58 protein-coding genes (1 of these 58 cut by a window edge) are annotated in these 55,963 nt (G+C 68.9%); 25 read left to right on the top strand and 33 right to left on the bottom strand.

What is annotated here, in order from left to right:
* Positions 1-940, bottom strand: partial view of an adenosylhomocysteinase gene (gene ahcY / locus ACTIL2_RS05380; protein ID WP_442336431.1) — the 5' portion only. The gene continues 545 nt to the left of window position 1, outside the view; 940 of the gene's 1,485 nt are visible here — the first part of the coding sequence; its start codon is at positions 938-940; its stop codon lies off the left edge, out of view.
* A 130-nt stretch (positions 941-1,070) separates the two neighbouring features.
* Positions 1,071-1,454 (bottom strand): DUF4259 domain-containing protein, encoded by a 384-nt coding sequence (locus ACTIL2_RS05375; RefSeq protein ID WP_442336430.1) that lies wholly within the window; start codon positions 1,452-1,454, stop codon positions 1,071-1,073.
* A 447-nt stretch (positions 1,455-1,901) separates the two neighbouring features.
* Between ACTIL2_RS05375 and ACTIL2_RS05370 the strand changes: the two genes are divergently transcribed.
* Positions 1,902-2,864 (top strand): hypothetical protein, encoded by a 963-nt coding sequence (locus tag ACTIL2_RS05370; protein WP_442336429.1) that lies wholly within the window; start codon positions 1,902-1,904, stop codon positions 2,862-2,864.
* 383 nt (positions 2,865-3,247) lie between these two features.
* Here ACTIL2_RS05370 and manA read toward each other — a convergent pair whose 3' ends face one another.
* The 3 genes from manA to ACTIL2_RS05355 all read right to left on the bottom strand — a co-directional run bounded on the left by manA (position 3,248) and on the right by ACTIL2_RS05355 (position 6,514).
* Complete coding sequence (gene manA / locus ACTIL2_RS05365) at positions 3,248-4,501, bottom strand: mannose-6-phosphate isomerase, class I (protein WP_442336443.1); 1,254 nt, start codon at positions 4,499-4,501, stop codon at positions 3,248-3,250.
* A gap of 77 nt (positions 4,502-4,578) precedes the next feature.
* A complete protein-coding gene (locus tag ACTIL2_RS05360) occupies positions 4,579-5,955 on the bottom strand; it encodes a phosphomannomutase/phosphoglucomutase (RefSeq protein WP_442336428.1) in 1,377 nt (458 codons plus the stop codon).
* A gap of 40 nt (positions 5,956-5,995) precedes the next feature.
* Positions 5,996-6,514: a DUF3499 family protein gene (locus ACTIL2_RS05355; protein WP_442336427.1), complete on the bottom strand. Its 519-nt coding sequence runs from the start codon at positions 6,512-6,514 to the stop codon at positions 5,996-5,998.
* Between the two features lie 91 nt (positions 6,515-6,605).
* On the opposite strand from ACTIL2_RS05355, the gene ACTIL2_RS05350 reads away from it, so the two are divergent.
* Positions 6,606-7,082 (top strand): metallopeptidase family protein, encoded by a 477-nt coding sequence (locus tag ACTIL2_RS05350; RefSeq protein WP_442336426.1) that lies wholly within the window; start codon positions 6,606-6,608, stop codon positions 7,080-7,082.
* Positions 7,083-7,118: 36 nt separating this feature from the next.
* Here the strand turns inward: ACTIL2_RS05350 and ACTIL2_RS05345 are convergent, their stop codons facing one another.
* The 5 genes from ACTIL2_RS05345 to rfbD all read right to left on the bottom strand — a co-directional run bounded on the left by ACTIL2_RS05345 (position 7,119) and on the right by rfbD (position 11,555).
* A complete protein-coding gene (locus ACTIL2_RS05345; RefSeq protein WP_442336425.1) occupies positions 7,119-7,826 on the bottom strand; it encodes a TetR/AcrR family transcriptional regulator in 708 nt (235 codons plus the stop codon).
* Between the two features lie 34 nt (positions 7,827-7,860).
* The gene (locus ACTIL2_RS05340) at positions 7,861-8,115 is read right to left on the bottom strand and encodes a WhiB family transcriptional regulator (RefSeq protein WP_442336442.1); all 255 of its coding nucleotides are present in this window, start codon (positions 8,113-8,115) and stop codon (positions 7,861-7,863) included.
* Between the two features lie 479 nt (positions 8,116-8,594).
* Positions 8,595-9,716, bottom strand: a complete 1,122-nt coding sequence (locus ACTIL2_RS05335) for a sugar phosphate nucleotidyltransferase (protein ID WP_442336424.1) — start codon at positions 9,714-9,716, stop codon at positions 8,595-8,597.
* Positions 9,717-9,752: 36 nt separating this feature from the next.
* Entirely contained in the window at positions 9,753-10,676 is a 924-nt protein-coding gene (locus ACTIL2_RS05330) for a glycosyltransferase family 2 protein (RefSeq protein WP_442336423.1), read from the bottom strand.
* 6 nt (positions 10,677-10,682) lie between these two features.
* Complete coding sequence (rfbD, locus tag ACTIL2_RS05325) at positions 10,683-11,555, bottom strand: dTDP-4-dehydrorhamnose reductase (protein ID WP_442336422.1); 873 nt, start codon at positions 11,553-11,555, stop codon at positions 10,683-10,685.
* Positions 11,556-11,710: 155 nt separating this feature from the next.
* Here rfbD and ACTIL2_RS05320 point away from each other — a divergent pair, with 155 nt between their 5' ends.
* Positions 11,711-13,573, top strand: coding sequence for an LCP family protein (locus tag ACTIL2_RS05320; RefSeq protein ID WP_442336421.1), 1,863 nt, complete (start codon positions 11,711-11,713; stop codon positions 13,571-13,573).
* Here the strand turns inward: ACTIL2_RS05320 and ACTIL2_RS05315 are convergent.
* A complete protein-coding gene (locus tag ACTIL2_RS05315; protein WP_442336420.1) occupies positions 13,570-15,405 on the bottom strand; it encodes a bifunctional ADP-dependent NAD(P)H-hydrate dehydratase/NAD(P)H-hydrate epimerase in 1,836 nt (611 codons plus the stop codon). The genes ACTIL2_RS05320 and ACTIL2_RS05315 overlap by 4 nt on opposite strands.
* Positions 15,406-15,439: 34 nt before the next feature.
* Here ACTIL2_RS05315 and ACTIL2_RS05310 point away from each other — a divergent pair, with 34 nt between their 5' ends.
* Positions 15,440-16,018 carry a VanZ family protein gene (locus ACTIL2_RS05310; RefSeq protein WP_442336419.1) on the top strand — a complete coding sequence of 193 codons (579 nt, stop codon included), beginning with the start codon at positions 15,440-15,442 and terminating at the stop codon, positions 16,016-16,018.
* Positions 16,019-16,048: 30 nt separating this feature from the next.
* Positions 16,049-16,747: a TIGR03089 family protein gene (locus tag ACTIL2_RS05305; protein WP_442336418.1), complete on the top strand. Its 699-nt coding sequence runs from the start codon at positions 16,049-16,051 to the stop codon at positions 16,745-16,747.
* Positions 16,748-16,758: 11 nt separating this feature from the next.
* Here ACTIL2_RS05305 and ACTIL2_RS05300 read toward each other — a convergent pair whose 3' ends face one another.
* The 5 genes from ACTIL2_RS05300 to ACTIL2_RS05280 form a co-directional block, all read right to left on the bottom strand.
* Positions 16,759-17,262 (bottom strand): hypothetical protein, encoded by a 504-nt coding sequence (locus ACTIL2_RS05300; protein WP_442336417.1) that lies wholly within the window; start codon positions 17,260-17,262, stop codon positions 16,759-16,761.
* Between the two features lie 11 nt (positions 17,263-17,273).
* Positions 17,274-18,017 carry an ABC transporter permease gene (locus ACTIL2_RS05295; RefSeq protein ID WP_442336416.1) on the bottom strand — a complete coding sequence of 248 codons (744 nt, stop codon included), beginning with the start codon at positions 18,015-18,017 and terminating at the stop codon, positions 17,274-17,276.
* 4 nt (positions 18,018-18,021) lie between these two features.
* Positions 18,022-18,999, bottom strand: coding sequence for an ABC transporter ATP-binding protein (locus tag ACTIL2_RS05290; RefSeq protein ID WP_442336441.1), 978 nt, complete (start codon positions 18,997-18,999; stop codon positions 18,022-18,024).
* Between the two features lie 390 nt (positions 19,000-19,389).
* Positions 19,390-20,160 carry a response regulator gene (locus ACTIL2_RS05285; protein ID WP_442336440.1) on the bottom strand — a complete coding sequence of 257 codons (771 nt, stop codon included), beginning with the start codon at positions 20,158-20,160 and terminating at the stop codon, positions 19,390-19,392.
* Positions 20,161-20,189: 29 nt separating this feature from the next.
* A complete protein-coding gene (locus ACTIL2_RS05280) occupies positions 20,190-21,449 on the bottom strand; it encodes a sensor histidine kinase (RefSeq protein WP_442336415.1) in 1,260 nt (419 codons plus the stop codon).
* Between the two features lie 61 nt (positions 21,450-21,510).
* On the opposite strand from ACTIL2_RS05280, the gene ACTIL2_RS05275 reads away from it, so the two are divergent.
* The 6 genes from ACTIL2_RS05275 (at position 21,511) to ACTIL2_RS05250 (ending at position 27,090) form a co-directional block, all read left to right on the top strand.
* Positions 21,511-22,590 carry an ABC transporter ATP-binding protein gene (locus ACTIL2_RS05275; protein ID WP_442336414.1) on the top strand — a complete coding sequence of 360 codons (1,080 nt, stop codon included), beginning with the start codon at positions 21,511-21,513 and terminating at the stop codon, positions 22,588-22,590.
* Positions 22,591-22,673: 83 nt separating this feature from the next.
* Positions 22,674-23,936: an ABC transporter substrate-binding protein gene (locus ACTIL2_RS05270; protein WP_442336413.1), complete on the top strand. Its 1,263-nt coding sequence runs from the start codon at positions 22,674-22,676 to the stop codon at positions 23,934-23,936.
* Between the two features lie 172 nt (positions 23,937-24,108).
* Positions 24,109-25,158 (top strand): carbohydrate ABC transporter permease, encoded by a 1,050-nt coding sequence (locus ACTIL2_RS05265; RefSeq protein ID WP_442336439.1) that lies wholly within the window; start codon positions 24,109-24,111, stop codon positions 25,156-25,158.
* The gene (locus tag ACTIL2_RS05260) at positions 25,155-25,988 is read left to right on the top strand and encodes a carbohydrate ABC transporter permease (protein WP_442336412.1); all 834 of its coding nucleotides are present in this window, start codon (positions 25,155-25,157) and stop codon (positions 25,986-25,988) included. The genes ACTIL2_RS05265 and ACTIL2_RS05260 overlap by 4 nt, the downstream gene beginning before the upstream one ends.
* The gene (locus ACTIL2_RS05255) at positions 25,985-26,203 is read left to right on the top strand and encodes a hypothetical protein (RefSeq protein WP_442336411.1); all 219 of its coding nucleotides are present in this window, start codon (positions 25,985-25,987) and stop codon (positions 26,201-26,203) included. The genes ACTIL2_RS05260 and ACTIL2_RS05255 overlap by 4 nt, the downstream gene beginning before the upstream one ends.
* 23 nt (positions 26,204-26,226) lie before the next feature.
* A complete protein-coding gene (locus ACTIL2_RS05250; RefSeq protein WP_442336410.1) occupies positions 26,227-27,090 on the top strand; it encodes a hypothetical protein in 864 nt (287 codons plus the stop codon).
* Positions 27,091-27,124: 34 nt separating this feature from the next.
* On the opposite strand, the gene ACTIL2_RS05245 is transcribed toward ACTIL2_RS05250, so the two are convergent.
* The 5 genes from ACTIL2_RS05245 to ACTIL2_RS05225 form a co-directional block, all read right to left on the bottom strand.
* Positions 27,125-28,153 carry a YdcF family protein gene (locus ACTIL2_RS05245; protein WP_442336409.1) on the bottom strand — a complete coding sequence of 343 codons (1,029 nt, stop codon included), beginning with the start codon at positions 28,151-28,153 and terminating at the stop codon, positions 27,125-27,127.
* 8 nt (positions 28,154-28,161) lie between these two features.
* A complete protein-coding gene (purE, locus tag ACTIL2_RS05240; protein WP_442336438.1) occupies positions 28,162-28,638 on the bottom strand; it encodes a 5-(carboxyamino)imidazole ribonucleotide mutase in 477 nt (158 codons plus the stop codon).
* Between the two features lie 266 nt (positions 28,639-28,904).
* A complete protein-coding gene (locus ACTIL2_RS05235) occupies positions 28,905-30,191 on the bottom strand; it encodes a 5-(carboxyamino)imidazole ribonucleotide synthase (protein ID WP_442336408.1) in 1,287 nt (428 codons plus the stop codon).
* 19 nt (positions 30,192-30,210) lie between these two features.
* Complete coding sequence (locus ACTIL2_RS05230) at positions 30,211-30,774, bottom strand: hypothetical protein (protein WP_442336407.1); 564 nt, start codon at positions 30,772-30,774, stop codon at positions 30,211-30,213.
* Between the two features lie 5 nt (positions 30,775-30,779).
* A complete protein-coding gene (locus ACTIL2_RS05225) occupies positions 30,780-31,664 on the bottom strand; it encodes a biotin--[acetyl-CoA-carboxylase] ligase (RefSeq protein ID WP_442336406.1) in 885 nt (294 codons plus the stop codon).
* Positions 31,665-31,713: 49 nt separating this feature from the next.
* Here ACTIL2_RS05225 and ACTIL2_RS05220 point away from each other — a divergent pair, with 49 nt between their 5' ends.
* The 7 genes from ACTIL2_RS05220 (at position 31,714) to ACTIL2_RS05190 (ending at position 39,440) form a co-directional block, all read left to right on the top strand.
* Positions 31,714-33,309 carry an acyl-CoA carboxylase subunit beta gene (locus ACTIL2_RS05220; RefSeq protein WP_442336405.1) on the top strand — a complete coding sequence of 532 codons (1,596 nt, stop codon included), beginning with the start codon at positions 31,714-31,716 and terminating at the stop codon, positions 33,307-33,309.
* A gap of 29 nt (positions 33,310-33,338) precedes the next feature.
* Complete coding sequence (locus ACTIL2_RS05215; RefSeq protein WP_442336404.1) at positions 33,339-33,572, top strand: hypothetical protein; 234 nt, start codon at positions 33,339-33,341, stop codon at positions 33,570-33,572.
* Complete coding sequence (locus ACTIL2_RS05210; RefSeq protein ID WP_442336403.1) at positions 33,565-34,233, top strand: Maf family protein; 669 nt, start codon at positions 33,565-33,567, stop codon at positions 34,231-34,233. Before ACTIL2_RS05215 ends, ACTIL2_RS05210 begins: the two co-directional genes overlap by 8 nt.
* A 121-nt stretch (positions 34,234-34,354) precedes the next feature.
* Positions 34,355-35,209: a sulfurtransferase gene (locus ACTIL2_RS05205; protein ID WP_442336402.1), complete on the top strand. Its 855-nt coding sequence runs from the start codon at positions 34,355-34,357 to the stop codon at positions 35,207-35,209.
* A gap of 129 nt (positions 35,210-35,338) precedes the next feature.
* Positions 35,339-37,105, top strand: coding sequence for an acetyl/propionyl/methylcrotonyl-CoA carboxylase subunit alpha (locus tag ACTIL2_RS05200; RefSeq protein WP_442336401.1), 1,767 nt, complete (start codon positions 35,339-35,341; stop codon positions 37,103-37,105).
* Positions 37,106-37,125: 20 nt separating this feature from the next.
* Positions 37,126-38,706 carry a glycerol kinase GlpK gene (gene glpK, locus ACTIL2_RS05195; protein WP_442336400.1) on the top strand — a complete coding sequence of 527 codons (1,581 nt, stop codon included), beginning with the start codon at positions 37,126-37,128 and terminating at the stop codon, positions 38,704-38,706.
* 41 nt (positions 38,707-38,747) lie between these two features.
* A complete protein-coding gene (locus ACTIL2_RS05190; RefSeq protein ID WP_442336399.1) occupies positions 38,748-39,440 on the top strand; it encodes a DUF1707 SHOCT-like domain-containing protein in 693 nt (230 codons plus the stop codon).
* Positions 39,441-39,533: 93 nt separating this feature from the next.
* Here the strand turns inward: ACTIL2_RS05190 and ACTIL2_RS05185 are convergent, their stop codons facing one another.
* On the bottom strand, positions 39,534-40,766 hold the full coding sequence (locus ACTIL2_RS05185) for an amidohydrolase (protein WP_442336398.1): 1,233 nt from the start codon (positions 40,764-40,766) through the stop codon (positions 39,534-39,536).
* A gap of 121 nt (positions 40,767-40,887) precedes the next feature.
* Between ACTIL2_RS05185 and ACTIL2_RS05180 the strand changes: the two genes are divergently transcribed.
* The 3 genes from ACTIL2_RS05180 (at position 40,888) to ACTIL2_RS05170 (ending at position 44,342) form a co-directional block, all read left to right on the top strand.
* A complete protein-coding gene (locus ACTIL2_RS05180; RefSeq protein ID WP_442336397.1) occupies positions 40,888-41,715 on the top strand; it encodes a purine-nucleoside phosphorylase in 828 nt (275 codons plus the stop codon).
* Positions 41,712-43,325: a phospho-sugar mutase gene (locus tag ACTIL2_RS05175; RefSeq protein ID WP_442336396.1), complete on the top strand. Its 1,614-nt coding sequence runs from the start codon at positions 41,712-41,714 to the stop codon at positions 43,323-43,325. Before ACTIL2_RS05180 ends, ACTIL2_RS05175 begins: the two co-directional genes overlap by 4 nt.
* A 306-nt stretch (positions 43,326-43,631) precedes the next feature.
* Positions 43,632-44,342 (top strand): hypothetical protein, encoded by a 711-nt coding sequence (locus ACTIL2_RS05170; protein ID WP_442336395.1) that lies wholly within the window; start codon positions 43,632-43,634, stop codon positions 44,340-44,342.
* On the opposite strand, the gene upp is transcribed toward ACTIL2_RS05170, so the two are convergent.
* Positions 44,339-44,986 carry a uracil phosphoribosyltransferase gene (gene upp / locus ACTIL2_RS05165; protein ID WP_442336394.1) on the bottom strand — a complete coding sequence of 216 codons (648 nt, stop codon included), beginning with the start codon at positions 44,984-44,986 and terminating at the stop codon, positions 44,339-44,341. The genes ACTIL2_RS05170 and upp overlap by 4 nt on opposite strands.
* A 62-nt stretch (positions 44,987-45,048) precedes the next feature.
* On the opposite strand from upp, the gene ACTIL2_RS05160 reads away from it, so the two are divergent.
* From ACTIL2_RS05160 to ACTIL2_RS05145, 4 genes are read left to right on the top strand one after another with little or no spacing between them, the layout of a single operon-like run.
* Complete coding sequence (locus tag ACTIL2_RS05160) at positions 45,049-45,426, top strand: hypothetical protein (RefSeq protein WP_442336393.1); 378 nt, start codon at positions 45,049-45,051, stop codon at positions 45,424-45,426.
* The gene (locus tag ACTIL2_RS05155) at positions 45,423-46,424 is read left to right on the top strand and encodes a C40 family peptidase (RefSeq protein WP_442336392.1); all 1,002 of its coding nucleotides are present in this window, start codon (positions 45,423-45,425) and stop codon (positions 46,422-46,424) included. The genes ACTIL2_RS05160 and ACTIL2_RS05155 overlap by 4 nt, the downstream gene beginning before the upstream one ends.
* A gap of 3 nt (positions 46,425-46,427) precedes the next feature.
* On the top strand, positions 46,428-46,613 hold the full coding sequence (locus ACTIL2_RS05150) for a hypothetical protein (protein ID WP_442336391.1): 186 nt from the start codon (positions 46,428-46,430) through the stop codon (positions 46,611-46,613).
* 20 nt (positions 46,614-46,633) lie between these two features.
* Positions 46,634-47,950: a hypothetical protein gene (locus tag ACTIL2_RS05145; protein WP_442336390.1), complete on the top strand. Its 1,317-nt coding sequence runs from the start codon at positions 46,634-46,636 to the stop codon at positions 47,948-47,950.
* Positions 47,951-47,954: 4 nt separating this feature from the next.
* On the opposite strand, the gene ACTIL2_RS05140 is transcribed toward ACTIL2_RS05145, so the two are convergent.
* The 10 genes from ACTIL2_RS05140 to ACTIL2_RS05095 form a co-directional block, all read right to left on the bottom strand.
* Complete coding sequence (locus tag ACTIL2_RS05140; RefSeq protein WP_442336389.1) at positions 47,955-48,797, bottom strand: hypothetical protein; 843 nt, start codon at positions 48,795-48,797, stop codon at positions 47,955-47,957.
* A 103-nt stretch (positions 48,798-48,900) separates the two neighbouring features.
* Positions 48,901-49,461: a hypothetical protein gene (locus ACTIL2_RS05135; protein WP_442336388.1), complete on the bottom strand. Its 561-nt coding sequence runs from the start codon at positions 49,459-49,461 to the stop codon at positions 48,901-48,903.
* Positions 49,462-49,468: 7 nt separating this feature from the next.
* Positions 49,469-50,356: a hypothetical protein gene (locus tag ACTIL2_RS05130; RefSeq protein ID WP_442336387.1), complete on the bottom strand. Its 888-nt coding sequence runs from the start codon at positions 50,354-50,356 to the stop codon at positions 49,469-49,471.
* A gap of 2 nt (positions 50,357-50,358) precedes the next feature.
* Positions 50,359-51,486 carry a hypothetical protein gene (locus tag ACTIL2_RS05125; protein ID WP_442336386.1) on the bottom strand — a complete coding sequence of 376 codons (1,128 nt, stop codon included), beginning with the start codon at positions 51,484-51,486 and terminating at the stop codon, positions 50,359-50,361.
* Positions 51,487-51,606: 120 nt separating this feature from the next.
* Positions 51,607-51,915, bottom strand: a complete 309-nt coding sequence (locus ACTIL2_RS05120; protein WP_442336385.1) for a hypothetical protein — start codon at positions 51,913-51,915, stop codon at positions 51,607-51,609.
* A 35-nt stretch (positions 51,916-51,950) separates the two neighbouring features.
* Positions 51,951-53,456, bottom strand: coding sequence for a serine/threonine-protein kinase (locus tag ACTIL2_RS05115; RefSeq protein WP_442336384.1), 1,506 nt, complete (start codon positions 53,454-53,456; stop codon positions 51,951-51,953).
* Positions 53,453-54,163, bottom strand: coding sequence for a hypothetical protein (locus ACTIL2_RS05110; RefSeq protein ID WP_442336383.1), 711 nt, complete (start codon positions 54,161-54,163; stop codon positions 53,453-53,455). The genes ACTIL2_RS05115 and ACTIL2_RS05110 overlap by 4 nt, the downstream gene beginning before the upstream one ends.
* A gap of 23 nt (positions 54,164-54,186) precedes the next feature.
* Positions 54,187-54,861 carry a hypothetical protein gene (locus ACTIL2_RS05105; RefSeq protein ID WP_442336382.1) on the bottom strand — a complete coding sequence of 225 codons (675 nt, stop codon included), beginning with the start codon at positions 54,859-54,861 and terminating at the stop codon, positions 54,187-54,189.
* Between the two features lie 12 nt (positions 54,862-54,873).
* Positions 54,874-55,641 (bottom strand): ATP-binding cassette domain-containing protein, encoded by a 768-nt coding sequence (locus tag ACTIL2_RS05100; RefSeq protein ID WP_442336381.1) that lies wholly within the window; start codon positions 55,639-55,641, stop codon positions 54,874-54,876.
* Positions 55,638-55,963 (bottom strand): ABC transporter permease subunit (locus ACTIL2_RS05095; protein WP_442336380.1); only part of this gene is annotated, 326 nt, incomplete at its 5' end. The genes ACTIL2_RS05100 and ACTIL2_RS05095, both read right to left, overlap by 4 nt.

Here is a 55,963-nt window from a genome sequence, read left to right as displayed (position 1 = left end):
CGGAGAAGCCGTCCATCATCGCCTGCAGGGCGTTGATCGGGTCGGCCTCCGTGACCTTCACCCTGGCACCCTGGCCCTTGAAGGCCTCGGTGACGCCCTTGCCCACGTCGCCGTATCCGGCGACCAGGACGGACTTGCCGCCGACGAGCATGTCGGTGGCGCGGTTGATGCCGTCCAGCAGGCTGTGGCGGGTGCCGTAACGGTTGTCGAACTTGGACTTGGTGACGGCGTCGTTGACGTTCATGGCCGGGAACGGCAAGGTGCCCTGCTCGGCGAAGTGGTAGAGGCGGTGAACACCGGTGGTGGTCTCCTCGGTGACCCCCTTGATGGCCGCGGCGGCTTCGGTCCAGCGTGTGCTGTCCGTGCCGAACACACGCGCAAGCATGCCCAGGAAGGCCTGGTATTCGTCGGAGTCCTCGGCGGTGGGCTCCGGGACGATGCCGTTGCCCTCGAATTCGCTGCCGGTGATGACGGCCATGGTGGCGTCGCCACCGTCGTCGAGGATCATGTTCGGCTGCTCGTCACCCCAGTCGAAGATCTGCTCCAGGCACCACCAGTACTCGTCGAGGGACTCGCCCTTCCAGGCGAACACGGAGGCGCCGGCCGGGGCGCCGGGCGTCCCTGCCCCGACGACGACGGACGCCGCGGCCTCGTCCTGCGTGGAGAAGATGTTGCAGGACGCCCACCGCACCTCCGCACCGAGCGCGGTGAGGGTCTCGATCAGGACGGCGGTCTGGACGGTCATGTGGATCGACCCGGCGATCCGGGCGCCGGCGAGGGGCTGCTCGTCGGCGTACTCGCGGCGAAGTTCCATCAGACCCGGCATCTCGTACTCGGCGAGGCGGATCTGGTGCCGTCCCGCCTCGGCGAGCGTCAGGTCCCGGACTTTGTACTGGAGACTGTCCTGGGAGTCGACGGTCAGGTCTGCGATGTCTGCCATGGGGTTGTTGCTCCTTAAAGAAACAGAAAAGCTGTCAGGTGCGCTTGTGTCGGTTCATGCTGCTGCCTGACAGCCTATCGCCCCGTCCCTGTCCCGGCCGACATGCGGGTGTGTTCTCCGGCCGGGTCCCCTAGCTGAGTGCCTCGACGAACGTCTCGAGCCCGTCGGGCGCGTCCTCGCCGGCCTCCTCGAGTTCCCGGTCGAGCAGTTGCAGGGCTGCCTCCTGGAGGGTGTCGGGGCACTGGCCGATGCGTTCGCGGATGAACGGGTGCTCGTCGGCGGTCGTCGCCGCGGTGAAGGGCGCCCCGGACCAGATGGCCGCGACGGTGGCGGCGCACAGGCCGTTGTCGAGGTCCGGATTGCCCGAACCCGTGCCAGCCCCCTCGGTGTTCAGTGCGAGGGTGGATGCGTCCGTCAGCGCCTGGACGAGGTCCTCCCCCTCAAGGTCATCACAGTCGTCGAGGAATTCCGCGTTGCTTTCCTCGGCGAAGACGGTGTCATCCCAGGTGCTCATTCTCTGCCTCTCTCAGAAGTCCCTACATTCATCTTCCATGACACTAGTACGGTCCCCGGCACCGCAACAGGTCAGCAGAAGTTCTACCCACATACCAATGTCCCTGACCTGGTACTTTACCCGAGTCGACGGCGGCGTCCGCCGCGACCGGAACCCCGCCAGGTCACGGAATTGTTGCGGCCGACAGGGGCTCCGACAGGCCGTCACGGTCAGTCCCCGGGACGTCACAGAGACGGTGCGGGCGTGCCCCGGATCACTAAAAGTGCATGCAGAGTCCTACTTTCACAGCAAACACGTAACATCCGGGGCTTCCCCCACGATGGATTGCAATGATAAGGTTCTGTTGAATCGTGATCATATCGTGACTTTTCATCACCAAGACCACCAGCATCACCGATGCTGCAGCCACACCGCCACACCACGGCACCGAAGGAAAGGAGGGACGGAGTGGACTACGAAGTGAAGCCGGAGCATCCCGACGAGCAACCGTCCTCCGAAGAGGCCGCCACGACGGCGCACCACGAATCACTTCTGCGCGCCGAGGCCGCCCGCGCCGCCCGCAGCAACCGTGTCCTCGGTTCCTTCGTCATCGCCGGTCTCGCCGTCGCCACCATTGTCGGTGTCGTCACGTGGCAGACCGCGTCCACGGGCAGCGACTCCGGCCAGTCCAGCCAGGTCCGCGAGGCCACGGCGGACACCGAGCTCGCGGCCGACGAGGAGCCGACCCCGCAGCCCGGACGCCCCACCGGCACACCGGAACGGTCGGGTGACGTTGACAACGGCGCGGACAACTGGACCGACGATGGCCCGGCCGACGCCGGACGGCAGGAACCCGCTCCCCTGACGGAGGACCAGTACCTGCCGCCGAACGCCTGGAACGGCGACCAGTTCATCACCCCGGGCCCAGCCCCGGAGGATTCCGGTGAGGACACCTCCGGCGGATTCGCCGACCCCGGTGACACTGACGGAAACGCCGGCACCGGCGACACCGGCGATGCCGGCGGAGCCACGCCGCCGGCCGACGGTGACACCGACGGCTCCACCGATGAGTACCCGTCGTTGACCGACATTCTGCCGAGCCTGCCCGACCTGCCGACCCTCCCTGACGACGAGGACGGCGAGGATTCACAGGAGCCCTCCGAACCGGACCACTCCTTCGACCCGTCGGAGCCTGCGGAGCCGACCGACCCGTCGGAGCCCACGGAGCCCACGGACCCGAGTGATCCGTCGGAGCCCAGCGTCCCCTCGGACCCGGCTGACCCGTCAGAGCCCACTGAACCGGCCGACCCGTCCCAGCCGGACGAGCCCTCCGCTCCCGTCGATCCGGCGGACCCGGCGGACACGGACGCTCCGGAGCAGAACCCGCTCGACCCCATCATCACCGACACCACGGGTCCGACCCCCGAGTAGGACGCCATCCCCGGCGTGCCCGGGACGGACTTCAGCACCTCCGGCACTTTCCGCGTGGTGGGGCGCACAGGACAGAAGGCTGCGCCGCCATCCGAGGAATCGCCGGAGGTGCTTGTATCTCAAGCACCCACCGCACGGTCGGTGCGGTCCGACGTGAACCGGGCCGCCCCCGACCCAGGAGCGTGGGCCTTTGGTTCCTGTCCGGGAGTTGCAACCGGAAGACCAGCAACAACGCACCGGTTTCAGCACATCGGCCTAAGAAGAAATGGCCAAAGCGGTGCGAAGTTGCCGATGGGGACCTCTCCTCACGCCAGTGCCTCTCCGGTGGAGCAGCACCCTTGCAGTCCGGGCGGCCACGAGGAACAGGTTGAAGACCCACGCTCCTAGCGTCCGACAGCGGCGATGAACATGTCCCCACTGCCGGTGGCGACCGTGCGGCCCGCATCGGCGGGCACCCAGGCGGCCTGCCCCGACGCAAGAGCCACCACATGCTCGCCCGCAGGGTCACTGACTGCCCCGCCCCCACCCGTGACCAGGACGATCGCCGGGCCGTCGACCTCGACCGAACCTCCACCGGGAACCGCGCGCAGCCGGAACTCCGGGACAGGGACCGCGTAATTCCCGTCCGCGTCGGCGTGCAGGACCGGATTCTCCGACGGGGCGAAGTCCACGACCCGCATCAGTTCGGGGACGTCGATGTGCTTGGAGGTCAGGCCACCGCGCAGCACATTGTCGGAGTTCGCCATGATCTCCACCCCTGTGCCCCTCAGGTACGCGTGCAGCTTGCCGGCGGACAGGAAGATGGCCTCGCCCGGGGAGAGCACCACATGGTTGAGAAGCAGGGAGACCAGCACACCGGCATCACCCGGGTACTGGTCCGCAAGGTCCACCGCGGCCTGGGCCGCCTCGCCCATCCACGCATCCGGACCCGATGCCGCCGAGGTGGTCAGCGACCGGCAGGCCGGAACCACCACGGACAGCAGTTCCTCCCGGTCCGTCGACGGCAGGGATATCCAGGTGGTCACCAGTGCCCGCAGCCCCTCGGTCCCGTCATCGTCGTCGAGCAGTTCAGCGTGCCGGCCGAGACCCCCACCACCCTGCGGATGCTGTTCCGCGAGGCGCACGAGCTCCGCCAGCAGCGCCCGGGTCGCCCCGACCGGACGGAAACCAGCCAGGGCCTCGAACCTGGTCAAGGCCACGAGCAGCTCGGGCTTGTGGTTGTCATCCTTGTAGTTGCGCTGCGGCGACGTAACAGGAATGCCGTCCGCCTCCTCGCGGGCGTAGCCGGCCTTCGCCTGTTCCAGGGTGGGGTGCGCCTGCAGGCTCAGCGCCTGGTCCGCGGCGAGCAGTTTCAGCAGGAATGGGAGACGCCCTCCGTCCGCGGCGGTGCCGAGCTGGCCGGACGGGTCCTCCCCGATGCGTTGCAGAAGGGTCTCCCCCGTCCCTTCGAGCGGGCTGGGCGCCCCGGGATGGGCACCGAACCACAGCTCGGCCTCCGGGTGCTCCGACGGCACGGGGCGCCCGGTCAGGGCAGCAAGCGCCGTCCTGGAGCCCCATGCGTAGGTTCGGATCCTGCCTTCGATCCGGTTGACGCTCACGCCTGTCCTTTCGCCGCGGTCTGGTCCGCACCCCACCATACGTTGATCGCGCACGGTTGGCAGGGTGTGCCAGATTAGATTCGGTGAAGGAATAACTGCATGTCAGGCAAGGATTCTCAGGCCCGGATGACGGCCAGCGCCTTGTCCACGATCTGGGAGACCCGCTCGCTGGTCGTCCCCTCCACGTTGAGCCGCAGCAGGGGTTCGGTGTTGGACGCCCGGATGTTGAACCACGAGCCGTCCGACAGCTCGACAGTGACCCCGTCAAGCTCGTCGGTGGACGTCGACTCATCGGCGAAGGCGTCCACGACCGCGGCCGTGCGGCCGGTCTGGTCGGCGACCTCGGAATTGATCTCGCCCGAGGCCTCGTAGCGGGAGTAGGCCTGCTTGAGCTCGGACAGCGGCCTGTCCTGGCTTCCCAGCGTCGACAGCACGTGCAGGGCGGCGAGCATCCCGGAGTCTGCGTTGAAGAAGTCGGAGAAGTAGTAGTGGGCTGAGTGCTCGCCGCCGAACACCGCGTTCTCCTCCGCCATCCGGGACTTGATGAAGGAGTGGCCCACCCGGGTCCGGACCGGGGTTCCGCCCTTCTCGCGCACGATCTCGGGGACGGCCTTGGAGGTGATCAGGTTGTGGATGATCGTCGCACCCGGGTTCTCGGTGAGGTAGCGCTCGGCGATGATGCCGCAGATCGCCGACGGGGACACCGGGTCACCGAGTTCATCGACGATGAAGCAGCGGTCGGCGTCGCCGTCGAAGGCGACACCGATGTCCGCACCCTGCTCCACGGTGTACTTCTGCAGGTCCACGATGTTCTCGGGGGCCAGCGGGTTCGCCTCGTGGTTGGGGAAGCTGCCGTCCAGCTCGAAGTACAGCGGCTTCACCGTGACGGGCACACCGGACTCCTCCCCCAGCACGGCGGGGACGGTCAGCCCGCCCATGCCGTTGCCGGCGTCCACCGAGACGGTCAGCGGACGGATGTCCAGCGGCACGAGGTTGTGCAGGAAGGCGGCGTAGTCGCCGAGGACGTCCCGTTCGCCGCCGGTCCCCGGCGCCCCGTCGTAGGACGGCACCCCGTCGACGAGCATGTCGGAGATGTCGCCGAGCCCGGTCTTCTGGCCGACCGGACGGGCTCCGGCGCGGCACAGCTTGATGCCGTTGTACTTCGCGGGGTTGTGCGAGGCCGTGAACATCGCCCCCGGGCAGTCCAGCGACCCGGAGGCGAAGTAGAGCTCATCGGTGGAAGTCAGCCCCAGCGAGACGGTGTCCAGCCCCTGGCTGTTCACACCCTCGGCGAAGGCCGCGGACAGCCCCGGGGAGCTGTCGCGCATGTCGTGGCCGATCACCACGGTGCCGGCACCCTCGTCACGCATCAGCAGGCCGAAGGCCGCCCCGGTGTCCCGGACGAGATCGGCGTCGATTCCTTCGCCGACCACGCCACGGACGTCGTATGCCTTGATGACGGAGGCGATGGCCTCCCGGTCTCGCTGTGTCATGCGGGTACTCCTTTGAGTAGGTGGAGAGGAAATGGATCAGTCATGTTGTTCGGGAACGTTCCTCGACAGCGCGCAGGTGCCGCTGAGGTGCTCGTCCCGGCAGGTTCCGCCGTGAGGGGTGATGACCGGTGGGCTGCGGGATGTCCGTGCGCCGCACAACCCGCGACACGGGCTGCGCGTGCGCGGAGGTGGGCTCTGCACTGTCGGGGTCCCCGGTGGACGAATCCTCCGGGACCCCCTCCAGTGCTGCGGCGAGGGCCTGCATCTCCTCGTCGGTGAAGTCTGCGTCCGACGCATCCGACAGTGCGGACACGTCGAATCCCCCGACCGGAACCGGTGGGGAAGCCACCAGCCCCTCCTCGCGGTCCAGTCCCCAACCCTCGGGAACGGTCTGGCGGGCCAGGTGACGTTCGCACAGATCCCAGCTGTGCGGGTCGTCGCCGGGCTCCAGGTGGGTGATGGTGGCCGTGCGTGCCGCGTAGTTGTAGCGCAGGGTGGCGATCGCATGGTTCCCGCATCCGGGCCTGGAGCACTGTCGGTAGTCAGTCACGGCGACCATTCTAGTCCCGGTCGGCCCGCGACCGCCGGACGTGCCCCCGGGCGCCTGTCGTAGCGGGGGGAGCCGGTGAACCACGACTAGAGTCAGGTCAATGAACGACCGATCGCCGCGTCCGCACCACGCCCTGTCCCGGGACACCCGCGGACTGGGGCTGCGGGGGATCCTCATGCCGAGACTCCCCCGGTACGCCACCCGTGCCGAACGCTTCGACGCCGCCGTCCTCGACACCTACGCTCCGGTGCTGGAACGCTTCGCCGACCGGCTGGACGGACTGGACATCGCCGTGGACCTGGTCCCCCGGATGCGGCTGGACACGGCGACGGCCCACTGGTCGGACGAGGTCGCCGCCGACGGTCAGGTACCGCTGGGACGACTCGTCCCCGCCGGGGTGGATGAGACCGGGGAGCCCACCCGGCCCCGGCTGATCGTGTTCCGCCGCCCGGTCGAGCAACGGTCGAGGGACCGCCTGGAGATCGAGCAGTGGCTGAGGTTCGTCATCGCCAAGCTGGTGGCGACGTACCTGAACGTGGCACCGGAGACCGTGGACCCCGGCTTCAGCTGGGAGTAGCCGGAGACACGCCCCAGACGCCACCCGGGGATCACCTCAGGATTCCCGGAGGTGGTGGGCGTGCGGCTGCTCACCGGGCACGAGGTTCGCGTGCTCGACCTCCTCCGCGTGCGCCAGCAGGGCCGGGTAGTCCCTGGCGGCACCCTGGAGCAGCAGGTCGATCGCATCCTGGGACTCCTCGTCCCCAATGTGCCCCGACCCGGAGCCGTCCCCGAACATGGTGCGGTACATCACCAGCGAGCCCACCATGTCCAGCAGCAGGTCCCGGTCCAGCCCCTCCCGCAGGTCGCCCCGGGCTGCGGCCCGGTCGAGGGTCTCCCCGACGGCGTTCCTCGCCGGTCCGACGATCAGGTTGAGGTACTGCTGACGCAGTTCGGGGTCAACGGCGCAGTCGGCGTAGAGGGCACTGAGGTCCTCCGGCCGGATGGACCGGTAGGCGCGCATGAACACCGAGAAGCCCTCGTCCACGTCGCACAGCGTGCATCCGGTGTCGGGCGGGTCGGGGACGTCCAGACGTTCGGCGATCGCCGCCAGGGCCAGGGCGGCACGGCCGCGGTAACGGCGGTAGACGGCGGGCCTGGTCGTCCCGGCAGAACGTGCGATCCGCTCCACACTGACGGCACCGTAGCCCTCGTCCTCGAGGATCCGGGTGGTGGCGTCGATGATGGCGGCGTCGATGTGCTCGTCGCGCGGGCGTCCGCTGCGGGCGGCTGCCGGGGTACCGGTGTCCTGCTGCTGTGACATGGTTCCAGCGTAGCCGCCGCCGGGTGGCGGGAACTCAGCCGAGGCGCTTCTTCAGGCGGCGGCGCTCGCGCTCCGAGAGTCCACCCCAGATGCCGAAGCGCTCATCGTGCTCGAGGGCGTACTCGAGGCATTCGTCCCGGACGCCGCACGCACGGCAGATCCGCTTGGCCTCGCGGGTGGATCCACCCTTCTCGGGGAAGAAGGCCTCCGGGTCGGTCTGCGCGCACAGGGCCTGTTCCTGCCAGTCCTGCTCGATGGCGTCGAAGAGGAGGTCGAAGTCCCCGGTCAGATCGGAGAACTCGCTGGGAGTGTAATCCTCGATGTCTCCCCTGAGCAGGTCCGGCAGCTCCTGCGGTTCCGCCGCCCCGTCGTTCGTCGTACCGTCGATGGCTGCGGAGCCGTCGGAGAAGGGACCACGAAAGGCGTCCGTCGGATTGTCCACCGTTGTCTCCTCACTGGGTTCCGCTGTCTTGGCTCATCCTGCCGGGGTGGCGATCGCTACCCCTCACACAAGAGAGATTACACACGGGTAATTCCACAGCGTCAACCTTTCGCCGGATCCGTACAGTCACTTCCGTCACAACTGTCACACCCGTTACAAATATGAGGCACATCGGCAGACTCACAGGCGGCTGACAGGCACGACATGGCGGAGGTTAGCGTACACAGAGCACTATATATGGGCATCTACCGGCGCAGGAACCGGGGAGCGCCACAAGATAGGCAAACTCCGTGAAAAAATTCCAGGGCCCCCCATCAGTGGCCCCGTCAGATGTCGCTGGAGTACCGCAGCCCGCCGTCCGGCAGGGTGACGCCGGGCCATACCCGCGCCCCGCCCTGGAGCTCGCACCTGGCACCGACCACGGCGCCCTCGCCGACCACGGTGTCGATCAGGTGGGCCCGCGCGCCGATCCTCGCGCCCGCGGCGACCACGCAGCGCTCCACGGTCGCGCCGGCCTCGACCTGCACGCCGTCGAAGATGACGGAGGTGTCGACCCTGGCGCCCGCGCCGATCTCCGCACCACGTCCGATGACCGTGCCGCCCAGCAGCAGCGCGCCCCCGGCGACTGCGGCGGACTCATCCACCAGCGACTCGCCGTTGCGTCCGGCCAGCAGCGGGGACGGTGCGATACCACGCACCAGGTCGCTGGACCCGCGCACGAAATCGTCGGGCTTGCCCAGATCGCGCCAGTAGGCCTGGTCCACGTGCCCGTACATCCGGCGGCCGGTCTCCAGGACCTCCGGGAACACGTCCCGCTCCACAGAGACCACCCGGTTGGCGGGGATGGACTCGATGATCTCGCGCTGGAACACGTAGCAGCCGGCGTTGATCTGGTCGGTGGGCGGATCCTCGGCCTTCTCGAGGAACGCCTCGACGCGGCCCTCCGCATCGGTGGGCACGCAACCGAACGCCCGGGGGTCAGCGACGCGAAGCAGATGGAGGGTCACGTCCGCGTCGTTGTCGGCATGGGTCTGCAGAACCGCATTGAGGTCGGTGCCACCCAGGATGTCGCCGTTGAAGATCATGGCCCGGTCATGCCGCAGGCGGGAGAGCACGTTGCGGATGCCGCCACCGGTTCCCAGCGGGGAGTCCTCGACGACGTACTCGATCTCCAGACCGAGTTCGGAGCCGTCACCGAAGTGCTCCTCGAACACCTCGGCCTTGAAGGAGGTGCCGAGCACCACATGGGTCATCCCGGCGGCCCTGATGCGGGCCAGCAGATGCTGGAGGAAGGGGTAGCCGGCGACCGGGAGCATCGGCTTGGGGATCGTGTTGGTCAACGGCCGCAGACGCGTGCCTTTACCTCCGACGAGGATGACGGCATCGGTCTGTGCGGCGAGGTCGGCGGGATCGGTCGGTGAGGGGTTGTCTCGTTCGTCACTGTTCACACCTGGGAGGTTATCGGACCACGCGGACATCCGCTGTCATCTACCACCGACGGCGTGCCCGGCGTCCGCGTCGCCGGCGCGCCGTGCCCGCTGCGCCAGCACTACGGCGACCTTCCCCCTGATCTTCAGGCCGGCCCACAGGACCCCCCGGACGGGTGCCTGCCACCAGGCGCTGAGCCGGTCCGCCTGGAACCGGTACGCGCTGTCATGGTGGGCGGGCAGGGTGATCTCCGGGTGCCTGCCGGCCGAGTGCCCCTTGGCGTGGGTGATCTGCGCCGACGGGGTGAAGATGTTCTCCCACCCGGCACGTCCCAGGCGGTCGCCCAGGTCAACGTCCTCCATGTACATGAAGTAGCGCTCGTCGAACCCCCCGACCGCGTCGAAGGCCTCCCAGCGCAGCAGCTGACAGGACCCGGACAACCAGCCGGACGTCCGCTCGGTGTCCATCACCGCGTCAGCCAGGTAGCGGCGGGTGAAGGGGTTGTTCTTCCACACCGGGGCAAGCAGGGCGTGGCCGATGCCGGCGCCGAGGGTCGGGATGGACCGGGCCGAGGGGTACGCCGTGCCGTCGACCTCGCGGATCAGGGGGCCGACCGCCCCCGCCCGCGGATGGCGCCGGGCGGCCTCCACCATGCGGTCGATGGCGCCGTCGTCGAAGACCACGTCTGGGTTGGAGATCACCAGGAACTCACCGTCGACCTCCCCTGACTCACGGCGGGCCCGCAGGGACTCGATCCCGGCGTTCATCCCCGCCCCGTAGCCGATGTTGCCGCCGGTACGCAGCAGCTCCACGCCCGCACGGTCGGACGCCGCCGCCTCCGACGCGCCGTCCGTCGATCCGTTATCTGCCATCACTACGACCGCGCCCTGCCGGGTTGCGGCGGGCACGGAGTCGAGGAACCGGGTGAGGTACTCACCCGGGGAGAAGGTCACGGTGATGACGGCGATGGGGGCATTCACAGCGGTTCAGCCTATCCCAAGGCCCCGGCGGAGTCCGTCCTGCCACGCTGGGGGAACACCACCCGTGGCGTCCTCCCACGTGGAGAGGTCCAGGACCGACCAGGGGGGACGGGCCGCGGGCGTGGGCCAGTCCGCCGTGGTGCAGGGCGCCACGCGGGCCGGGTCGTGCCCGGTGAGACGGAAGATCTCCCGGGCAAGCCCGCACCAGCTCACCGGCTCTCCCCCGTTGGTGAAGTGCAGGATCCCCGGCGTGACCCGCTCCTGCTGCGCCAGGCCCCACAGGCCCGCCGCCAGGTCGGCGGCATAGGTGGGACGCCCGACCTGGTCGTCGACGACCTTCGGGTCCACACCGCGGTCGGCGAGACCGGACATCGTCGACACGAAATCCCGTCCCGGTGCCGACGGGCCGGACCACACCCAGGACGTCCTGACCACGGCGCCTCCCGTGTCGAGGACGGCCCGCTCCCCCAGCTGCTTGGTCCGGCCGTACTCGTTGGCCGGGCGCACGGCATCACGGGTCCGCCACGGGGAGCCCGGGGTGTCCGGTGTGCCGGAGAACACATAGTCGGTGGAGACGTGGATGAAGGACGCCCCGGCGCGGGACGCCTCCCGTGCCAGGACGCCCGGGGCAATCGCGTTGACCGCCTCGACCACCGGACGGCTCGCGGCATCCTCCGCGCCGTCGACGTCGGTCCACGCCGCGCAGTTGACCACCACGTCTGCACCGGAGAACAACCGCGCGGCGGCGGGGCCGAGGGTCTCCTCCGGAGCCGAGAGGTCGAGCTGACCCCTGGTCAGCGGCTCCGCCCCGAGGGCGACGAGTTCGCGTCCCACCTGTCCGTGAGCGCCGGTCACCATGATTCTTGCGGTGGCTTTCACGGTGAATCTCCTTGCCAATAGGTGCGTTGTGGGGGCTCGACGGGGTAATCTTGCCGCGTTCCGCCGTGATTGTACGCACCATGCCACCGACGATCCCGGCACACAGTGACAGAGATAGTAGGGTTTCTTCCCGAACGCGGCACGAAAGGTGAGGAATGAGCGATTCCGACAGGAATCCCCGGAGCTCCGGGGGCGGCTCACGGGGCGGCTCCCACAGCCGCCACGGCCGGCACGGCCATCAGGACCCGCAGGGCCAGGAGGCCCGCCGGTCCGGGCAGGCACGTCAGGGGAGCCAGGGCCGCCACAGCAGGCCAAGCGAGCGGTCCCGCGACCGCGAGGCTGCCCGCGCGTCACGCAAGGTGGCGGGCACTGGCGCCGCCTCCGGGGGCACAACCACCAGGAACCGGCAGCTCGGTCCGCTCCCCGTCAAGATCGTGCTGTCCCTCCTGGCGGTCGTCATGCTGGCTGGCGGCGGCTTCGCCTACGGCGCCTTCGGCAACCTCGACTCCAACATCGGCCAGGCCGGCGGCCTCGACCTCGGCGACCAGGCCGACGGTGCCACGGACATCCTGCTGGTCGGTATCGATTCGCGAACCGACGCCCAGGGCAAGTCGCTCTCGCAGGAGGAGATCGACACACTCCGCGCCGGTGAGGAAGAGACGACCAGTACCGACACGATCATCCTGATCCGTGTGCCCAACGACGGCTCATCGGCCACCGCGGTCTCCCTCCCCCGTGACACCTACGTCCACAACGACGACCTCGGCGACACGAAGATCAACCAGGTCTACGGTTCGACCAAGTACCTGCAGACCGAGGAACGCTTCGAGGAGGCGGCCTCCGCCGGGGAGGAACCCAATGAGCGTGAGATCGAGAAGGAGACCTCCCAGGCCGGCCGGGAGGCCCTGATCGGCACCGTCGCCGATGTCACCGGTATCTCCGTCGACCACTACGCCGAGGTGGGCCTCCAGGGGTTCGTGGACCTCACCGACGCCATCGGCGGTGTGGACGTGTGCCTGAACAACCCCGTCGACGAGCCGTTGTCCGGTGCGAAGTTCCCCGCCGGGCAACAGACACTCGACGGGCCGGACGCCCTGAGCTTCGTGCGTCAACGCCACGAACTCCCGCGCAACGACCTGGACCGCATCACCCGCCAGCAGGTCTTCATGGCGAGCCTCTCCAATAAAGTCCTGAGTTCGTCCACCCTGACCAACCCGGGTTCGCTGGGCCGCATCAGCGATGCGGTGGAGCGCTCTGTGGTGCTCGACGACGGCTGGGACGTGATGGGCCTGGCCACACAGATGCAGAACCTCACCGGGGGCAACGTGACCTTCCAGACCATCCCGGTCACCAGCATCGACGGCACGAGCGACAGCGGCGAGTCGGTGGTCACCATCGACAAGGGACAGGTCCACGACTTCTTCGACAACCTCCTCGGCTCGGAGGAGGACGAGCGGGACGATTCCGAGGAGGACTCCTCCGACGAGGACAACGGGGAGAGCTGGGAGGACATCGGCGAGTACGACCCGGCGTCCTCCGTGGTCTCGGTCTACAACGCCAGTGAAGTCGCCGGCCTGGCCGCACGCGTCGGTGACCTCGTCGCCGGCTCCGGCTACGGCATGGGAGAGGTCGGCAACGCCGCCGAGACAGGGATCTCCGAGAGCCAGGTCAACGTGGCGGACACCGATGACCCCGCCGCCCGAGGCATCGCCAAGCAGCTCGGTGGACTCGAGGTGGTCGAAGACCCGAACCTCGGGCCCGGCCAGATCAACGTCACCCTGTCCGACACCTTCAACGGCCCGGGAACCTCCGAGTCCGGCGTGGATGAGCCGTTGGAGTCCATCGGCGGCGGTGACGGCGGCGAAGGCTCCGGGGATGACGTGGGGACTCCCGGAGAGGATGCCACCGGCGGCGACGGTGACGTCGTGGGTAATCCCGGTACCATGGAGCCGGAGGATTCCTCCACCACCGAGGAGAGCATCGACGCCGGTGGCGACGGTCCCATGTGCGTGAACTAGCGCGGACGGGGCAGCCGGTAGCGCCGGTCGGTGATCGGCCGACTGCTCCGCGCCCAGGCCAGGGGAATCGCCTCGGCGATCCTGGAGGCGGACGTCGGCGCGTACCCCTCCCCGGTCTGTGCGGCGACCTCGGCCGCTCTACCGTGCAGTGCCACAACCTCAGGCAGCACATGGTCCGCACGGCCCAGCTGGGCCTGTGACTGCGCCATCATCGCGCCCGCCATGCCCGCCAGAACATCGCCGGAGCCCGGGGTTGCACCCCAGGATGTTCCGGCGTCAATGGTGTGGACGTCATGCTGCCGGCGCCCCCGGATCCGCACGGGTCGCTCGACAATGATCGAGTGGCGCCCCTTCAACAGCACCTCGCAGTGCAACGCCGTAGCCATCGCCACGGCCGCACCGATCCTGTCCGTATCCGGGTCAGGAACGGTGCCGGGGGAGTCGGTGTTGACCGCGTCCGCCAGCCTCCGGAACTCGCCGTCATGGGGTGTGATCAGGGTGGTGGGGCCATCGATCCCCTCATCCGACCGGGCGACCAGGGCATGGCGGAGGTCGGCGCGTTCGGCCAACAGCGTGATCGCATCCGCGTCAATCAGCAACGGTTCCGCCCGGGACAGCAGCTCCGCCAGCTCGTCCGCCGCCCCGTCGTCGGTGCCCCGTCCCGGGCCGATGACCCAGGCCTGCACCCGCCCCGTCTCCGCCACCGCCGGTGAACACACGACCTCCGGCGTGGCCCGCAGGACGTCCCCGCTGCCGGATCCGACGTAGCGGACCATCGCACTGGTGGTCCGCACTGCACCGGTCGTGGCCAGTACGGCTGCCCCGGGGTAGCGGGACGATCCGGCACATACCCCGACCACCCCACCGGTGTACTTGTCGTCGTAGGGGCCGGGCTGGTGGGGACCGCCGTAGCACGCGGCGCTCACAGGCTCCAGGTCCGTCCCGGAGAAGTCGAAGGGCCCATCCCTGTCGACACCGCCCGACCGGGGTTCCGGGTACTCGGGGACTGCGGCCACGGCCGTCTGCACGTCGGTGTGCTCCCCGGCCTGCCGGTCGGCCCACCAGACTCTCTCCAGCTGCACGCCGATCGACCCGTCGTCCCCGTGCGCACCGAGCCGTGGGTCCCCGACAACCACCTGACCGCAGTAGGCGGTTGTCGCGTGCGCCCTCCGCAGTCCGCCGAAGGTCACGGTCACATCGGCGATGGCGTGACCGGGAACCCGGTCGGCGTGGAGCACCCGCAGACCCTCCGGGTGCTTCGTCCCCGCCTCCGGGTCGACGGGGTCGTCGATGTCGACGAGCCCGGGGATCTCCCCGGTGTCCGCGTCAATTCCGGAGGGGACGTCAATGGCCAGTACCGGGATGAACCACGTGGCCGCGAAGGTGAACAGGACCGCAGCGTCCCCATCCACTCCCCCGGCACCGCCCGTACCGAGGACACCGTCGATCAGCAGGCGGTACTTCGGGGGCCGGGGCCACACATCCTGGAGCGACACCACTGTGCCGCCAGCCCCCGTGAAGGCCCCCAGCGCCCGGTCGTGGACGCGGGTGTCACCGGTCGTCCTGTCGCTGCCGAGGAGGACCGCGTCCACGTCCCACCCGTCGTCGAGGAGCCGGGCCCCGGCGTACAGGGCATCGCCACCGTTGCCGCCACCGCCGACGGCCAGGAGGATACGCCCGTCAGTGACCAGGGCCCGGCGCTGCAGCATGACCCGGGCAGCGTCCGCGACGAGTCCGGCGGCGGACTGCATGAGTTCATCCGGAAACTCCTGTGCCTCCAGGAGGGGTTGCTCCGCTCTGCGGATCTGGTCAACGGTGTACACGGAATCCATGTCCCCACGGTACGGCCCGCTATGATCAGTGCGCATGGAACAGACCCCGGCCACCACCCCGGTCGAGCGCACCAGCCCCGGGGCATGGCGCAGCTGGGTCATCGCCACCCTCGTCGGCTACGCCGGTGTGGTCGTCGCCCTGACCACGCTCAAGGCCTACTTCACGATCGGCCTGCTGTGGAAGCCGGAGAACCAGCGCATCCGCGAACTCCGGCTGATCCCCTTCGGCATCGTCACGGACTCCTCCACCACCTTCGGGTGGGTCTTCGACATCCTGGGAAACATCGCGATGTTCGTCCCGGTGGGCGTCCTGCTGATGATCCTGACCCGCCGTGTGCTCTGGACGGTCGGCGTGGCCGCGGCCCTCAGCCTGGCGATCGAGGCCACCCAGTACGTGTTCTCGTTGGGCCGCACCGATGTCACCGACCTGATCTGCAACACCGCCGGTGCGGTACTGGGTGCGTGGGCCGCCTGCTGGTTCGCCACGCGGCCCACGCTGTCGAGGCGGTGGCAGATGGCGTGGCTGGTCGCCATCGGGGTCGCGGTCCTGGTGTTCATCGTGCTCGTCGCCCTGGGCCCGGGCCTGGGCGACCCGGACAAGGTGGTCGGTTGACCTCCCGGACGACCGGATAGGGTGGTCGCCATGGATCTCATGGCCCCCTTTCTGGCGTCCGACGCCGCCTCCCCCCGCCTGACCACCTACACCGATGCCGGACGCATGGAACTGTCCGCCGCGACGGTGTCCAACTGGGCATCGAAGGGCGGCAACCTGGTCGCCGGGGAACTGGGGCTGGGACCCGGGGACGTCGTCGCTGTGGACGCCCCGGCGGACTGGATGCCTGCGGCGCTGGTACTGGGCTGCTGGCGTGCCGGGGTCGCGGTCTGCTCGCCGTCGTCCCCGTCGTTCGGGGATGCCGCCGCCCTACTCACCACGGATCCGGACGCGCACCCCGACTTCGACGGGGAGGTACTGCAGCTGTCCACGGACCCCTTCGGACGCGGTGTCGCAGAGGCCGGTGGTGAGGTGCCCTTCGGCGTGGTCGACCTGTCACCGGAACTGCGTGTCCAGGGTGACCGCTACGCCGGGCCGGAGACCGGTGGGGACGCCGTCCTGCTGCTGGACCGCTCGGGCGCCGGGGTCACCGGTGAGCAGTTGACGGAGCGTGCGGCGGAATCTGTGGGCAGTGGCGTCCGGGCGGTGACTGGGGCCTGGGCTGACACGGACGGCCTGGTCACCACACTGCTTCCCCTGTTCACCGGGGGTTCCGTGGTGGTGAGCACCGACGGTTCCTCCGAGCGGCTCGCCCACCTGGCCGACACTGAGCGCGGCACCGTGGTGTAGCGAGGTGAGCCCTACGCCGCGGTGATGACCCGCTCGGCCATGAGGCGCACCTCGTCGCGGTCGTGCTGGTCATCGCCGAAGCCGGCGAAGAACCCCTGGACCAGGAAGGGCTCGAGGTACTCACCGTTGTCGACGGCGAGGTTGAGCGTGAGGTTGTACTGCGGCCCGTCGCCGAGTTCCTCCGCATCCCCGTCGTCCCCCGGCACGGACTCCGGTGGCGGGGTCTTGACGATGGTGTAGACGAGGAGGTCCCCGCCGGGGGTTTCCCCCGCGTCGACCTCGATCAGCTCGGCCCCCGCCTCGGCGAGCGCCGGACGGATCCCCTCGATCACGGCGTCCCGGTCGACGGGCATCATCTGGCCGTCCAACGGCCCGAGGGTGACCGCGGCGTAGCTCTGCAGGTCACGGAAACCGAAGGCGACGGTGCCCGGGGCGTCGCCGGGGAGGGTGTCGAGCGTCTCCCAGTGGTCGGGCAGGGTTAGTGTGCGTCCGGTGTCCCCGATGGTGATGTCCATGGTCGCCCAGGCTACTTGACGTCAGCCCGCCGGTTGCGCCAGAGACCCGCTGCTGTCAGGGCAACGAACCAGCCGAGGATGATGACCACACACAGTGCGGAACTGATCCCCAGCCCCAGGTAGTCCTCCCCGAAGATCAGCTGCTGCTGACGTTGACCGGGGGCGATCGCCGCGAGCGGGCGGACGAAATCATAGGACTGCGCAGCCGCACCGATCATTCCGTCGATGACCATCAGCCAGGCGATCGGCAGGGCCACCGCACCGACCTGGCTGCGGACCACGCACGCCAGGCCCACGCTGAGGGCTGCGAAGATGACGGAGCAGAACAGGTTCACGGTGAACTGGGCGGCCTCGGCGCCCAGGTCCACCCCGCCGCCGAAGATCATGGCGGCGATCATCGCCAGTCCGGTACCCACCAGGTACAGCACCAGCGAGAACACCGAGGTGACGATGATCTTCGACACGACCCACAGCGAGCGGTTGTTCTGTGTCAGGAAGGCCTGGGCGTGCATGTGGTTGCGGATGTCGCCCGCGGTGGTCGCCGCGGCGAAGACGATGGCGATGAGCTGGAAGATCATCGCGCCGCTGGACAGGGTCGACCAGGAGGCGACCGGGTTCGATTCATTGGAGAACCACATCACCAGGGTGACCGGGCCGAACAGGGAGCCGGCCAACAGGACCGCGTAGACGATCGTGGAGCGCATGCTCAGCAGCTTCGTGGTCTCCGAGCGCAGGGAATTGATCAGGGGGTTCATGTGCCTAGTTCCTTCCGGCGGTGTTGACGGCGGGGGTGTCTCCGGTGGCATCACCGGTGCGGTACTCCTGGGCGCCGGACGTGGCAGCCAGGAAGCGGGACTCAAGGTTGTCGTGCTCGGCCTTCAGTCCGGTGACCGGGACACCCGCGGTCAGCGCGATCTCGGCGACGGCACGCCGGACGTCAGCTTCCACGGTGCCGTCCGGGATGGCGACGGTGAGTTCCGCGGAGGACGCGTCCGCCGTACTCGTCTCGAAGCCCGCACCGCGGAGGGACTGGGAGAGGGTGTCCAGCGTTGCGGCGTCGGGGGTTTCGACGAGCACACGCGACCCACCCGCGAGGAACTCATCCATCGAATACTCACCGATCATCCGACCCCGACCAATGACCACCAACCGATCCGCCGTCAACTGCATCTCCGACAACAAATGCGACGACACCAACACCGCCCGACCCTGCGACGCCAACGCCCGAATCGTCGTCCGCATCCAACTGACCCCCTCCGGATCCAGACCATTGACCGGCTCATCCAGAATCAAATGCTTCGGATCACCCAGAAGCGCCCCCGCCAAACCCAACCGCTGCTTCATCCCCAACGAATACCCACCAACCCGCTTCCTACCCGCCGCCGTCAACCCCACAATCTCCAGGCACTCATCGACCCGCGCATCAGAGATACCCGCCCCCTGCGCCAACACCCGCAGATGACTGCGCCCACTACGCCCCGGAGTGAACCACGTCGCCTCCAACAACGCACCCACCACCGCCGGCTTCTCCGCGACCGTCGCGAACGGCCGACCATCAAACACCGCCGACCCGGCCGACGGCTGATCCAACCCCAGCACACACCGCATCGTCGTCGACTTCCCCGACCCATTCGGACCCAGGAAACCAGTCACCGCAGCATCAGGGACAGTAAACGACAGATCATCAACGGCCAACTGCTTGCCGTACCTCTTCGACAGACTCTCAACAGTAATCATGGTTACCGATACTGCCCGGCAATGCAGGTCAGCACATCGTTCCACGGGCTGATTGTGCGCGTCCCCGGCGTGTCATCCCCCGGTATGACGGCGGTACCGCCGTATACCCTCGCGGGTACATACCCCCGGCGGTATACCCCCGTTGCATTTCTCCTTGCTCACCTGCAATGAAGCGCAGTACAGTTTTCCTTGTAAACATTTATTTCCACCGAAAGGATCCTTCATGATCGGAATCGTCGCCACCTTCCTGTCCGCCATCGTCACCCTCGTCGCAGGGGGCATCGCCGGACTCGTCGGAGCCATCGCCGGCATCTTCATCTAGCCCCGGCCCCCCGACGACAGGCCCCGCCCCGGTCACTGACCTTCCCCCGGGACGGGGCTCTTCCACGCCTACTCGTCGAGCATGCGGGACGGATCCACCAGCCCGTGACTGAACGCGAACAGCACGACGTGGACCCGGTCACGGGAATCCGTCTTCGCGAGGATCCTCCCGACGTGCGTCTTCACCGTCGGCAGGGACACGAACAACTGCCGGGCGATCTCCGGGTTCGAGTAGCCCCTGGCGACCAGCACCAGGATCTCCATCTCCCGCGGTGTCAGAGGGTCGACCAGGCCGAGGTCACCGCCGTCCGGGAGATCGTCCGGGAGACCACCCGGAGAACCGTCGGCGCTTGACGGGACCGCCTCCGCACCGTCCCCCGCAGATCCCGCGTCCCCTCCGATATCCCCGCGCACCTGGCGTAGCAACCGCGCCGTGGCCTTCGGGGAGATGACCGCCTCCGACTCCCCCACCGTCCGCACGGCGGCGATGAGTTCCTCCGGGTCGGCGTCCTTCAGCAGGAAACCACTGGCGCCGGCGGCAATGGAGTTCATCACGTACTCGTCGTTGTCGAACGTGGTCAGCACCACCACCCGGGTCGTCTCCCCGGCAGGCCCCACCAGACCCTCGCTGACGATCTCCCGGGTGGCGGCTATACCGTCCATCCCCGGCATCTGCACGTCCATCAGGATCATGTCCACCGGTTCATCAACGGCCAACCGGATCGCCTCCGTACCGTCCTCCGCCTGCCACACCACCGACAGGTCGGACTGCGAATCCAGCACCATCGCGAATCCGGCGCGGACGAGCTGCTGGTCATCGGCCAGGCCGATCGTCGTCACCCGCGCCCCGTCCGGTTCCGTTGTGCCCGTCATCCGACCTCCAGTGTCACATCAACCTGCCATCCGCCGACGAAGGTCGGCGATGGTCCCCATTCTGCCGTGCCACCGAGTATCCGGGCACGTTCCTGCAGCCCCACCAGGCCCTGACCGCGCCCGGCCTCGTCGCCCGAACTTTCCACCAGGCCGTGACCGGGGGCGTTGTCCACGCTGATCCGCAGCTTTCCGGGAACGTTCCAGTCCAGCAGCAGCCGCGCCTGGGTGGGCCCGGCGTGCTTCAGGATGTTCGTCAGGCACTCCTGGACGGTTCGGAACACCGTCAGCCCCGTCGCCACGTCCACGACCACCGGTTCGCCGAGCACCCGGTAGTCCACGACCAGGCCTGAGCGCCGGGCATCCTCCACCAGTTCCGGCACGCCGCCCACCCCGGGCGGTGCCCCGGTCCCCCGGGAGGGGTCAGTACCCCCCTCCCGCAGGACGCTGAGCAGCTGGCGCATCTGGGACAGGGCGTCACGGCCGGTCATGCTGATCGTGTCGAGCGCCTCGATGGCCTTGCCCGGGTCGTGGCGCCCCGCGTAGCGGCCGCCGTCCGCCTGCGCGATGACGGCGGTGAGCGAGTGCGCGACAATGTCGTGCATCTCGCGGGCGATGCGGGTGCGCTCGGCGGACGCGGCGAGTTCCACGCGGGTGGCCAGGGTCTCCATCCGCTCCTGCTGGCGGCGCGTGGTCAGGCCCAGTTGCCAGAACAGACCGATCGACAGCACAGCAACCAGGAGAAACACCGGGACCATGCTGAATACCTGGTTCCAGTCCACCGCGTACTGCGTGGGATCCACGCGCGGTGACCACCCGGTGTCCATGACAGGGAGGACGATGAGCGCCACCACCGACACCACGGAACCGACCAGCAGCGCGGCGAGCCACATTCCGCGACGCCGCCGGACGTAGGCGGAGATGTACCAGGCTTCGTAGCAGACCACCAGGTAGGCCAGGATATAGATGCCGGACATGCTGGCCGCGGCCGCCACCAGCCCAGCGGCGACCATCACCAAACCCCGTTCCGTCCACCACCGCTGCACGACCAGGCCGGCGAACACCAGGGCGTACCCGCCAACCAGGAGGAACCACAGCACCGCTGACGCCCCGTTCCGGCTGGCGTTGCCGGCGTCGCCGACACCGAACATGAAGAACACCGCGACCTGGATCACCAGCTGCAGCCAGAACCCGCGGTCGCGCCAGAACGGCCCCGGCTGGGCCTGGGGGGACACGTTCGCAGTGTTGACCGTCTTCACAGGCGCCAATCCTACGGAAGACCCACCTGTGCAGGATCGTCCTGCGGTATGATTCCCCACCATGGCTGACGTCGTCTTCTCACACGTGGACATCCGCTACCCCGGTGCCACGTCCCCCACCGTCCCGGACCTGAACCTCACCATCGGTGACGGTGAGTTCCTCGTGCTCGTCGGGCCGTCCGGCTGCGGCAAGTCCACCATCCTGCGCTCGCTGGCCGGCCTCGAACCGACCAGCGCCGGGAGCATCTCCATCTCCGGACGCGACGTCACCGGGGTCGAGCCCGGCGACCGCGACATTGCGATGGTGTTCCAGGACTACGCCCTCTACCCGCATATGTCCGTGCGGGAGAACATGGGCTTCGCCCTGTCGATCGCCAAACGTCCCAAGGCGGAGATCGAGGACCGGGTGCAGCGCGCCGCCGAGCTGCTCGACCTGGGGGACTACCTGGACCGCAAGCCGAAGGACCTCTCCGGTGGCCAGCGCCAGCGCGTGGCCATGGGACGTGCGATCGTGCGCGAGCCGCAGGTATTCCTGATGGACGAGCCGCTGTCGAACCTGGACGCGAAGCTGCGCGTGCAGACCCGCGCGCAGATCGTGAAGCTGCAGCACGACCTGGGGGTCACCACCGTGTACGTGACGCACGACCAGGTGGAGGCGATGACCATGGGCGACCGTGTCGCCGTCCTGGAGAGCGGGGAACTGCAGCAGGTCGACACCCCCCAGGAGCTGTACAACAACCCGGTCAACTCCTTCGTCGCCGGATTCATCGGCTCCCCGGCGATGAACCTGCTGGAGATGCCCGCAGACTCCGGCACCCTCCCCGGTCTGGGGGTGGACCGCCCGGCGGGTGCCACAGGCGCGCTGCTGGTGGGGGTACGCCCAGAGCACCTGCTGGCCACCGCCGCCGACCAGACCGGAAGCACATCGGGAGCGCCCGGACTGACCGGTACGGTCTCCCTCGTCGAGGAGCTGGGGTCGGACGCCAATGTCTACGCGGAGACCGCTGCGGGGCAGGTCACCGCCCGGACGCAGGACGACCCGGCGAACCTGCCGGGGGTCGGGGGGACCGTGTCCTTCACCCTGTCCCCCACGGCCCGGGTACACTTCTTCGACGCCGCTTCCGGAAACCGCCTCGACTGACACCCCCAAATGCCCCCGGAACGGGGGCCGGGTTACTACACTTGTGCGAAGGACATTCACAACCGAAGAAGAAAGGTACGGCCATGGCCTCCCTCCCAAAGAAGATCCTGGCGTCGCTCGCCGCCATCGGCCTCGGAGCGGGACTCGCATCCTGCGGCTCCGACGACGACGGCGGTGGCGGTGGCGGCGGGAACGCCGAAGGTCGTGGCCCCATCACTTTCGCGATGGGCAAGAACGACACCGACAAGCTGCGCCCCATCATCGACAGGTGGAACGAGGAGAACCCGGACGAGGAAGTCTCCCTCCAGGAGCTCGCCGGGGAGGCCGACGCCCAGCGTGACACCCTCGTCCAGTCCCTGCAGGCCGGTTCCGGCGACATCGACGTGATGGCCATGGACGTCGTGTGGACCGCCCAGTTCGCCGCCAACGAATGGATCGCCCCGCTGCAGGACGATCTGGAGGTCGACACCTCCGCACTCCTGGACGCCCCCGTGGAGTCCGCGACCTACAACGACACCCTCTACGCCCTGCCCCAGAACACCAACGGGCAGCTGCTCTACCGCAACACCGAGATGGCCCCGGACGAGGCGCAGACCTGGGACGACGTCGTCTCCACCTGCGAGGACGTCACCGCCGACGACAACGAGTGCCTGAACACCCAGCTCAAGCAGTACGAGGGCCTTACAGCCTCCACCGCCGCCTTCATGGACGGCTGGGGCGGCGGCATCCTCGACGAGAACGGGGAGGTCACCGTGACCTCCGACGAGTCCCGTGAGGGCCTGCAGGCGATGGTCGACGGCTACGAGGACGGCACCCTTGCCCCGTCCTCCACCGGCGCGACCGAGGAGGAGACCAACCTGGCGTTCACCCAGGGACAGTCCGCCATGGCCATCAACTGGCCGTACATGTACACCGAGGCCGAAGCCGAGGGCTCCGCCATCGCCGGTGACGTCGAGGTCCAGCCGCTGGTCGGCAAGGACGGGGTGGGCGTGTCCACCCTCGGCGGCTACAACAACGCCATCAACGCGAACTCGGAGAACCAGGCCACCGCGCTGGACTTCATCCAGTTCATCATCAACGAGGAGAACCAGACCTCCTTCGCCGAGGCGTCCTTCCCGCCGGTGCTCGCCTCGATCTACGACGACGAGTCCCTGATCGACGAGTTCCCCTACCTCCCGGCCCTGAAGGAGTCCCTGGAGAACGCCGAGCCGCGCCCGGCCTCCCCGTTCTACGACGAACTGTCGAAGGCCGTCCAGGACAACGCCTACGCCGCCATCACCGGTGGCAAGAGCGTCGAGGACGCCACCGACGACATGGCCGCCGCAATCGAGAACGTGAACAGCTAAGCAGCCGGTCCACGCCCGCAGCACCAGCGCACACGCCCGCCAGCCCCCGCATTCGGGCTGTCGGGCGTCCTGCATCACCGATAAGGTTCCCCTTGTGACTACAGCGACCCCTGCCCCGGCGCCCACACGGACCCCGCCCTCCCCGAAGAAGAAGAAACGCGACTTCCGCGCCATCTGGCTCGTGGGTCCGAGCCTGGCGCTGCTCGCGGTCGTCATCGGCTACCCGATCCTGCGGGCGGTCTACCTGTCCTTCCAGTCCGACCGCGGCCTGGACCCCGAGACAGGCACCTTCGTCGACGGCGGCTTCGCCGGGCTGGACCACTACCTGTACTGGTTGACCAACCGCTGCATGGGCGCCTCCGGGGAGGCCACGACCTGTGCGCCCGGCCAGCTGTCCACCGACTTCTGGCCCGCGGTGTGGGTCACCCTGTTCTTCGTGGTGGTCACCGTCTCCCTGGAGACCATCCTGGGCCTGTGGATGGCCGTGACGATGTCGAAGAGCTTCTGGGGACGCAGCCTGCTGCGCGCCGCCGTCCTGATCCCCTGGGCGATCCCCACCGCGGTGACGGCGAAGCTGTGGCAGTTCATCTTCGCCCCCGACGGCATCATCAACTCCCTGTTCGGCCTGGACGTCTCCTGGACCACGGATCCGTGGGCGGCACGGTTCGCGGTGATCATCGCCGACGTGTGGAAGACCGCACCGTTCATGGCGCTGCTGATCCTCGCCGGCCTGCAGATGGTGCCGGGCGGGGTGTACGAGGCCTCGAAGGTCGACGGTGCCTCGAAGTGGCAGCAGTTCACCCGAATCACCCTGCCGCTGATCAAGCCGGCGTTGATGGTCGCGATCCTGTTCCGCACGCTCGACGCGCTGCGCATGTACGACCTGCCGGTGATCATGATCAGCGAGTCGACGAACGCCCCGACCGCCGTGATCAGCCAGTTGGTGATCGCCGACACCCGCTCCGGCAACTACAACTCGGCCTCGGCGGTGTCCACCCTGATCTTCCTGCTGGTGTTCGCCATCGCGTTCATCATGATCAAGTACCTGGGTGCGGACGTGGCCGGGACGCAGAACATGCCGAAGGGGCGGAGGAAGGGCCTGTGGACGCGCTTGCGCGGGCTGAAACCCGGCGGCGGGGCACCGGACGCTGCTTCCCCACCCGCAGGCAACACCGGTGCGGGCACGACCGGTGGCGCCGATGACGGGGAGGCCACCCGATGAAAACCAGCATCCGCAGCTACATCAGCAACTACGCCGCCGTGATCATCATCCTGGTGTGGGCCCTCGCCCCGTTCTACTGGATGGTCGTCACCGCGTTCCGCGACAAGGCGCACACCTTCTCCACCAATCCCTTCCCCAGCCACCTGACCCTGGAGAACTTCCGGGAGGCCATGGCCACGGACGCGGGCAACAACTTCCTGAAGGCGATCGGCAACAGCCTGATCATCGGCACGGCAACCACGGCGATCGCGCTGGTCGTCGGCGTGTTCACCGCCTACGCCCTGGCCCGGGTGGATTTCCGCGGCAAGGGCTTCGTGACCGGCATCATCCTGGCGGCGTCGATGTTCCCCGGCATCGCCCTGGTCACCCCCCTGTTCCAGCTATTCAGCGACATCGGCTGGATCGGGACGTACCAGGCGATGATCATCCCGAACATCTCCTTCGTCCTCCCGCTGACCGTCTACACGCTGACCTCGTTCTTCCGGGAACTGCCGTGGAAGCTGGAGGAGGCCGCGCGGGTGGACGGCGCGTCCCGCGGTCTGGCGTTCCGCAAGGTGATCCTGCCACTGGCCGCACCGGCCTTGTTCACCACCGCGATCCTGGCGTTCATCGCCACCTGGAACGAGTTCATGCTGGCCAACCAGCTCTCCACCACTGACACGGAGCCGGTCACCGTGGCGATCGCACGGTTCTCCGGGGCGAGTGCCTACCAGTACCCCTACGCGGCGACGATGGCCGCCGGAGCACTGGTCACCATTCCGCTGGTGATCATGGTGCTGCTCTTCCAGCGCCGGATCGTCTCCGGACTCACCGCAGGTGGAGTGAAGTGACCCGGAGGCAGACCCCCGACCACTCCGAGACCCGGCGCCGCAGGACGGTGCTGGAGTCCATCCTGGGGTTCCTGGGTTTCTTCGTGGTCCTGGCCCTGATCCAGGCTGTGTGGAATGTCTTCCGCGATGACCCGGAGGTCTGGCCGTCCCTGCTGCTGGCCGGCCTGCTTCTGGTCACGTGGCTGGTCTGGCGCCAGTGGCGCAGGTACGACTGACCAGTGCAGGTATGATCACCCCAATGCAGAACTCGCCTGTCCCGGTCGCCCTGGTCATCGCCGCCGCCGTGGCGCTCGTCCTGCTGCTCGGGGTCGCTTTCCTGCGGGGACGGAGGAAGGTGGCGAATGCGGCCCGCGAACAGTTCGAGCTGGCGTCCGAGGAGCACCGCAGGCTGTCCGGACGCGTCGATGACGTGGATGCCACCGCACGGTCACTGACCTCACACCTCGCCGATGCCGGTCTGCTCGACCGCTGGGAGGAGTGCAGGGAATCCTTCCGGCAGGTCGGCGGCAGGTTGACCGCCACCGGCCTGACCTCCGGCTCACCGGACAGGGAGTTCCGGCGCAACGCCGGGACCGTCACTGTCCTTCTGCTGGACGTCGCCCGGATGGATGCCGCACAGAACAGCATCGGGCTCCTGGCCGCCATGGAGCAGGGGGACCACGACGTCCGGCGCAGTGAACTCGCCCACCTGGCTGGCGACCTCGCCGCGTCCCGTCGCTTCACCACGGACGAGGGGCTGCAGGACCGGTTGCGCGCGGTGGAGGAGCAGACGGAAGCACTCGCCACCGCCCTCGGAGCGCCCGACTTCATGGACCGCTTCGCCGACACCGTCGCCGACTACCAGAGGGTCCTGGAGGACCTGCGCACGGACCGGATGCCGACACTCACGATGGACGGGTACGACGCGGACAAGGGCCGCCGCGCACCGCGCATCGACGAGCGCAGTTACCGGGCAGGTTGCGGGTACGACGACTGGGTGCCCTTCACCCTGCTCGCGCGGTGGCATGCCGAGGACACCAGGGGTGCGGGGAGCTCCGCCTCACCGACAACGCTCTCCTTCAACGGTCGCCCCGCCGAGGGGGACGGTCCCGCCGACCGCTAGCGGCCGTGCGCCACCGGCCCCACCCGCGGGCACCTCATGCACGGCCCAGCACCCGGTGCAGCGTCAGAGCCACGTACTCACGCAGGTAGGACGCAGGGATCACCGGCTTCGGCGTCGGCGCCCCCAGCACCACCGCGGTGAACGGGCGGCCGTTCCCGCCGCGCTCCACCTGCAGCATCCCCGCGATCCGTTCGGTGCGCAGTACGTGGAAGTCCGAGGTGCACACCACGATCACCGGGTCACGGACCCCACGTTCCTCCAGAAGCTCCAGGCTGAAATGCAGGTTCTCGGTGGTGTCCGTGGCGTCCGGCTCCTCGAGCACCACGTCCCGCGGGAACCCCCGGCGCGCGTAGTAGCGGCGCATCGCCTCGGCCTCCGGGCAGGGCTCGTCCGCGCCCCGCCCACCCGTGACGATCAGCGGGACGCGGCGCCCCTGCCCCTCCAGCCTCCGCCAGGCCGCCGCACCGCGGTCACACCGGCACGCCAGCAGGTCGCTGACCCCGTCACCGACGAGTCCCGCGCCGAGGACCACCACGGCATCGACCCGTTCCGGCGGTTCCGGGGGCTGCCGGAGACGGCCGCGGCGCACGTCCCGCAGGAACATCAGCATCGACACCACCGCCCCGCACCAGGCCACCACGCCCACGAGACCGGCGAACGTCAGGATGATCAGGGTGTCATTGACCCCCGTACCCCACCGGCGCCAGGACTCGACCATCAGCAGGGCCGCGCCGGCCCCCAGTGTGAGCATCATCGCTGCGGCGACAACGGTGCTCAGGTGGAACCAGCCACGGCCGTCGGCCCCCGGCAGTGCGTCCCCCATCCAGCGGGCCACCAGGTAGCCGACCCCGGCGACCAGGACCTGCGCGACCGCCCAGGCCACCCACATCGACACGGCGAACCCCCCGCCGTGGGCGGCGACCAGCAACCAGGCCCACAGCAATTCGGCGACCAGGAGCACCAGCAGACCGTTCCCCGCCCAGCGGGAACGGGTCTTCACACTCCATGCGGTGACCCCCGCCGCGGCGATCACCAGCAGTGTGGCGAACAACAGACCCGTCATCGGTGCAGCTACTCCCCCATGAGCTGCTGCTTGAGCCTGCGGTCCTTCTCCAGGACCTCGTCACGCATGTTCTCCTGGTAGGCGACCATCGCCTCCATCAGCCGGGGGTCCGCCACGGCCAGAGTGCGGACCGCCAGCAGCCCGGCGTTCTTCGCGCCGTCGATGGACACGGTGGCGGTCGGCACCCCGGCGGGCATCTGCACGATCGACAGCAGCGAGTCCAGGCCATCCAGGTTCTTCAGCGCCCGGGGGATGCCGATGACCGGCAGCGGGGTGGCCGCGGCAACCATGCCCGGGAGGTGCGCAGCCCCGCCCGCGCAGGCGATGATGACCTTCACCCCGGTGGTGTGGGCGGCGCGGGCGTAGTCCAGCATCCGCTCCGGGGTGCGGTGGGCGGAGACCACGCCGATCTCCATTGGGACGCCGAACTCGGCGAGGACGGTCGCCGCGGGCTCCACGGTCGCCCAGTCGGAATCCGACCCCATCACGATGCCCACCAGCGGGGTCGGTGGCTGCCCGGGAGAAGTCGGGGAGGTCTCGGGGGTCGGAGATGTCGATCCAGTCACTACTGTCATCCTCGCTCTTGGTCTTTCACGTCGCTCACGTCGTCCCTGACATTACCCGCCCCACCCATGCTCTCAGCGGGAGCCGCGAACACAGTGGCTGAGGAGATTGGCATCCAGGGATGGTTTCAGCACGGTGAAACCGTCACTGGATGCCGCAATCCCGATCAGTTCCACGAGGACGACGCCTACCGGTCCGTCCAGGTGGCGGTCACGAGGAAGTCGGACGCCAGGCCCGCGTCCCGCCGCAAGGCCTCGACGTTCCCCGGCGTCGGCTCCACCCCCAACGGAAGGGACATGTTCACGTGCCCGATCTTGCGCCGCGGGCGCCAGTCCTTGCCGTACAGGTGGATCTTCGCCGTGGGGAACCGGCGCCACACCTCGTCCATCCGGTCACACATCGGCACCGACGGGTCAGCGTGATCATCGCCCAGCACATTCGCCATCACCGTCGTCGCCGACAGCGGCGCCGTCGAGCCGAGCGGACGGTCCAGGACAGCCCGCAGGTGCTGCTCGAACTGGCTGGTCACGCAACCGTCCTGTGTCCAGTGGCCGGTGTTGTGCGGGCGCATCGCCAGTTCGTTGACGATGATCTCCGGCTGCCCCGCCTCATCCACGGTCTCGAAGAGCTCCACCGCCAGCACGCCGGTCACTCCCAGGTCGGAGGCGACCTGGCGGGCCAGCCCGTGGGCCTGCTCCACGACTCGGGCCTGCCCCGCGGAGGCCACCGGTGCCGGTGCGACCGCCAGGTAGCAGATGCCGCGTTCCTGCACTGACTCCACGACGGGCCAGGACGCGATATCCCCGGACGGGGTCCGGGCGACCATGGCCGAGAGCTCACGAACCAGCTGCACCTTCTTCTCCGCCATCAGCGGCACGCCCTGCCCCAGCAGTTCGGCGACCAGGGATTCGGTCCCGTCCCGCGACCCAGGGAACCAGACGCCCTTCCCGTCGTAGCCACCGCGGCGGGCCTTCAGGCACACCGCCCCGGAGGTGGCGTCCCAGAACCCCACTGCGTCCTCCACCGATTCGATGGCCAGGAACGGCGGGACCGGCGCACCGATCTCCCGCATCCGCTTGCGCATGACCAGTTTGTCCTGCGCATTGATCAGTGCGGAGGGCTGCGGATGCACATTCACCCCGGAGCCGATGAGGTCCTCGAGGTAGGCGTTCGGGACGTGCTCGTGGTCGAAGGTGACCGCGTCGGCGTCCCGGGAGATCTCCCGGACCACGTCCTCGTCGGTGTACTCACCCAGCCACACGTCAGCGGTGGCCTGCGCGGCGGACGCGGCCCCCGAGCCGGCGAGCAGCCGGACTGTCAGGCCGAGCTCGATGCCGGCCTGCTGCATCATCCGGGCCAGTTGACCGTCGCCGATCACGGTGACCAGCGGCATGTCCGGGGAATGCGCCTCCGGCCGGGCCAGTGAACGGTCGGGGCGTGGGCTGTTCTCGGGGCTGTTCTGGGCGTCAGTCACGGTGGTCCAGTATAGCGGTTCAGTACAGCGGTCCGGGCAGGTGGACCGGGATCCGGGACCGCACCAGCCTGGTGAACCTCTTGGCGTAGGGGACGTCCCGCAGCACCAGCGGGCGGCCACCGCCGCGCAGGTAGACCGCCACGTCCGAGCCCTTGTGCCGGACGTCGACGACCTGAGCCATGGGCACCTCGCCGACCTGGCTGCGCATGTGCCCGGTGGCGGTAACCAGACGGCGGTCGGTGAGGATCATCCGGCTGCGGCTGCGGAACAGCAGGTGCCGCACACACCGGCGCCAGCTCAGCCACACCCAGACCACCAGCAGCAGGCGGCGTCCCCACACCGCGGCGGTGGCGGTCCCCGAGTCCTCGGAGCCGACCAGGTCCGGGACCTCGGCGATGTTCGGGGGGACGAAGCCCTGCCACCGGGTGGCGAGGTCCGCCAAGTAGGCGTCGACCAGGCCGATCCCCAGCCACACGATGCCGGTGATCACCACGAACTCCAGGACGGGGTACAGGGTGGAACGGCGGGACGGGCTGAGTTCGGCGAGGACCTCCTCGTCACGGGCGAAACGGATCTTCGGCATGGTCCCTACGCCCCGGCCGGCCGGAGGTGGACGACGTCGCCGGCGGTCACGGTGCGGCGCTCCCCGGTACCGGCGACCTCGATGACCAGTTCGCCGTGGTCACCCAGGTCCACGGCGGTGCCGGTGACGGTGGACCCGCCCGGGAGTTCGGCGCGGACCCGGGTCCCCAGGGTGCAGGAAAGTCCACGGTATCGCCGGTGCAGGTCCGCGAGCGCGTCGCCGCCGGAGCGCCATGCCGCGTCGACGGCGAGCAGCTGCCTGATCTCGGCGGCGGCCAGGGCCTCCCGGCCGTGGGTGTCGGAAATGGGAGCGCCCTGCAGGATCATCGAGGTCGCGGCGTCCAGCCCGGCGTCGGCGAACTCCTCCGTGGTGAGCGAGGTGTTCAGTCCCACCCCCGCGATGATCGCGGGCGGGTCGACGCTGGCCGCCTCCACCAGGATCCCGGCGAGTTTGCGGTATCCGTGCGGCGCGTCCGTGTCCAGCACCACAACGTCGTTCGGCCATTTCAGCACGGCATCGACGCCGAACCCGCGGGCGGCCTCGGCGATCGCCACGCCGACGAACAACGGCAGTTCCCCGAAGCGTTCCGGGGTCACCTGCGACGCGTCCGGACGCAGCAGCGCACTGAAGATCACCTGCGCCCCCGACGGCGCCGACCACGGCCGCCCCAGACGTCCGCGGGCGGTCACCTGCTCCTCGGCGAACCGGACCGTCCTGTCGGCCGGGGCAGCACCTCCGCTGTCCCGGTAGGTCCCGGCAAGGTCGGTGTTCGTCGATCCGGTCGTCCCGGTGCAGACCAGATCACCCACGGGAACACCCTCCAGACGTGCGCGGATGCGGTCCGCGTCCATCGGGGACCGTGACGGGTGCGGGGCGGAAGTGTCGTCCATGGCCACCAGAATAGCCACAGGACCGGTATGTGCTTCTACACTGTAGGCCATGACTTCACCCACCTCTGCGCCGCAGCAGGCCGACATGTCCACCACAGCGGGCAAGCTCGAGGACCTCCGGAGCCGACTGGCGGAGACCGCCGCACCCGTCGGAGGGGCCGCCGTCGAGGCCGTTCACGAGGCAGGACGGCTCACCGCCCGCGAGCGGGTGGAGCACCTGCTCGACGACGGCTCCTTCGTGGAGATCGACGCCCTGGCCCGCCACCGCTCGACCTCCTTCACCATGGAGCGTTCACGGCCCGTCTCCGACGGCGTGGTCACCGGCTACGGCACGGTCGACGGGCGCCAGGTGTGCGTGTTCTCGCAGGACGGGACCGTGTTCGACGGTGCCGTCGGCGAGGTCCACGCCGAGAAGCTGATCAAGGTCATGGAGCTGGCACTGCGCTCCGGCGTGCCGCTGGTCGGGGTGCACGACTCCACCGGCGCACGTGTGAAGGAGGGCGTGGTCTCGCTCGGTATGTCGGCCCGGCTCTACCGGCTGCGCGCACAGCTCTCCGGGGTGGTGCCGCAGATCTCCGTCGTCGCCGGCCCGACCGCGGGCACGGAGGCGCACCAGCCCGCCCTGGCGGATCTGGTGGTCATGGTGGAGGGGGCGTCCTCGCTGTACCTGACGGACCCGGAGATCACCGGACGCGTCGTGGGCGAGGAGGTCACCGCCGATGACCTGGGCTCCGCCGCGGTGCATGCGTCGGTCACGGGCACCTCGCACCACACCGCCGCCGACGACCGGTCCGCACTGGAGTTCGTGCAGACCGTGCTGGGGCACCTGCCGTCGAACAACCGCTCGGTGGCCCCGTCAGGTCCCGCCGACGCCGATGCCGACACCGCCCCCCTCGACACGCTGGTCCCCGATTCCCCGCTCGCCGGCTACGACGTCCGGGACGTGCTCGCCGGAATCGTCGACCCCGCGTCCTTCCTGGAACTGCAGCCCGACTACGCGGGCAACATCCTGACCGGTTTCGCCCGGATCGCGGGACGCACCGTCGGCCTGGTCGCCAGCCAGCCCTTGGTCCTGGCCGGGGCGCTGGACGCCGCGGCGTCCGAGAAGGCCGCCCGGTTCATCCGCACCTGCGACGCCTTCAACATCCCGCTGGTCTTCCTGGTGGACTCCCCTGGCTTCCTGCCCGGCTCCACCGAGGAGCGCGGGGGCCTGCTCCGCCGCTCCTCCGCGCTGATCTACGCCGCCGCCGAGGCGACCGTGGGCATCCTCACGGTGGTCACCCGCAAGGCGTACGGGACGTCCTACATCGCACTGGGATCGAAGAACATCGGCGCCGACCTGGTCTTCGCCTGGCCGAGCGCCCAGATCTCCAACGCGGACGCGGAGAACACCGTCGCCGCCGTCCACGCCGATGCCCTGGCCAAGGCCAAGCGCCGCAAGAAGGACGTGGCCGCCCTGACCGCCGAGCTCACCGAGGAGATCGAGCGGACCCTGGTCAACCCCTACGCCGCCGCCGAGCGCGGGTACGTCGACGCCGTGATCACACCGTCGCACACCCGGGCACAGCTCATCGACGGCCTGGGCCTGCTGGAGCGCAAGGTCGTCGATTCACCCGCCCGCAAGCACGGCAACCTGCCACTCTGACCGCAGCAACCGCTGTAGAGGAGATCCCCATGACCGTCCCCTTCACCGTCGTCAAGGGCTCACCCGACGAGGCCGAGACCCGGGCCATCGGCGAGGCCCTGTCCACCCTGGTCGCCGAGGCCGCGGCATCGGCCGCCGCCCGCGGGGTGGACGCCCGGGAGCGCAACCGCATCGACGCCCGCACCACCTCCCGCGGGATGTGGGGAACCCCCCGTGAACAGCTGTCCGGCGTCCGGTTCAACCCCACCGGTTTCCGTGGCTGAGCCGGACACCCCACGCATCGTCCTGGCGTCGTCCTCCCCGTCGCGGCTGTCCATCCTGCGTACCGCCGGGGTGGAACCGCTGGTCCTGGTCCCGGGCGTGGACGAGGACGCCGCGGTGGCCGAACTCAGCAACCCGTCAGCGACCGAGGTCGTGACCCATCTGGCGGCAGCGAAGGCCCGCGCGGTCATCGACCAGTTCGCCGACTCCATCCCGGACGGCAGTGTGGTCATCGCCGGTGACTCCATGCTGCTGCTGGACGGTGAGCTGCAGGGCAAGCCGCACACGGTCGAGCGCACGATTGACCGCTGGCGGCGGCAGCGCGGGAAATCAGCCACCCTGATCACCGGGCACGCTTTCGTCCACGCCACGTCGGGCCCCACCGCAGCCGGACGTTCCCCCGGGCCGTTCTCCCCGGTCACGACGGGCGCCAGCGAGACCGTCGTGCACTTCGCGGACGCCTCCGACCGTGACATCGCCGCCTACGCGGGGACCGGCGAGCCGCTGGCCTGCGCGGGTGCCTTCACCCTGGAGGCGTTGGGTGGCTGGTTCATCGACCGGATCGAGGGGGACCCGTCGAGTGTGATCGGACTGTCCCTGCCGGTCGTCCGGGGGGCGCTCTACGACGCGGGGCTCGCGGTCTCCGACTTCTGGAACCGGTAGCCCGCCCCACCTGTTCGAACGTGAAGGAAGCCACACTTTGCCCCTGGATTCCCCGTCGATCACGAATCAGCGGCCTGGGACGGTTAGAATGCACGTGACGACATGAAAGGCGGTGCCCCACGTGGGAATCGAACTTGACCCCAACCCGCAGCTGCACCAGTACGCCCATCCGGAGAAACTCGTGACGAGTTCCTGGCTGGGCGCGAAACTGGGTGGCCCCGGGCTGAAGGTGGTGGAGTCGGACTCCGACCCCATCCTCTACAACATCGGACACCTCCCCACCGCCATCCGCATCGACCTGCACGAGGACCTCGGTGATCCGGTCACCCGCGATTTCGTCGACGGCGCGGCGTTCGCCGCACTCATGGACTCCAAGGGCATCACCCGGGACGACACCGTGGTGGTCTACGGGGACGACTCGAACCTGTGGGCCGCCTACACACTGTGGGTCCTCGAGCTCTTCGGGCACCCGGACGTCCGGCTGCTCGACGGCGGGCGGGACGCCTGGATGCAGGACGAGAGGGAGACGTCCTACGACGCTCCCCCCGCCCCCACGACCGGGTACCCGGAGATCGAGCGGGACGACACCAGCCACCGGATCTTCGTCGACGAGATCCGTGCCAACCACGGGAGCGGACTCCAGCTGATCGACATGCGCGACGCGGAGGACTTCATCGGCGTCAGGAACACCGGCGCCGCCAGCCGTTCCGGCCACATCCCCGGGGCGATCAACATCCCGCAGCGTGCCGCAGTGCACCCGAACCACCGCTTCCGTGGCCGCGGGGAGCTGGAGGAGACCTTCGGCGGGCTCGAGGCGTCCTCGACCACCGTCCCGTACTGCCACGCCGGGGAGCGCGCCGCGCACCTGTGGTTCGTCCTGCACCACCTTCTCGGGTGGGAGAATGTGCGGGCCTACGACGGTTCCTGGCTGGAATGGGGCAACATGATCCGTATGCCCATCGCGACCGGTGCGTGAACCGTCCCTGAAACGGGCCGCGGTTGCAGCGCGATTGTTCGTGTTGGAGAGTGTCGGACTGAATAGTAACGTCATCGTTTTGTTGTGGCGTCCGTGAGTCGTCTGTGTAGGCAAGTGTGAGGAGAGAACGTGCCGGTAGAGTTCCGGAAGTTGTCGAAGGTGCTGATCGCCAACCGTGGCGAGATCGCCGTCCGGGTCATCCGGGCCGCCCGTGACGAGGGCATCGCCTCCGTCGCGGTGTACGCCGAACCCGACGCCGACGCCTCCTTCGTCCGGATGGCCGACGAGGCCTTCGCCCTCGGCGGTGCCACCTCCGCGGACTCCTACCTGGACATCGGCAAGATCCTCGATGCCGCGGAGCGCTCCGGCGCCGACGCCGTCCACCCCGGCTACGGGTTCCTCTCCGAGAACGCCGACTTCGCCCAGGCAGTCGAGGATGCCGGGCTGACCTGGATCGGGCCTCCCCCGGACGCCATCCGTGAACTCGGCGACAAGGTCACCGCACGCGCCTACGCCGAGAAGGTCAACGCGCCGATGGTGCCGGGCTCCAGGGATCCGGTCCGCGACTCCCGGGAGATCACCGATTTCGCGGAGCAGCACGGCCTGCCCGTCGCGGTGAAGGCCGCATTCGGCGGCGGGGGACGCGGCATGAAGGTCGCGCACACCATCGGGGAGATCCCGGAGCTCTTCGAGTCCGCGACCCGTGAGGCGGAGAAGGCCTTCGGCCGCGGCGAGTGCTTCGTGGAGCGCTACCTCGACCGCGCCCGGCACGTGGAGTGCCAGGTCGTCGCCGACGTCCACGGCAACTACGTGGTGGTCTCGACCCGTGACTGCTCCCTGCAGCGCCGCTTCCAGAAGGTGGCGGAAGAGGCACCCGCCCCCTTCCTCACCGAGGAGCAGGACGCACGCCTGCGCGAGTCGTCGAAGGCGATCCTGCGCGAGGCCGGCTACCACGGTGCCGGCACGGTGGAGTTCCTCGTCGGGTCGGACGGCCTGATCTCCTTCCTGGAGGTCAACACCCGCCTGCAGGTCGAGCACCCGGTGTCCGAGGAGGTCGCCGGCTGGGACCTGGTCCGCGAGCAGTTCCGCATCGCCGAAGGCCGCGAACTGTCCCGCACCTGCGATCCGGAGCTGCGCGGGCACGCCATCGAGTTCCGCATCAACGGGGAGGACGCCAGCGCCAACTTCATGCCGCACCAGGGCACCCTGACCGCCTACCGTGAGCCCTCGGGCCCGGGTGTGCGGGTCGATTCCGGTGCGGAGCAGGGCATGGTCATCGGCGGCCAGTTCGATTCGATGCTGGCCAAGCTCATCGTCACCGGCGAGGACCGGGACCAGGCGCTGGCCAGGGCCCGCCGCGCTCTCGACGAGTTCGTTGTGGAGGGGCTGCCGACGGTAATCCCGTTCCACCGTGCCGTGCTGGACGATCCGGCGTTCACCGGCGATTCGCTGCAGGTCTACACCCGCTGGATCGAGGACGAGTGGGACAACCGGCTCGCGCCCCACAGGGACGCTGACGCCGACGACGCCGGGGATCCTGCGGCCGTCCCGCCGCGCCGCATCGCCGTCGAGGTCGACGGACGCCGCGTGGAGGTGTCCGTCCCCGGGGATCTCGTCGGCACGGACAACCCGGCACGCCGCAGGACCCGCAGGTCCTCCGGACGCCGCGAGGTCAAGGTCTCCGGTGACACCGCCGTCTCCCCGATGCAGGGCACCGTGGTCACCGTGATGGTGGAGGACGGTGCAGAGGTCGCCGAGGGTGATCCGCTGCTCGTCATCGAGGCGATGAAGATGGAGAACTCCGTGAAGGCCCACAAGCCCGGAACGGTCTGCGAACTCACCGTCACCGCCGGCGACGGTGTGACGAAGTCCCAGCCGCTGCTGAAGATCCAGTAACCCCGAAAGGCGCACGCGCTATGGTCGACAGGCTGAGCAACCTCTTCCGTCCCGGCCGGCCCAGCCACTCCCGCAACGGGAAGCGGGGCTACGTCCTGTCGCTGGACCAGGGGACCACGTCCACCCGTGCGATCGTCTTCGACGCGGTCGGCTCCATCGTGGACGTCAGCCAGCTGGAGCACCGGCAGATCTTCCCGCAGCCGGGCTGGGTCGAGCACGATCCGGAGGAGATCCGGCTCAACGCCCGACGGGTGATCGGGGACGTGGTCGCCCAGTCGGACATCGGCACCGAGGACATCGCCGGACTGGGGATCACGAACCAGCGCGAGACGACCGTCATCTGGGACCGCACGACCGGGAAGCCGGTCTACAACGCCATTGTCTGGCAGGACACCCGGACCGGTGAGTACTGCGAACAGCTCGAGGCCGAGCACGGCGAGATGTTCCGCGGGCGCACCGGCCTCCCGGTCTCCACGTACTTCGCCGGGCCGAAGATCCGCTGGATCCTCGACAACGTGGAGGGCGTCAGGGAACGTGCCGAGCGTGGCGAGCTGGCGTTCGGGACGATGGACGCCTGGATCATCTGGGAACTGACCCGGAAATCCCGGCGGTCCGGCAACAACCGCCGCTCCCGGGCGCGGCACGTCACCGACGTGACCAATGCGTCCCGGACGATGCTCATGGACCTGCGCACCCAGAAATGGGACCCGGAGCTGTGCGAGGCGATGGGGATCCCGATGTCGCTGCTTCCGGAGATCGTGAGTTCCTCGGAGGTCCTGGGCCGGGTGCAGCGCTCCGGCCCGGTCAACGGTGTCTCCATCGCCGGCATCCTCGGCGACCAGCAGGCCGCCACCTTCGGCCAGGCGTGCACGGAGCCGGGCGAGGCGAAGTGCACCTACGGCACGGGGAACTTCCTGCTGATGAACACCGGCACCGAGCCACAAACCTCCGAACACGGCCTGATCAGCACCATCGCCTACCGGATCGGGAACCAGCCGGCCGTGTACGCCCTGGAGGGCTCGGTGGCCGTCACCGGCTCGCTGGTGCAGTGGCTGCGGGACAACCTGGGACTCTTCAGGACGTCGTCCGACATCGAGCCCCTGGCCCGCAGTGTGGAGGACAACGGGGGGTGTGTGGTGGTCCCGGCGTTCTCCGGGCTGTTGGCACCGCGGTGGGAGCCGGATGCCCGCGGGGTGATCGCCGGGCTCACGCGCTACGTGACGAAGGCGCACATCGCCCGGGCCGCCCTGGAGGCCACCGCGTTCCAGACCCGCGAGGTGGTGGACGCGATGAACGCTGACTCCGGTGTGCCGCTGACGCACCTGCGCGCCGACGGCGGCATGGTGGTCAACTCCCTGCTGATGCAGTTCCAGGCCGACCAGTTGGGCGTACCGGTCACGGTGCCGAGGATCACGGAGACCACGGCGTTGGGGGCGGCCTACGCCGCCGGTCTGGCCGTGGGCTTCTTCGAGGGGGTGGACGAGATCCGCGCCCTGTGGCAGGAAGAGCACAGCTACATGCCGGACGCCTCGGCCGACGAACGCGACGCCGCCTACGCACTGTGGAACAAGGCCGTGGGCCGCACGCTCGACTGGGCGTGAAGGACTCCTCCCGTTCCACACCGGTGTTCTAGACTGGGCACATGTCCCCCGACCCTGACCAGTCCGGCCGGCCCGACCCGTCCCACCGCACAGTGCGCATCGGGGATTCCGAGCGCGACAACGCGCTGTCGATCCTCGCCGTCCATTTCGCCGACGGGCGCCTGTCACTGACCGAGTACGACGAACGGTGCAGGGACGCTGCCGCCGCACTGACCCGGGATGAGTTGGACGTCCTGTTCACCGACCTGCCCGTCCTGCCGAATCAGCAGGCGGGGGCGGCTGGAGCTCCGGGGTCGGACCTGACCGTCTACTCGGCCGGCGAGATCGCCGAACAGCACAGGCGGGGGTCGCGGCCACGGGCGGGGATCATGGGGCTGGCGACGATCGGCGCCTTCGGAGCCGGACTGGTCTTCGATGCCCCGGCGGTACTGCTGATCATCCCGGTCGTGTTCATCCTGTTGTACGTGATCAAGATCGGCCCGGAGTCCTGGCACACCCCCAGCCCCGAGGCACTGGAACGGTCCCGGGTGCGCAAGCAGCGCCGGGAACACCAGCTGGAACTCGAGGAGCGTGCGCACACCCAGCAGCTCGAACTGGAGGACCGGAAGGCGCAGCGCAAACTGAAGCAGTCCGAGATGGGGACCGAGGCCATGGACCTGGCGCAGCGGGCGATGAAGGGTGCCACCGGCATGTTCAAGGGGCGTGGCCGCGGCGGCAGGGGCACTGGCCAGTAACTTTCGCACCGCCCGCGGTCACCTGCCGGATGCGACCTGGGGGTTTACCGGGAGCCACGCCGCGGCCGGTGCGAAAGTCAGGTCGGCGAGCCCCTACAACGCCAGGGTGTCCAGTTCCACCCGCCCGAACTGCTCGACGACCCCGGCGAACAGCCGGACCCCCACCGGGATGCAGGCCTCGTCGAAGATGATGTTGGGCTGGTGGAGGTCGGGCTTGTCGCCCTGCCCCGTCCATGCGCCCAAACGTGCCATCGCCCCGGGGACGTGCTCCAGGTACCAGCTGAAGTCCTCCCCGCCGCTGGACTGCGGTGCCTCCTGGAGCGCGTAGGGGTCGACGTCCTTCACCGCCTGCGCCATGACCGCGGTACAGGCGTCGTCGTTGGTCACCGGGGGCACACCCTTGGTGTAGCGGATCTCCGCGGTGGCCCCGGTCGGGGCGAGGACCTGCTCCACCAGCTCGGGGAACAGCGTGTCCAGGGTGCGCCACACCGAGGGACTGCCGGTCCGCAGCGTCCCGAGGAGTGTGCTCTCCTGGGGAATGGCGTTGAACGCCGAGCCACCGTTGACCGCGCCGAAGGTCAGGACAGTGCCGGTACGCGGGTCCACCCGGCGTGACAGCAGCCCGGGGAGCTGGGTGATGAGCAGACCGACGGCGTAGATCACGTCCGACGTCAGGTGCGGACGGCTGGTGTGGCCGCCGGGTCCGCGCACGATCAGCTCCACCACGTCGGTGGCCGAGGTGATGGCCCCGGTCTTCACGCCGATCTGCCCGGCGCGCAGTTTCGGCTCGGCGTGGACGGCGAAGATGTGGCTTACACCGTCCAGCGCCCCGGCACGGATGACGTCGGTGGCACCGCCGTCCAGCACCTCCTCGGCGGGCTGGAAGATGCAGCGCACCCGCTGTTCCAGGCCGCGCTCCCGGTCGTAGTCCGCCAGTGCGCAGGCCAGGGCGAGCACCACGGTGGTGTGGATGTCGTGGCCGCAGGCGTGCATCACCCCCTGGTTCGTCGAGGCGAACTCCAGGCCGGTGACCTCGTTCAACGGCAGGGCGTCGATGTCGGCGCGGAAGGCGATGTAGGGCGTGTCCGCTCCCGGCGCACCCCCGATGTCGACCACGGCACCGGTCCCGGGCAGGCGGCGTGGCTCAAGGCCCGCCTCGGTCAGCCGGTCGATGACGAACCCGGTGGTCCCCGTCTCCCTGTGCGACAGCTCAGGATGGGAGTGCAGGTGGCGCCGCCAGCCGATCACCCGGTCGTGGTTGTCGACGATCCAGGCGGCGACGGCGTCTGCCACCGGGCCGGTGTCGGCGGAACCAGGTGTGCTCACTTTGGGCGGTGCTCCTCGGTAGATAGACAGTGCAGTTCATCCTAGCCACCACCACCGCGCGGGTACACACCCGCTCCCCTTCATCCTCCGAATGTCCCACCCACGTCCTATGCTGGTGGGCATGACTGAACCTGATCAGCTCGCGGTGGACGCATCACAGGAACTGGCCCGGCGCACCGGACGGGACAGCCACGACGTTGCCGTCGTCCTCGGCTCCGGGTGGCGTCCTGCGGCGGACGTCCTGTGCGGGGGCAGCACCGTCACCGAGTTCCCCATGGCCGACCTGCCCGGATTCCTTCCACCGACGGCGGAGGGGCACGGGGGGACGGTCCGCAGCCTGGAGATCGCCGGACGCAGTGTCCTGATCCTGCTGGGACGGACCCACGGCTACGAGGGCCACCCCCTGTGGCGGACGGCCCACGCGGTGCGGACCGCCGCAGCGGCGGGGGTGTCCACGGTGGTGCTCACCAACGCGGCCGGTGGCCTGACGGAGGGGATGAGCGTCGGCGAGCCGGTGCTGATCAGCGACCACCTGAACCTGACCGGACGCACCCCCCTGGCCGGCGCGCAGTTCGTGAACCTGGTGGACGCCTACTCCCCCACGCTGCGCAGCCTGGTCAAGGAGCTGCGGCCGGGGATGCGGGAGGCGGTGTACGCCATGATGCCCGGTCCGCAGTACGAGACCCCGGCGGAGATCGGCATGCTGCGCACCATCGGTGCGGGCCTGGTCGGGATGTCAACCGTGTACGAGACCATCGCCGCCCGCGCGGAGGACGTCGATGTCCTGGGGATCTCGCTGGTCACGAACCTCGCGGCGGGCATCACCGGGGAACCGCTGGACCACCGGGAGGTCCTGGCTGCCGGGAAGGCCGCCGCGACCGAGATGGGGACACTGCTGCGCGAGCTGCTGGAGAAGATCGCCGACGACACGACCGAGGAGCACGCATGAGCGACCACCTGACCTTCGGAACAGCCGGACTCCGCGCACCGGTGGGCCCCGGGCCGGACAAGATGAACGCCTCGACGGTGACACGTGCCACCGGCGGCGTTGCCGCGTGGCTGCGGAAGAAGCTGGAGGCGGAGGACAGCGGGCACAGCGGCCCGATCACCGTCGCCGTCGGCTACGACTCCCGCTACGGTTCCCACGCCATGGCCCGTGCCACGGCCGAGACCTTCGCCGGGGCGGGGTTCGACGTCACCCTTGTCGCCCACCCCTCCCCCACCCCGGTGCTCGCCTGGCTGGTGCGCCACCGCGGCCTGGACGCCGGGGTGCAGGTCACCGCCAGCCACAATCCGAAGGCGGACAACGGCTACAAGCTCTACCTGGCCGGGGGATCCCAGCTGGTCAGCCCCGCCGACCGGGAGATCGAGGCGCTGATCGCCACGCAGCCCGACGCGGCGGAGGTCCCACGGTCGACCACGGTGTCCCTGGACCTCGGTGCGGTCGAGGGCTACGTCGCCGCGGTCTCCGCCCCCCTGTCCTCCGGGGAGAACCATGTGCTGTCCTCTCGCCGCGGCCTGCGGGTGCTGTACACCGCCCTGCACGGTGTGGGCGGGTACGCGCTGGAGGAGACGTTCCGCAAGGCAGGGTTCCACCGCCCCTCCACCGTGGTGGCGCAGCGGTGGCCGGATCCGGAGTTCCCCACGGTGGATTTCCCGAACCCGGAGGAGCCGGGCACGTGCGACCTGCTGCTGTCCGCCGCGTCCAACGGCGACCCTGCCGACCGTCCGGACCTGCTGGTCGCCCTCGACCCGGACGCCGACCGGTGCATGATCGGTATCCCCGACCCCCACGAGCCCTACGGCTACCGCATGCTGCGCGGGGACGAGACCGGGCCGCTGCTGTCGCGACGCGTGGTGAAGCGCCACGACTCCGCCAACGACGGCGCCCCGGCCCCGGTGGTCGCGACGACGGTGGTGTCGTCCTCCCTGCTGGGACGCATCGCCGCAGCGGAGGGCTGGGACTACCGGGAAACCCAGACGGGGTTCAAGAACCTGGCCCGGGCCGCGGACAACGCGGTCGGCAGCCTGGCCTTCGCCTACGAGGAGGCGATCGGGACGTGCCCCTTCCCCGGCATCGTCGCCGACAAGGACGGCATCGCCACGGCACTGGTGGCCGCCACGTGGGCCGCGGAGCTCAAGGCACAGGGCCGGACGCTGCGTGAGGAACTGCAGAAGGTGGACGAGGAGTACGGCCCGGTGCGTACGGCCCAGGTGTCCGTGCGGTGTGCATCACCGAAGGCCGCGGCGGCGCTGGTGGAGCAGTGGGCGTCGGACCCGCCGGCGGAGTTCGGCGGGGCCGGCCCGTCCTCCGCGGTCTCGGCCACCGCGTTGGACGGCCAGGATCCGTCGTGCGGCCTGCGCCTGGTGTGGCAGGACGGGGACCTGGACTACCGGGTGATCGCCCGGCCCTCGGGCACGGAGCCGAAGGCGAAGTTCTACCTGCAGGTCGCCGGGGAGCTGTCGTCGTCGGACGACCCCGCAGGTTCCGTCGGGGACGTGACCGCGGCCCTGGAGGAGCTGACCGCTCTGGTGCACCGGCTGACCGCCCAGGGGTGACCTGACAAGGCGCGCTCACCGCCTGCGCTGGCGACCCAGCTCGCCCAGCCTTCCCGCTCTCGGTGTGCCCGCCGAACGCTCCGCACAGGAAATTCTTCTACGCCGGTGCACACTGATGGGCGCTGAGCGGCGCTGAGCGAGCACCGGCGTAGAACAATCTTGCCCTATGCACCTACGTTGGTGGATATGCCCATTTCCGGATCAGGCTGCTGAGGAATTTTCCTCGACTCCGCCCCGTGGCCCGTAACCGCCCGTTAGGCTGCTTGCTGAGTATTCACTGACGTCCTACCGAGAGGTTCTCCAACGATGCGCTCAGCCTCACGCGCCGCCACCCGTACTACCGCACTCGCCGCCGCCGTCACCGCGGCCCTGGCCCTCGCCGCCTGTGGTGATGACAGCGGAGACGACAACAGTCCGACCTTCACCGCTCCGGAGACGACGGAGACCACCGAGGCAGAGACCACCGGGTCGACGACGGAGGAGACCTCGGAAACCTCCGCGGAGAACAGCCTGGAGTCGTCTGCCCCCGGGAGCGTCGGCGCATCGGAATCCGCCAGCGCCGACGACGAGCCGACCGAGGCTGCCGCGTCAGGCGACAGCACGGGTGATGTCGAGATCACGGTGACTGCGCCTGAAGACAGCGGATTCGGGAAGGACACCATCATCAAGACCGGGCAGACCACATACGAGATGACCGGGGACTACCCGACGTACGACTACATGGAGGAGCTCCCCGCCGTCGGTTGGCAACCGAACGGTGAGCTGCAGGACTGCTCCACCACGGTCACCTACTCCTCCGAGGACGCCACGGAGATCGCCCAGTACCGCACCCAGTCCTGTGACAACAGCGTCAGCGAGGGCGACTCCTCCAGCGACTACGAATGGCTGGACCGTGGCCCGCTGCCGAAGCAGGGGTCCGAGGCTCCGATCACCATCACGGTCGAGATCGAGTCCGGTGGCGACACCGTCGAGGGCGAGACCACGATCAGCCTGCGCAACCCGAACAACTACCGCTAGATCCCGTCCAGGTCGATGTTCCGCGGACCGTAGAGCCGGTCACCCGCGTCGCCGAGCCCGGGAACGATGTAGGCGTCCTCGTCCAGGGACGGATCGATCGTGGCGGTGACCAGACGCTTCACCGGGTAACCGGAGTCGCGGACCGCGTCCACACCGGGCACCGCGGAGACCATGCACACCACCGTGATGTCGGTGGCGCCGCGTCCGGACAGCAGACGCAGCGCGTGCAGCAGCGATCCGCCGGTCGCCAGCATGGGGTCGACGAGGAAGACGCTGCGTCCGGACAGGTCGTCCGGGAGAGCCTCCAGGTACGGCACGGGTTCGTGGGTCTCCTCGTCGCGGGCCATGCCCAGGAACCCGACCTGCGCGTCCGGGATCATGGCGAGGGCGGGGTCGATCATGCCGAGCCCGGCCCGGATGATCGGCACGATGATCGGCGGGTCTGCGAGACGCCGTCCGGTCGCGGTCGCCACCGGGGTCTCCACGTCGAATGTCTCGGTCCCGAGGTCGCGGGCCGCCTCGTAGACCAGCATGGTACCGAGGTCGGCCAGGGCCCCACGGAACGCGACGTTGTCGGTGCGGGCGTCCCTCATGATGGTCAGTCGGGACGCGGCGAGCGGGTGGTCGACTTCGATTATCTCCATGCTCCCCAAAATAGTCGACGAACCGGGGAACCTCAGCACACCCCCGCGGAGTCTATCTAGCCATGGCACTCCCACAGGCATTCCAGAGCGACTCATTGACAGCGGACCCCGAGGCGTTGGCGGCGGCCGCGGAACGGGCGGGCACCATCGCCGACCAGCTGGGCGGCAGCTCCACCAGCGGTGGCGTCAGCGTCAGCACCGGGGAGGACATGGTGCTGTCCGCCCCGGTCCCGCAGGCCGCGGCCTTCTCCGCCGCGCTGGCGACCGCGCGTAGTAACCAGTCACGCACCCTCGACGGTTTCGCCGGATTCTACCGGCAGAGCGCATCCTCCCTCGCCGCGACAGCCCACCAGCTCAGGAGGGGCGAGGACGTGTCGGCGGGCGGCTTCATCTCGATGGCCGGCGGTGCTGGTACGGGTGCGGGGGGTCGGTGGTCATGACCGATCTCCTCTCCCTCGTGGAACCGGTCCGGCAGTTGGTCCCCGCCTCCGCGGTGCCCGGTCGACATCCGCTGGCCGGACTGCTGGAGAGTCCCGGCGCCGCCACGCTGGCCACTGCCCTGGTGGAGCAGGCACCCGCGCTGGTGGATGCCGCACTCACAGGGACAGCCGGCACCGTGGCGGTCTCCCGTCTGGGAGATGCGGGGCGCGGCGCCGTGGAGCTGATGCAGCTCTCCCGCGATGTGGAGGCGGTCGCCCTGGAAGGTGTCGCGGCGGTGGAGCGGGCGGCGGCGGACATCACCCTGATCGCCAGCGATTGTGTCCGTGAGGTGGTCACCGCGGTGGCAGTGGCCCCGTTGTCTCCGGCCACCTCCACCGTGGCCCTGGAGATCGGCTGCCGGCACCTGGCCCGCGCCCACAGTCGACTGGACGCCCTCGGTGCCGAACTCGGTGAGCTGACCTCGCGGGTGGAGTCGATCGACGGTGTTCTGCCGGGCGTCCCGTCCATGCCGGGGACGCCACCGGACCACACCGTTGCACAGGACAGCCCAACGCCGACCGGAAGCCCCACGTCCGGCACCGGTGAGTCGGACACCGCCGACGGGGACGGCGCATCCGGCACCGAGACCGCGGCGGTCGCCGGCGCACCCTCGCCGGAGGCCGCCGCAGCCGTCGAGGCCGCACAGACCGAGCTGGGCACGCCCTACGTGTGGGGTGGCACCACACCTGGGGCCGGCTTCGACTGCAGCGGCTTCACCCAATGGGCCTACGCACAGGCCGGGGTGGACATCCCGCGCACCGCAGACCAGCAGGCCGTTGGTCCGCAGGTGTCCGCCGATCAGCTCGCCCCCGGCGACCTGGCTGTGTGGGACGGGCACGTCGCCATGGTCACCGGCGACGGCCAGATGATCGAGGCCGGGGACCCGGTGCAGGTAAGCCCGGTGCGCACGGAGAACATCGGGATGAACTTCCTCGGCTTCTACCGGCCGACGGGATAGGGGATGACCATGCAGCGGCACCAACGGCACCGGGGACTGGCACGGATCACCTCGACCCCGCCGACACCGGAGTACAACGTCCAGCAGTTCCTCGGCGAACCCCCACCGACTGTCCCGCCGGTGCTCACCTCCGAGTTGTTCGGCGAGCGCGCCCCACACCACGGTCCGGTCATCGACCGCAGCCGGTAGGGGCGCTAGAATCTGCGGTCATGGCAGACAATGGAATCGTCACCCTCGAACTCGAGACCACCGCCGGCACGTACTACACCCTGTGGGCGCCAGGATGGGTCTCCCGGGGCGAGGAGTGGCAGGCGTTCCTCGGCGATGATTCAGGGGTATTCGGGTTCGCCTCCCCCGCCGAGCTCCTGGCCTACATCGAGAACTCCTCGGCGCATGATCTCAGCGACCATCCGCGGTGGAAGGCGTTCCTGGAGGGGGCCGAGACCAAGGTCACCCCGAAGCTGGCCGGGCAGGTCAGCCTCGTCGAGCTGCCGAACAAACTGGCTGGGCGTCCCTCCTTCGAGAACACCCGCCTGGTGTCCAACGCCTTCCAGGTGCTCCGCTCGTTCGGGGTGGTGTGCGGCATCGAACGCATCAACCGCTGGTTCCGCGCCTACTCCATCCTGGGCAATGTGAGCCGCGGCCCCGACCACTACGCCGGCGAGAACGGTCTGAGCGAGTGGTCCAGCATCGGTTTCACGGTCCGCGACAACTGGGTGGAACTGGTCGACGCTGTGGACGAGAACCTGGTCACCCCGGATCTCGACGCCGGGGATGTGGAGGCCGCGCAGGAGCGCATCGACGCCCTGGACGCCACCGAGGCCGACGAGGAGACCGGCGACGACGACGCTGAACCGGAGGATGCGGAGAACGGGAAGGACGGGGCCGCTGCCGCCGCTGCAGGTGCTACCGCAGCGTCCGGAGCCGGGTCCGACGGGTCCGACGGATCCGACGACCCGGACACCGACCCCTACGACGACACCCCGTGGGGCGCGGCCGGCATCGACCCGATCCGGATCACCATTGACGGCACCACCGTCTACACCCTGCGCTGCTACATCGGTGACCGCCAGCCGGTGTTCCTGGGACGCCTCGGCGAGATCCACACGTTCCCGTCATCGCGCTCCCTGGTGCGCTGGATGATCGACGCGAAGGACCATGACCTCGCCGAGATGGAGACCTGGGGCGACCTGGTGACCCTGGCCAACGCCGGCGAGCTGGAGGTCACCGTGCACTCCTCCAACGTCTACGGGTTCACCGGCCTGCGGGACGACATCACCACCGGGATCGACGCGGTGGACACCGACCAGCTCGGGCGGGCCTACGAACTGCTGGCCGACGCCGCCGACTGGGCGAAGGACGACGGCGTGAACCAGGTCCTGCTGGCCTACCCCCGTCTGCAGGACTACGTCGCCTACATGCTGGGCTCCCCCTCGGCGGGCACCCCGACCGCCCCCTTCGACGAGGAGGCCAACGGCTGGACCCAGCTCGAGACGAAGCTGACGGAGCGCTTCACCAAGTTCTGATCACTCACTCCTGCCAGACGGTGTCGTCGTACCAGAAGTTGTCGAAGACGGCGAGATCCTCGTTGTCGTCGTCGCCGCTGAACCAGATGTCCGGACCCAGGAGCTCGATGACGCCACCGTCGACGTCGACCGAGTAGGCACCCTGCTCCACGTCGACCCAGCGGTCCATGTCCACGTCGCCGTCAACGGTTCCGCTGGCGAAGTCCGCTCGCATGTACAGGTCCCCGGAGTCCTCGTACATGCACACGACCACCGCGGAGCCATCACCCTCACCCGCGTAGACCCATGTGTCGCCGCCATCGCAGGACGCGTTGTCGTAGTCCTCGTAGCCGCTGTACCCGAGTCCGGGGGGCATGTCGCTCTCCTCTGCGCCCTCCCCATCATCGTCGAGGAGCCTGTCCTCGAACCCCTCCCCGGAACCGACGTCGGAATCCGTGTCCAATTCCAGGTCAGCACCCAACGAGTCGTCGTCGCTTTCGGTCTCGGAGGGTGCGAACGCGATACTGCCCCCGTCGGCGTCGTCGCCGCTGTCCCTGTTGAGGAACCACAGGCCGGCGGCCCCGGCACCGATCAGGGCGACGAGCGCGACAACGATGGTGACCACGACACCCCTGTTGCTCTTCTGCTGCGCCTGCTGCTCCGGGCCCTGCCCGTAGCCACCGCCCGGGTAGCCTGGCGGTGGCTGTTGGCCGGGGTACGGGTACTGTCCCTGGTCAGCACCGTAGGCCTGGTACGGATTCGGGTACTGCGGGTGCGGTGGCTGCTGCGGCGGCTGGCTCTGCTGCGGTTGCTGCGGCTGGCCGCCCCGGTTCCCCCACCCGTTGCTTCCCCAGTCATTGTTGCTCATGGTTATACCAACCTTCTGGAACTCTCCTCTGTTACCTAAGGAACAGTAGTATCACCCGCCGAACTACGGCACACCGGGTTCGATCCAGAAATGGCCGGTCCCGTCAGCAGGGACTCGAGTAGGACGTGTCGTCGTTGAGCAGCCGGGCATTCGTCCCCGGAGCGCTCGCCGCGGCCCGGCACAGTCCGGCTATGTCATCCCCGTAGTCGATCACGACCGGGTGGACATCGACGTCATCCACGGTGGCCCGGAGGGACGGGCAGTGCCCGGGCTCCAGTTCCACGGCGGCCGGGGAGGACGCCAGGGCGCCGTCGATCTCCTGCTGGAAGGTCGGGCTGTTCGCCATCACCGAGGACACGATCAGGACCCCACGGCCGTCACAGGCCAGGGACCCTGATCCTGACGGCACAGGCTCCTGGGCCGGGGCCGACGTCGTCGCCGCGGTCGTTTCGGCCGGTACCTCGGCCGGCACTGTGGCAGTGGTCCACGCCGGACCCGCGACGTCCTGCCCGTCCCCACCGGAACGCCAGAACATGACTGCGACCACCACCGCGGCGACGACGACAACGCCGACGGTCACGATGGTGGCCACGAACCAGCGTCCGCGTGACGGGGCGGACGTGCCCGGTGATCCCCCCGGGGCGCCCCGGAAGGCTGCCCCCATGAATCAGTCACCGGTCCGACTCACGGCTTTCACCTACGACAGCATCCTGCTGGTCCTGTGCGGCATCCTGCGCGACGTCCGGGCCATTCCCCGGAACCCCCGCATTCTCCGGCGCTGCGTCCGGCTGGAATGCGGCGGCGCCACCATCGGCGCCGGCTTCCCCGTCGGTCCCCGCCTTCTTCGTCCGGGCGGGGAACCAGGGGCCCTCACCGCGAATCGCGAAGTACACACCCAGGGCGGCGATCAGGACACCACTGACCAGGACAATGTACTGGCCCGGCCCCACCGAGGAGGTCGTTGCGTCGATGATCTGCTGGATCATCGCCTCACCCTCGGGACCCAGGTCCTGCGGAGTGCCCACCTGCTCCTCCGGCGTGATCCCGAGCGAGGTCACCAGACCGTAGATCGCGTAGCCGAGGAATCCCAGTCCGCTGATGGCAGCGACAACGCCACCGATGCGCCGCAGGGGCGTGATGGCCACCAGGCCGGCACCGACCAGGGCAACAACGACCAGCGCGATGGAGATCGAGAAGTACAGGCTGTCGAATGCACTCTCCGCCAGCCCCACGGACTCCATCTGGGCCTTGAACCCGCCGAAGCCGGACATCGAGATCTGCATCTGGTTGTCCTCGCCCTGGTCGACCACCAACCGGCCCCACCGCATCGACAGGCCGAACACCGACACCAGGGCCAGCACCGCCAGGGTGCCACCGACGATCAGCGGGTTGGTGGACAACGCCTTGATCTGGCCGCCCCGTGACGTCCCTGACGACACCGCGTCCGCGGGATCAGGGACAGGCTCGTTGCTCCACCTCCCCACGGTTTCCGTACCGGTCTCCTGCACCGGATCCTGCGTTGGTTCCTGCTGGTCAGTCGTGTCGTTCTTGTCTGCCATTCCTACTTCTCCGTCGCGGCGTCCGCGACCTTGTCCTGATTGTTTGCGGTGTCGGGGGCGACGATCCTGCGCACACCCCAGATGATCTCGTTGATGCCCAGCCAGGCGGCCACCCAGAACAGGGTGAACATCATGGCCTTCATGATGTGGAACACCGCGTCGAAGTCATCGCTTCCGGTGCTGAACAGAATGATCAACGGGTACAGCATCCCGACCACGATGACCGCCAGAATGCCGAGGTAGATCTTCGATTCGCTGCGGCTGCGTCCACCCACGCCCCACCTGCTCGTATCGAGCTGCGAGGTGCGCGAGGAACCCTGCGCCGCCTGCGGGTCGGATCCGAACCCGCCCAACGAGGACGGGTTGTCCGGCGTGTACGGCCCGGACGAGTACGGCGTGCCACCGAATCCACTGGAATCCTGCGGTGCGGACTGCTGCCAGGAGCTTCCGGACTGTGCGCGGTGCGCCCCGGACGAGCCGGCGGCGGCACCCGCCACCCCGGCGGCGCCCGCGGCGGCGGCCGTTCCCGCCGCCGCAGTGCCGGCCGACGGTCCACCTGAGCTGTCCCTGCCACCCTCCGGGTCATCCGTGCCGGACGGCGTTGCCGAAGGGGCATCGGGCCCGCCGGGAACCGAGACGGCGTCGACCACGGCGGTGTCGTCATCGCGGGCCCCGCTCACCGGACGTTCCTGAGAAGACTGTGAAGTCTGGTCGTCCGGGGTCTCGGTGGATGCCGGCTCCATCGACGACTCCGGAACCAGGGGCGAGGACGGTGAGTAGGAGGAGAACTCCTCCTGCCGCGTCGGGGCGGAGTACGGTGACGGCCCGGGTTCAGGCTCCGGCGCCGACGGGGCCCCGCCGGGCGGGGTCTTCGAGTCCGCCAGGTCGTGGAGCCAGCGGATGTTCACCACATCGTCCTGCCCGCCGTACAGGGCGGCCTCGTACACGTCACGCTTGTAGGGGTCCCCCAGGATCGCCAGTGCGGTCTCCAACTGGTCGATCTCCGGGGTGTCGCCGGTGTAGCCCTGACCCTTCAGGTCCGAGATACGACCACCCAGGATCTCGGAGATCCCGCTCGGCGGCATGTCCTTGTCAAGGTGAAGCTCGGTGTACAGGTCGTAGTTCGCCATAGGTTGTCCTCACGTTCTTGTGGTTGTTGGCTGTCGCTGACGGTCGACACGACCGACATGGTACTCAGCGATACCTTACCGCGACTAACTAGTGTAGGTGCTGGCCCTGCATTCCCGCTGTCAGCACACTGGCATTGACGTCACGAGCGACTCCGCGTCCACTCCGGAAAGAAGCAGTGCGAACCGCCCGCTGTCCTCCCCGCCCGGGATCTCCACGGTCTCCACGGTGCACCGGCTGTTGCTGAGTGTGGTCCGTCCGGACGCCGGCAGGTGGGACTCGCGGGCGTCGCCGTCCTTCCACGCCGGTCGCAGCCGGGAGAGGTAGGACGCAGTCCCCGTCACGGCATCCGCCGAGGGGGACCCACCGGTCGGCGGCACCTGCGGCTCCGGCTGACTGCTGCGGGGTCGGCCCCATCCATTACTGCTCATGCGGCGATTCCGGCACAGCCCGCTGACCCCCGGGGTCAGTACACAGGAATGTTCCCCACCACGGAGCCCGCGGAATCCGCCTGCTCCACGGTCGTTCCGTTCATCAGCATGGCGAACCTCGTGCGGTAGCCGTCCTCCGGGAACACCATCAACGAATCACCGGACAGGCTCGTGCGGATCATTCCGCCGTCGTGCCGCAGAAACTCGGTTCCACTGTCCGGAACGTAGGACGCCCGGGTGTCCTCGCCGCCGAAGTCGACCACGGCCATGGTCATCCCGGAGTCCGCGCAGACCACCCGGGCCGACTCCTCGCCCTGCGGCGTCTTCCCCTCGCAGTTCATGCCCCTCCAACCGTCCTGGTTCTGCCGCTCGGGCAGCAAGCCGGGGAAGGCATCGACGATCGTGGCGTCCTGGCTGTCCCACGCCGGGTGCAGGACCTGCCGGTACCCCAGCACGCCCAGCAGCCCGGTCGCCGCGGCGAGCAGCACCACGGTCGTCAGGACGGCGATGCGCCGCCGGGTGCGCTTCCTCGGTTGCCGGGGGTGCGGTGACTGCGTCGGCGGCTGCTGCGGCCCCCAACCCACCGGTACCGCCCTGGTCTGCGCCGTCGTGTCGCGACCGGGTCCACGGGTCGCGGCGACCAGCGCGTCCAGGAACGCGGTGGATGAGGCGAAGCGCTGTGCGGGATCGTTGTCCAGCGCGGTTCGGAGCACCGCGGTGATCCTGGAGACCGCTGCCGGGTCACGTACGTCGTCCGGCGACAGGTTCTGCGCGGAGAGTTCCGGCAACCGCCGGTTGCCCTGCCACGCGGACTGGCTCATCGTGTCGCGGAAGGCGGTGAGCGTGAGCATCTCCAGCGCGATGAGTGCCAGGGCGTACCGGTCGGTCGCCGCGTTGTAGTCGACCTCGTGCGCCCCGTAGGTGCTGGCCACGGTGTAGATCTCCGGCGCCATGTACTTCTGGGTCCCGATGACCAGTCCGGTGGAGGTCACGCGGGTCTCGTCTCCGACGATGCTGATGCCGAAGTCTGTGAGCACCGACGTGGTGGCCGGGTCCACCGGCAGCAGGATGTTCGCCGGTTTCAGGTCGCGGTGGACCACGGGCGGCGTCCTGGCGTGGAGGTGGTCGAGGGCGTCGGCGACCGGCCGCAGCACCGTGCCGACCTCCGCGGCAGTGTAGTGGGTGCCGGACGCCCGGTGTTCGGCGAGGGCATCCTCCAGATCGCCGCCGGGCTCGTAGTCCATCACGAAGTACGCGGTGTTCTCCACCTGGCTGGCATAGTGGATGTTCATCACCGCGGCATGTCGGATTCCGGCGAGAGTGCGCATCTCCGCAGCGAAACGGCGGTAGCCGTCACCGGTGGACACCGCTTCGGGGCGGATCACCTTCACCGCGACCCAGCGCTCCAGGTTCTGGTCGTAAGCGCGGAAGACCTGCCCCATCCCTCCGTTGCCGATGAGGCTGAGCTGGGTGAGACCGTGCTTGCGCTGCAGTTCCCCCGCAAAGCCGTCGGCCCCGGCCGCCTGCTCGACCCAGCTCATCCGCCGTTGTCCTCCGAGCTCCAGGTGAAGCTGCGGCCGGAGCGCTCGTTGCCGTCGGCGGTGAGGACCCGGACACCGTCGTGGCTGATCTCGATGCGCAGGGACCCGGTCGGGTAGGTCTCCCAGGCTCCGTTGCCCGTGCGGTCCGGGTCGATGTCGTGCTCGGCACCGCCGTCGTTGTAGAACCCTCGGTAGTACAGCCCACCGCGTTCGCCGACCCGGCAGATCACCGCCCGGTCCTCACCGTTGGTCCCGGCGAAGATCCACTGGTCATTGCCGTTGCAGCGCGCCTCGGGCACGCCGCGGAACCCCTGGCTGGTGACGGTGTCGCCGCGCAGGTCACCGTCAGCGTCACCGTCGTCGTCATCGGGCGCAGGACGCGTCGACGTGGGGCTCGCGGTCGGCGTCGGATCCTGCTCCTGTGGCGTGGGGGCGGCCTCCGCTTCTGTGGTCTCCGCCGCGTCCGAGGGGTCCTCCACCGAAGTGAAGTTCGGTCCCGCCTGGGTGTCCCCGTCCTCCCCGTCACCGCCGAACTGGTTCCAGATGAACACACCTGCAACGACCAGTGCCGCGATCGCGACTACGGCGACGGAGATGAACACTCCGGCACCCCGTCCCGGCTTCTGTTCGGGCTGGCCCGGTTGGTTGCCGGGACCCCACGGATTGCCGGTGTTCGGGGTGGGAACGCCCCAGTCGTTGTTCCCCACGTCTTAACCTTCCCTTCGCGGAACTATAAGGACCAGTAGTTTTCCTGAGCATACCTGGCCAGTGCAAGCCGACGGGTGGGGGCATTGCCGTTCTTCGCGGAGAACCCCGGAACCCCGCTGGCCTCCAGGGACCTGCAGATGTAGTCGATCTTGGTGTTGACCTTCTTCTGCGACCACCCGAGGCCCTCCTCCAGGTCCTTGACCGACGGAACCTCCGACATATCGGATCCCGGCCGTCTGACCAGGGGTGCCGCCAGCGCACGCAGCAACTCCGCCTGCTCGCCGTTGGGGATGAACCCGCCGGTGGTCATTGTCGCCCCGTCCGGCACGGACGTGCCCGTGGGAGGACGCAACGTGGACGCCACCGTGAGCGACAGCTCGTAGGTCATCGCCGAGGTCGCGAAGACCACGGCCGACTCCCCCAGCGGCAACGGCAGGCTGGAACCGGGGCCGAGCCGCAACTGGCTGAAGGAGTTCTCAGCCCTCGGCTGGATACTCGCGGCAATGCGGGATCCGCGGTTGGTGACCATCCACGTGCCGTCGGTGTCCCAGATCTGCAGGAACACCCGGTGCATGAACTCATCGTCCTGCGCCAGGGGGAACTCCGCGGCACGGCCCAGCGTGATCCTCTCGCCCGGGCTCAGTGCGACACGGTTGCCGACGAGGTCGTCGATGAGGATCTGCCCGGGAAACAACATGGACCTATCCTCCTATCTCTCGAGTTCGTGCGCCAGAGAATCCAGCTCCCCACCCCCGGCCATCTCCAGGGTGAGCTGCTCCAGGGTGACCTCGTCCCGCGTCGCGTCCAGCACGCACCTGCCCAGGTTCAGCAGGACGAAACGGTCGCCCACCAGGTAGGCGTGGTGCGGGTTGTGGGTGATCAGGATGACACCGATGCCTTCGTCCCGGGCTTTCGCGATGAACCGCAGGACCATGCCGGACTGCTTCACTCCCAGCGCCGCCGTCGGTTCATCGAGGATCAGGACGCGCGCCCCGAAGTACACGGCGCGGGCGATCGCCACGACCTGGCGCTGCCCGCCGGACAACGAGGAGATCGGCACACCGACGTCGGGCAGCTCCACACCCATGCTCCCCAACCGGTCGCGGGTGACCTCCCGCATCGCCTGCTCCCGGAGGGCACCGAAGGGCCCGGCCAGCTCCTGGCCGAGGAAGAAGTTGCGCCACACCGGCATCTGGCCCACGACCGCCAGGTCCTGGTAGACCGTGGCGATGCCGTGGTTCAGGGCGTCCCGCGGATTGGCGAAACTGACCGGCTCACCGTCGATGAGGATCTCCCCGTCGGTGGACTTGTGCAGGCCGGCGAGCGTCTTGATCAGCGTGGACTTGCCGGCACCGTTGTCACCCAGGACGCAGGTGACATGCCCTTCCTGCACCGACAGGTCGATGCCGTCGAGGGCGCGGAAGGCACCGTAGGACTTGCCGATACCGCGGAGTTCGATCACGGGTGTGCCACTCATTTGCGCGCCTCCGAGAACTTCGAGAAGGAGTTGTTGGACAGCACCGCGGCCAGCAGCACCGCACCGACGAAGAATTTCAGCCAGTCCGGGTTCCACCCGGCGTAGACGATGCCCTGGTTGGTCATGCCGTAGATCAGTGCGCCGATGGCCGTACCGATCGCCGTTCCCTTGCCACCGGTCATCGCGATCCCTCCGACCACGGCGGCGATGATGTAGAGGAACTCGTTGCCCACGCCCTGGCCGGCCTGGATGGAGTCGAACTGGTACAGGTTGTGCTGGCCGACGAACCAGCAGGACGCGGCGACGGTCATGAACAGGATGA

The sequence above is a fragment of the Corynebacterium sp. genome, from assembly GCF_052107835.1.
Taxonomy (GTDB): domain Bacteria; phylum Actinomycetota; class Actinomycetes; order Mycobacteriales; family Mycobacteriaceae; genus Corynebacterium.
This window is presented reverse-complemented; position numbering and strand designations above follow the sequence as displayed.

Excerpts from the sequence above, each read along its gene's own strand:
- ACTIL2_RS05375 (WP_442336430.1), bottom strand. The coding sequence starts at position 1,454 with ATGAGCACCTGGGATGACACCGTCTTCGCCGAGGAAAGCAACGCGGAA.
- manA (WP_442336443.1), bottom strand. The coding sequence starts at position 4,501 with ATGGTGGGGTGCGGACCAGACCGCGGCGAAAGGACAGGCGTGAGCGTC.
- ACTIL2_RS05360 (WP_442336428.1), bottom strand. The coding sequence starts at position 5,955 with ATGACACAGCGAGACCGGGAGGCCATCGCCTCCGTCATCAAGGCATAC.
- ACTIL2_RS05355 (WP_442336427.1), bottom strand. The coding sequence starts at position 6,514 with ATGGTCGCCGTGACTGACTACCGACAGTGCTCCAGGCCCGGATGCGGG.
- ACTIL2_RS05350 (WP_442336426.1), top strand. The coding sequence starts at position 6,606 with ATGAACGACCGATCGCCGCGTCCGCACCACGCCCTGTCCCGGGACACC.
- ACTIL2_RS05345 (WP_442336425.1), bottom strand. The coding sequence starts at position 7,826 with ATGTCACAGCAGCAGGACACCGGTACCCCGGCAGCCGCCCGCAGCGGA.
- ACTIL2_RS05320 (WP_442336421.1), top strand. The coding sequence starts at position 11,711 with ATGAGCGATTCCGACAGGAATCCCCGGAGCTCCGGGGGCGGCTCACGG.
- ACTIL2_RS05315 (WP_442336420.1), bottom strand. The coding sequence starts at position 15,405 with ATGGATTCCGTGTACACCGTTGACCAGATCCGCAGAGCGGAGCAACCC.
- ACTIL2_RS05310 (WP_442336419.1), top strand. The coding sequence starts at position 15,440 with ATGGAACAGACCCCGGCCACCACCCCGGTCGAGCGCACCAGCCCCGGG.
- ACTIL2_RS05305 (WP_442336418.1), top strand. The coding sequence starts at position 16,049 with ATGGATCTCATGGCCCCCTTTCTGGCGTCCGACGCCGCCTCCCCCCGC.
- ACTIL2_RS05300 (WP_442336417.1), bottom strand. The coding sequence starts at position 17,262 with ATGGACATCACCATCGGGGACACCGGACGCACACTAACCCTGCCCGAC.
- ACTIL2_RS05295 (WP_442336416.1), bottom strand. The coding sequence starts at position 18,017 with ATGAACCCCCTGATCAATTCCCTGCGCTCGGAGACCACGAAGCTGCTG.
- ACTIL2_RS05290 (WP_442336441.1), bottom strand. The coding sequence starts at position 18,999 with ATGATTACTGTTGAGAGTCTGTCGAAGAGGTACGGCAAGCAGTTGGCC.
- ACTIL2_RS05275 (WP_442336414.1), top strand. The coding sequence starts at position 21,511 with ATGGCTGACGTCGTCTTCTCACACGTGGACATCCGCTACCCCGGTGCC.
- ACTIL2_RS05270 (WP_442336413.1), top strand. The coding sequence starts at position 22,674 with ATGGCCTCCCTCCCAAAGAAGATCCTGGCGTCGCTCGCCGCCATCGGC.
- ACTIL2_RS05260 (WP_442336412.1), top strand. The coding sequence starts at position 25,155 with ATGAAAACCAGCATCCGCAGCTACATCAGCAACTACGCCGCCGTGATC.
- ACTIL2_RS05250 (WP_442336410.1), top strand. The coding sequence starts at position 26,227 with ATGCAGAACTCGCCTGTCCCGGTCGCCCTGGTCATCGCCGCCGCCGTG.
- ACTIL2_RS05245 (WP_442336409.1), bottom strand. The coding sequence starts at position 28,153 with ATGACGGGTCTGTTGTTCGCCACACTGCTGGTGATCGCCGCGGCGGGG.
- purE (WP_442336438.1), bottom strand. The coding sequence starts at position 28,638 with ATGGGGTCGGATTCCGACTGGGCGACCGTGGAGCCCGCGGCGACCGTC.
- ACTIL2_RS05230 (WP_442336407.1), bottom strand. The coding sequence starts at position 30,774 with ATGCCGAAGATCCGTTTCGCCCGTGACGAGGAGGTCCTCGCCGAACTC.
- ACTIL2_RS05225 (WP_442336406.1), bottom strand. The coding sequence starts at position 31,664 with ATGGACGACACTTCCGCCCCGCACCCGTCACGGTCCCCGATGGACGCG.
- ACTIL2_RS05220 (WP_442336405.1), top strand. The coding sequence starts at position 31,714 with ATGACTTCACCCACCTCTGCGCCGCAGCAGGCCGACATGTCCACCACA.
- ACTIL2_RS05215 (WP_442336404.1), top strand. The coding sequence starts at position 33,339 with ATGACCGTCCCCTTCACCGTCGTCAAGGGCTCACCCGACGAGGCCGAG.
- glpK (WP_442336400.1), top strand. The coding sequence starts at position 37,126 with ATGGTCGACAGGCTGAGCAACCTCTTCCGTCCCGGCCGGCCCAGCCAC.
- ACTIL2_RS05190 (WP_442336399.1), top strand. The coding sequence starts at position 38,748 with ATGTCCCCCGACCCTGACCAGTCCGGCCGGCCCGACCCGTCCCACCGC.
- ACTIL2_RS05180 (WP_442336397.1), top strand. The coding sequence starts at position 40,888 with ATGACTGAACCTGATCAGCTCGCGGTGGACGCATCACAGGAACTGGCC.
- ACTIL2_RS05175 (WP_442336396.1), top strand. The coding sequence starts at position 41,712 with ATGAGCGACCACCTGACCTTCGGAACAGCCGGACTCCGCGCACCGGTG.
- ACTIL2_RS05170 (WP_442336395.1), top strand. The coding sequence starts at position 43,632 with ATGCGCTCAGCCTCACGCGCCGCCACCCGTACTACCGCACTCGCCGCC.
- upp (WP_442336394.1), bottom strand. The coding sequence starts at position 44,986 with ATGGAGATAATCGAAGTCGACCACCCGCTCGCCGCGTCCCGACTGACC.
- ACTIL2_RS05160 (WP_442336393.1), top strand. The coding sequence starts at position 45,049 with ATGGCACTCCCACAGGCATTCCAGAGCGACTCATTGACAGCGGACCCC.
- ACTIL2_RS05155 (WP_442336392.1), top strand. The coding sequence starts at position 45,423 with ATGACCGATCTCCTCTCCCTCGTGGAACCGGTCCGGCAGTTGGTCCCC.
- ACTIL2_RS05150 (WP_442336391.1), top strand. The coding sequence starts at position 46,428 with ATGACCATGCAGCGGCACCAACGGCACCGGGGACTGGCACGGATCACC.
- ACTIL2_RS05145 (WP_442336390.1), top strand. The coding sequence starts at position 46,634 with ATGGCAGACAATGGAATCGTCACCCTCGAACTCGAGACCACCGCCGGC.
- ACTIL2_RS05140 (WP_442336389.1), bottom strand. The coding sequence starts at position 48,797 with ATGAGCAACAATGACTGGGGAAGCAACGGGTGGGGGAACCGGGGCGGC.
- ACTIL2_RS05135 (WP_442336388.1), bottom strand. The coding sequence starts at position 49,461 with ATGGGGGCAGCCTTCCGGGGCGCCCCGGGGGGATCACCGGGCACGTCC.
- ACTIL2_RS05130 (WP_442336387.1), bottom strand. The coding sequence starts at position 50,356 with ATGGCAGACAAGAACGACACGACTGACCAGCAGGAACCAACGCAGGAT.
- ACTIL2_RS05125 (WP_442336386.1), bottom strand. The coding sequence starts at position 51,486 with ATGGCGAACTACGACCTGTACACCGAGCTTCACCTTGACAAGGACATG.
- ACTIL2_RS05120 (WP_442336385.1), bottom strand. The coding sequence starts at position 51,915 with ATGAGCAGTAATGGATGGGGCCGACCCCGCAGCAGTCAGCCGGAGCCG.
- ACTIL2_RS05115 (WP_442336384.1), bottom strand. The coding sequence starts at position 53,456 with ATGAGCTGGGTCGAGCAGGCGGCCGGGGCCGACGGCTTTGCGGGGGAA.
- ACTIL2_RS05105 (WP_442336382.1), bottom strand. The coding sequence starts at position 54,861 with ATGTTGTTTCCCGGGCAGATCCTCATCGACGACCTCGTCGGCAACCGT.
- ACTIL2_RS05100 (WP_442336381.1), bottom strand. The coding sequence starts at position 55,641 with ATGAGTGGCACACCCGTGATCGAACTCCGCGGTATCGGCAAGTCCTAC.